We start from the raw sequence: 47,086 nt of genomic DNA, 5'->3' as shown, positions 1-47,086 counted from the left end.
ATCTAACAAATCATGATCAAACCGGACACTCCCGAACAACGCCGGGGCCGTGGGTAAAAGACGACTCGCTGGTGAAAATATTCGTCGCCCTCATCGTCCGGGGGTTCAGCGCTTAAGACGCGTGGATCACTCTGCAAACTTGTTATGAGGCGGTCAACGATTTCGCGATGGGAAAGACTTGCATTATCCACGATTAGCAGGAGGTGGCCAGGGCGCACCAATACAAACCTGGGCGATCCGGGCCCATCGCTTCCGGCTCCGGAACGCCCCTCTCGGCTACCTGGCTTCGGGTCACTGATAGGAGGTGACGCAGGATCGCGCTGGACTGGACGGCTTATAGCGGTCATCGGCCAAGGATAAGAATGCCGAGCCACTTGGGGTCTGACCAAATGCAGCGGTTCAGACACGAAGATCACCTAGCTCGATCTCCGGCTCGGACCATCGGAACCCCCAACAAGATCGTCGGGACCAGATCCGGCCCAGCCGAGAACGACTAACGATGACCAACGATGGCAAACGTTGACCGTCTTCGCCCTGGTCAGAGGGGTGATCCGTCCGATAGATGCTCATCGAGGCCACGCCCGGGTGTATGGGGTTCCAAGCCCCCGCACCTGAGCCGATCCGGCATCCCCATGCCTAAGACGTGCCCGAGGGCAGTTAGTATCCCGCCGTGCTTCGCGACCGCGCCCTCGTGGTGTGCATCCTTCTCGTCCTGACTGCGGCCGGCTGCGATGGCGCCCAGGAACCCGGCGCCGAGGGCCCGACTCCCACGCCGAGCCCTTCGGCTGCTCTCGACCGGTTCGGTATGGATGCCTGCCGCGCTGCCTCCAAGATGCTCAAGGAAGGCGGCTGGAGCGCGGGCAACGGCCAGATGCTCGGTTCGCTGGCGAAGACTTCGAACCACAAGGCCATCTACGACGCGGGCGACGACCTGTTCTGGGCCGCGACCCGTGCCGCACCTACGCCGGACAAGCCCGGTGAAGGCGAGGCACTGTCCGCCGCACAGCAGGGGCTCTGGGACGCGTGCCATTCCGTGCTGGGCGACGAACCCTGGTAACCGGCGGCACTGGCAGCAGGTCCGTCTCACCCCTTAGGTGAGCCGTGCCGAATACGTGCCGAACCTCGGGTAGTTGCCTCCCGATAGCCCGACTGTTTGTGCAGGTCAGCAGTGCTAGACGACGCCCGGCCGAGCCGAGCCCTCCGGAGGCGGTTCGCGCTGCCTTGGCCTAAGAAGCAGGGCCTTGCTCGAATCTGGCCCTGCTTCTTTGTCGGCGTATTGTCTGCCGATTCCGTCTCTTCTGGATCAAGGCGCCGCGCTCGCGCGGCGAACCGTGCGCGCTCGCGGATCGCCCTGCGGGCGGGCCTGCGGCCCGTCCTCGGGCGCCCGCGGCGCACCGCACCATCGCGTGCCCCGGATCGTCCTAGCTGAGTAGATCCACCAGGCTCCACCAGCCGACCAGAACGACGAGAGCCGCCAATCCGGCCACTATGGCAATGGTCGGCGCGATCCAGCCTCGCCACCTGGTCCGACCGAGCTGGGCCGCCACGCTCGTCAATCCCAGGGCTGGCACCAGGACGAACGGCATCACGACCGCGACCGCGAAGCCCGTCATGCCCTCAGGCTCGTCACGAGCGCCCACAAGGAACAGGACAAGCCCGCCAACCGCAAGCCACGCTATACATGCGAGAGCTATAGCCACCGCAGCGGTCAGTTCCCGAATGGCCCTCGCTCGCTGGTTGCGCACGACCGCCGAGGCCGACTCGGCGTCATGGTCGGCCGACGCCGGCTGACCGTAGTAACCGTCCTGCATCTTGCGAGGTGTGGCCGGTCGGAGTGAGTTATCGGAATCGGCCACGAGTCTGATCGTGGCACGAAAGTCACGATCGGCACGATTGGCCGAACGGCGATGCCCGACGACGTGACTCAAGCCCGGGGCTCTGCCCCGGACCCCGGCCCTCCCTCGAAGATCGGGAAGGTTCTGTCATCCCGCCCACCGCCGCCAGTTGTGCGCGGCAAGCCGCCGCCACGGCAAGCCGCCCCGGACCTACGGCCCGGGGCGGAAACCCATACGGCAGCGGCCATCCGCGCCGGCCATCCTTGCTAACGGACTTGCTAACGGCACGGTTCGATCATGGTGGGATCGGCCCGATCGATCGGGACACGATGGGACGCCATCACCGCGACGACCAGGACCACGCGGGCGACGGGCGACGGCCGGGACGGCGCTTGGATGCCTCATAACCCAGAGGTCGCAGGTTCAAATCCTGTCCCCGCTACGAAGAAGTTGCAGGTCAAGGGCCGGTTCTCGAGAGATCGAGAGTCGGCCCTTGATCATTTGTCCGTCATTCGTCCGCAGGACTGGACGTCAGTTTTCCGGCAGTGGGCGGCGGGCTGCGTTGTCGCCTTCGCCCTCGAACGCGTGAGCCGGGGGCGCCTCAAGAGGACCATAGGGGTGACCTGGTTGGCCGCGCGGTAGCGCTCCGCGAGTGTGCGGAGGCTGTCTCCCGCAAGTCGGGCGGCGGTTGCTTGGGCGTCGCTGTTGGGGCTCGCCGAGCGCTGCGAGGTTGTCGGCGAACATCGCACCGTTCCGAACGTCGCGATCAGAGAGCCCGCCAGCGCTGCCAAGGACAGCGCTGGCGGGCGGCCACCAGCCTTCGTCGTGGACGTTTACGGCAGCACAACGTGGCGGAACGCTGCTTCAACCGGCTCAAGAGTGCTCTTTATGAGCTACAGGGCATGCCTCAGTCGAGGATGCGGAATACACCTATGTCGTCGGCGAGTGCGCCCTGGGCGGGCACCGTCTGGTTGAGCGATGCTTCCACGCCGACCCAGCCGTGGAACACGCCGTTGTCGTCGACTACCTGGATCATCGGTTTGACGTGCGAGTTGCCGGTGTAGCAGGTCTCCTTGCGGTCGATGGCGTGCTTGAGCCGCCAGCCCCACAGAGTGTCCCGCCGGTGCCCGGTCGGCGAGTTGGCGGGCGCGATGTAGTACTCGGTCGCTGTGCTCGTGCCCGGCGTGCCGGTCTCCCCGGCGATGCACTGACTGCCCGTGCAGACGTTCCAGTTTCGTAGCCAGAACGGATTTCCGTCGCCCGTGTCGATGTACGGGTCCGCGCTGACCTCGCTGGTCTTCCACAGGTGGTAGCGGTGGATGTACCGCGACCAGTCCGTGCTGGCGATGCTCGACAGTGACTTGCGGGCGGCCCAGGCGGCGTTGCTTCCGTTGCCGAACCCATGCGTCGCCCCGAAGTTGTTGGCTTTCAGCTCCACATTGGCCAGTGCGCCGTCCGCCTTCGTGGTGAGCGTCCACTCCTCCCACTGCCCGCTACTCCAGTTGACGCGAAGCGTGCCGGCGGTCACGGAGTACGTTCCGGTCAGCGTCTTCGAGGCGCCGGTCGACTGGTATCCGCCGCCGGTGGCTACGCGGCAGTTCCGGTCGGCGCAGTTCGAGGCTGTGAAGTCGGTGTACGAGCGGGTCACCCGCACCCGTTGCGACCAGTGCCAGTGCCGTTCGGTGACCGTGCCGTCGGTGCCGAACGTGTACTGGCCGAGGCGTACCCAGTTTTCGACCGAGGAGGCCCGCAGGCCGCCGATGGCGATCGCGAAGTTTGCCTTGCCGAGCGGCAACGCGGCCGCCTGCGCGCTGGAGGCGGGCAGCACCGCCGGCCCGAGCGTCGCGACGGCCAGCAGTGCGATTGCGATGACGCGGCTGCGCATTCACCCTCCCGGGGTGTCGGATCGGATCCCGCCGTAGCTACGAGCGGACAGGAACCTGCCCGCTCGTGGCGCACATCCTGATCGAGGGCCGCCAGCGCCAGCCTCAACTGGCGACGCCGCGTGTGCCCGCGACCAGGCACCGATGCGTCGAAGCGAAGTATGAGAGCGCATCTGCACATTTCCCGCACAGATCGACGCGCGCAGCCTCGGCGGCCAGGTGCTAGGCGTGGCCGTTCAGCGTCGCCGCCCTTCGACGCCGCGCCGCGCGGGATGCTCCGGCCGGCGTCGTGGCAGGCGCTGCCCAACGCGCGGTCGTTGCCCTGGCCGCGCGTGATGTAGGGGTCGGGCCGATGCGCCGGCCGCCCTCGAAGAACAGGTGGCGGAGCCGCCCCTCCAGTGCGTCGAGGTGGGGCGCACCCGGTCGATGGTCAGGTCGGTGACCTCGACGCGCATGCCGCAGTTGATGTCGTTGCCGACCGCCTGCGGGATCAGTGCGCAGGTCGTGCGCAGTACGGTGCCGATCGGGATGCCGGCGCCCTTGTGGGAGTCGAGGCCGGGCGCGGCCTCGGCGAGCGCGCGCGGCGTGCCGGCGGTATCCAGCACGGTGAGCAGCTCGTCGATCGCCGCGGACTCCAGCGGACCGGGAGCCTGGGTCGGCCCGGTGTCGGGCTCACCAGGATCGCGCGAAACCGGGCGGGGACGCTCGGCGAACGGGGTCCGCGCGTGCTGACGCGGACCCGCCGCCTCACAGGTATGGCAGCCGCGCGACCGTGAGGATCCGCCGGACGTGCGGCTGCGTGCCGCGCAGCCGGAACTGGACAGCCGCCCGCCGTGCCTCCTGGTAGCCCGCGACCAGCGCCGCGATCCCGGCGGCGTCGATGAACGGTACGCCGGACAGGTCGAGGTGGAGCGTGGTCGGGCGGCGGGCCAGCCCGTTGAGGATGGCCTGCCGCAGCTCGTCGGCGCTGTCCCGGTCGACCTCGCCACCTACCGCGACGGTGAGCGTGCTGCCACCGGCGGGCGTGGTGGTGACCCGCAGCCTCGGCGCGCCCATGGTGCTGTCGTCGACCTCGCCCCAGTGCGGTGCGGTGTCGCTGAGCATGGCGTGGCGCAGCCAGGTCAGGGTCTTGGAGAGCAGGCGGGACACGTGCATCTGGGAGATGCCGCACCGCTGCGCGATCTCGACCTGGGTGAGGTTGCCGTAGAAGCGGAGGATGAGGATCCGCCGTTCCCGCTCGGGAAGCCGGTCCAACAGCGACTGGATGGTGAGCCGGTCGTCGATCGCGGCCAGGTCGCCGTCGACCTCGCCGATCAGGTCGCCCCGCTCGGCGGTGCCACCACCGGAGCCGGGGCTGGTGACCGGCGCGTTGAGTGACAGCAGCGTGTAGCCGGCCGCCGACAGCATCGCCTTGTCGACCTCGTCGGTCGTGGTGTGCAGGCGATCCGCGAGCTCGGTGGTGCTGGGCGCGCGGGACAGCGTGTTGGTCAGGTCTGAGCCGGCGTGGCGGATCTGCACGACCAGGTCCTGCAGGCGCCGCGGCGCGCGTACGCCCCATGTCCGGTCGCGGAAGTGTTTACGCAGCTCGCCCAGGATCGTGATGACCGCGAACGCTGTGAAAGAGCCGCGTTCGGAGTCGTAGCGGTCGACAGCCTTGACCAGGCCGAGCCGGGCCACCTGCTCCAGGTCGGCAAACGGCTCACCCCTTCCGCGGTAGCGGTGGGCGAGTCGGTGGGCAAGGGGCAGGCACAGCTCCACGAACTCGGCCCGAGCGGACGGGTCGTGTACGGCGCGTTCGCCGTACCGCGCCGCCTCCTCGTCCAGGTTGAGCTGGGCAGTGTCCTGTTCCGGGTGCATCACCGCCTCCTTGTGACAGAAGCCCGTGGCACGGCCCCCGATGATCGAGCGCGGGTGCGGTCGCGTTCTCCTACCCAGGCGGATGGCGGAATATCCCTACTGGATCAGATGCGCGAATTCGTGCCGTTATCTGATGGCTTGCTCACGTGACCTTACCGTCGGGCACGAGCGCACATGGCAACTTGCGCCATACCGTCCGGACGAGCGGCAACGCGGGCCGCCGCTCGTCACCGGGCCTCGACCGGCTTGCCGGCAAGTGCATTGAGGACACCGGTGATCTCCAGGACCCGTCGCGGTAGCCCGCGTGCGCCACGTACCAAGAAGGTCTTTCCTTGGCGGTGTGCGTCGTTGCGGGCCGCGAGCAGCACACCGACGCCGCAGGCGTCGATGAACCCCACCGCGGAGAGCTCCACCTCGACGAGTCGTACCCCGTTGGTGCGCAGTGCACCGAGGACGCTCGCGGACAGCGCATCCGCGACCGCCATATCGATCTCGCCACTGACGACCACCCGTGCGGTGCTCCCGCTCGGCAGCTCCACGCGGAGGTCAAAGTCGTATGCCATCGACGTTTCCCCCAGCAACGGACCGTACCCGAGGAGGGGGTGAGGTTAACGGGCGTTGGGCAAGGACACGACAGTGCGCGAGGCCGGGAAGATCACGTTTTCCCTGGGCGAACGGAGGGTAACCTCGCGGTCAGGCCCGCTGCGGACAATGAGGTGCCATGCCGACAGCCGTCAAGTGTCTGATCGACGATCATCATGCGTACGCGATCGCGCGCGTGGTGGGCGTCCTCGACGGCACGGGCGCGGCGTCGGTGCGATCCGCCCTCATCACCTGCCTGGCCGAGCAGCCCGAGGCGGTGCTGGTCGACCTCTCCGCGATGCGCCTCGCCGACCCGCGCGCCCTCTCGATCTTCCAGGCGGTGGCGCGGCAGGCGGAGCGCTGGCCGGCGGTGCCGCTCGTACTCTGCGCGCCCCCGGCCGAGGCGGCCCACGTGCTGCGCATGGAGGCGGTCGAACACCTGATGGTGCTGCCCACTCTCGCCGAGGCCGTGCGCTCGCTGCGGCTCGGCCCGGCCGCTCCCTCGCTCACCGAGGATCTGCTGCCCGTGGTGGGCGCCGGCCGGCGGGCCCGCGAGCTGGCCACCGAGGCGTGCTGCAAGTGGCACGTGCCGGCGCTGGTGGGTCCGGCCTCGACGGTGGTGACCGAGTTCGTCAACAACGTGGTGACACACGCGCACACGATGATGACGCTCCGGCTCTCGCTGCGCGGGCGATACCTGCACGTCAGCGTGCGGGACGGCAGCGCGGAGGAGCCCGTGTTGCGCACCGACATGCCGCTCACCGCCCTTTCCGGGCGAGGGCTGGCGCTGGTCGACGCGGTCAGCAGCCGGTGGGGCAGCCTCCCGGCCGGCGACGGCAAGGTCGTCTGGGCCCTGCTCGACGCGGCCCCACGCCGCTGAGGGTCGTGGACCGCGGAGGGTGAGGCTGCGGGAGCAGCGGCCCGCACCGCGACGGACGTCGCGGTAGCCCAAATCTGATTGTTGGCCCGGCCCGGGCGGAAGGTCGGCAGCGTGTACGCGACCTTCCGCCCTGCCCGTCACGGGGTCGCGAGGGCCTCCGTCGGCGCCAGGCGGGCCGCGCGGATCGCCGGGTACAGGCCGGCTATCGCCCCGATCAGCAGCGTGGCGCCGACCCCGCCGGCCATCGCCCACACCGGTACGACCGCGGGCCACGAGCGAGTGCTGGCGTACCCGGAGGTGACCGCGATGCCCAGCAGCACCCCGCCCATCCCGCCCAGTGCCGAGAGCAGCAGTGACTCGGCGAGGAACTGGATCCGGATCTGCCCGCGGGTCGCCCCGAGCGAGCGGCGCAGGCCGATCTCGGCCCGCCGTTCGAGCACGGAGATGACCATCGTGTTGGCCACGCCGACGCCGCCCACCAGCAGCGCCACCGCGCCGAGCCCCAGCAGCAGCCCGGTGAACGCCCGGTCGGTCGCCCGCTGCGCCTCCAGCGCCTCGGACGGGCGGGACACCTCCACCTCGTGCGGCGCCTCGGGGTTGGCGGTGGCGGCGAGCACGTCCCGTACCGCCTCCACGGCCGCCTCGTCCGATCGCGTGTAGACGGTCGTGGGATGGCCGTCGAAGTCCAGATAGGACTCCGCCGCCGCCCAGCCCACGAGCGCGGCCGCGTCCAGCTCCGGCGCGAGCGGCACCTCACGAAGGATGCCGATGACGGTGAACCAGGCGCCGCCCACGTACACCTGGATGTCCGCGCCCGCCGCGCCGATGCCCAGCCGGCGGGCGGCCGACGCGCCGAGTACGACGGCGGGGTAGCGGGAGGTGGCCGCGTTGAGCCAGGTGCCGCTGGCGAGCGTGCCGCCGACCGTGTCGAGCAGGTCGAGGTGGGCCGCCTGCACGGTCATACCGCCGGTCTCCGCGGCCCGTATCCGGTCGGAGCGGTAGACCTTGGCGTCCGGCACCCTGCCGGTCGCGGCCACCTCGTCGACCGGCCCGATCCGGGCGACCATCGCCACCGAGTCGGTGGGCAGCGTCGCGTTGTCGCCGAAGAGCGTCCGGCCCGGCCCCACGGTCAGGAGGTTGGTGCCGAGCGCGGCCAGCTCGCGGTCGAGTTCGGCCCGGCTCGACGAGGATATGCCGACGACCGCGGTCATCGCGGCGATGCCGATCGCGATGCCGAGCGCGGAGAGGAACGCGCGCAGCGGCCTGGTCCGCAGGCCGGCGCCGCCGACCCGGAACACGTCGCGCGGGCCGAGTCGGGCGGGGGAGAGTGCCAGCGCCACTCAGACCACCGCCCCGTCCAACATGGACACCTGCCCGTCCAACATGGACACCTGCCGGGGCAGGCTCGCCGCGATGTCCCGGTCGTGGGTGATGACCAGCACCGTGGTACCGGCGGCGTGCAGCTCGCGCAGCAGCGCCATCACGCCCGACCCGGAGGCGGAGTCGAGGTTGCCGGTCGGCTCGTCCGCGAGCAGCAGAGCCGGCTCGCCGACGACCGCGCGGGCGATCGCGACCCGTTGCCGTTCCCCGCCGGAGAGTTCGTGTGGCAGGTGGTCGAGGCGGTGCCCCAGCCCGACCCGGTCCAGCGCGACCTCCGCCCGCCGCTTCCGCTCTTTCGCCGGTACGCCCGCGTAGAGCAGCCCGTCCGCGACGTTGTCAACCGCGGACTGCCCGGTCGCGAGATGGAACTGCTGGAACACGAAACCGATCCGGCGCGCCCGCAGCGCGGAGAGCTGGCGGTCGGAGAGGGACGCGACGTCGTACCCGTCGATCCGCACCGTGCCGGTGGTGGGGCGGTCCAGCGTGCCGATCAGGTGCAGCATCGTGGACTTGCCCGAGCCGGAGGGGCCGACGATCGCGGCGACCTCGCCGTACCCGATGGAGAGCGAGACGCCGCGCAGCGCGGTGACCCCGCCCGGGTACGCCTTGGTCACGCTCGCCAGCTCCACCACCGCGGTCACGACGGCATCCCCACGGTCACGCCCTCGGCGACGCCATCGCCGGAGACCTCGACCCGCCCACCGGCGAACAGGCCTGTCTCCACCGCGACGACGCGAGTGGCGCTGCCCTCCACCACCTGTACGCCGTAGCCGCCCTCGGCGAGCGCGAGCAGCGCGGCCACCGGAACGGTGAGCACGTCCTCCCGCCGCCCGGCGGTGAACGCCACGTCGACGGTCGCGCGGTCGATACTGGCGACCGCCTTCGGGTCGTCGACCGTCACGGTCACCTCGACCACTGTGGACGCGGGCTCCTGGCCCTCGGCCGGCGTGATCACCAAGTCGGTTTTCGTGATCTTCCCGCCCGCCTCCGCACCGTCCGGGAGGGTCAGCGTGACCGCGCTGCCCTTGCGAGCCAGCCGCTGGTCGGCGACCTCGAGCTCGACGGTGACCACGCGTGCCGTACCAGTGAAGGAGAGCACGGCCGTGCCCGGCTGGACGGGCGTGCCCACCCCGGCGTCGTGGCTCTCGATCCGTACCTCGCCGGGGGCGAAGACCACGCGGCCCAGCTCCACCGTCCCGGTCTCCGGCAGCCCGAGATCCTCCTGCCACTCGCGTACGGCCGAGGCGGTGGCGCTGGAGTACTCGTCGTCCACCGTGAAGCCGTCGTATCCGAGCGCTCGCAGGTTCTTCTCGAACTGCGTGACGTCGGCGCCTTCCGTGCCCACGGCGAGCGTGCGGTACGCCGGCAGCGTGCCGTACAGCAGCACGACCGGCGCGTTGTCCAGCCGGTAGAGGGCCTGCCCCCGTTTGACCGTCGCCCCCGTCGCCGGCAGGCCCGTCACCGTGCCGCCGGACCGGGCGGCCACCGAGGTCGAGTTGCCGTAGCCCAGCTCCCCGCTCTCGCTCCGCGTGTCCACCAGCGCCTGCCGGGTCACCTCGGCGGTGGCCGGCGGCAGGTCGCTGCTCGCCTGGCTGGGCGTGTCGCCGCCGGGCAGCCCGAGACCGAACCCGGTGGCGGCCACCGCGCCGGCGGCCACCACCGCCCCCGCCACGGCCACGACCCGGCCGGTACGCCGCCTGCGCCTCACGCGTCCCGCCCGCGGATGCTGGTCCCGCCACGGCCGGTGCCGGGCGCTCCGGGCATGATCGAGCGGCACTTCTCCTCGGCCGCCTTGAACGCCGGGCTCTGCGGGTCGCCGACCTGGTCGCCGTCGAGCTGGAAGCCGCCGTCCTCGCTCGGGTCGGGAAACTTGGGCACGCCGTTCTCCCGCATGCACCGTGCGTACTCGCGCATCGTCTCCACCTGCTCGGGGTCCGGCTTCGGCGGCTCGCCGCCGTCGGGGAGGTGCTGCTTGCACTTCTCCTGCGCCGCGTCGACCTTCTCCTTGTCGGTGTCCCCCGGCAGCGACAAGGAGAAGCCGCCGGAGCCGTTCGTCTCCGGGTCGGGGAACTCGGGTACGCCGTTCTCCCTCATGCACCTTGAGAACGCCAGGATCTGGTCCCGGTCGTCGCCCTTCCCGGCCGACTCGGCGCTGGCGGTCGCCTCCGGTGTCCGGCCGCCCGCGGTGGCCACCTGGTCGCCGCTGTCTCCCTCGCCGGCGCAGCCGGCCGCGCTCAGGGCCAGCAGCAGCCCGAGCACGAGCCCTGTTCTGATCCGCATCGTCGTCTCTCCCTGAAGTGGTGGCGGCCGGCTCATCCGGCCGCCACCACCGAGTAGAGCGAGGTGGGGATCACCGGGGCGTTTCCGAGAATGGTGACGCCGGCGTGACATCACCGTGGGTCACCATGGGGATATGCGGATCCTGGTGGTCGAGGACGAGCCGCTGCTCGCGGACGCGGTGGCCGAGTGGCTGCGCGGCGACGCCCACGCGGTCGACGTGGTGCACGACGGCGCCGCCGCGCTCGAACGGATCGACGTCAACGAGTACGACGTGGTGGTGCTCGACCGCGACCTGCCGGTCGTGCACGGCGACGACGTGTGCCGGGCGGTGGTGGCCGGCGAGTCGCCGGTGCGGGTACTCATGCTGACCGCCTCCGCCGAGATCGACGACCGCGTGGCCGGGCTGAGCCTCGGCGCCGACGACTACCTGCCCAAGCCGTTCGCCTTCCCCGAGCTGGCCGCCCGCGTCGTGGCGCTGGGCCGCCGCTCCCGCCCCGCCGCCCCGCCGGTCCTCCAGCGCGCCGGCATCCGCCTCGACCTGCACCGCCGCGAGGTCTACCGGAACGGGCGGTACGTGCCGCTGTCCCGCAAGGAGTTCGCGGTGCTGGCCGAGCTGCTGCGGGCCGAGGGGGCGGCCGTCTCCGCCGAACACCTGCTGGAGAAGGCGTGGGACGAGCACGCCGACCCGTTCACGCACGCGGTCCGGATGGCGATCCTCAAGCTGCGCCGCAAGCTCGGCGACCCGCCGATCGTGCTGACCGAACCGGGAGTGGGGTACCGCATCCCATGAGCCGCCCGCGCCTGTCCCGGCTGACCATCCGGGCCCGACTGACCCTCGTCTACGGCGGGCTCTTCCTGATCGCCGGCGTGCTGCTGCTCGGTGTCACGTACGCGCTGACCGCCCAGCGGATCCCGGAACCCGGCCACAAGGTCACGTCGTACCAGGGGCCGGACCTCCCGCCGGACGCGGCCGGGCTGCCGAGGAGCGGGCAACTGGAGTCCCGCGTGGTCGAGGACACGTGGGACAGCGCGCTCAACGCGCTGCTCACCCAGGGTGGGATCGCGCTGGTCCTGGCCGGCGTGGCGGCGACCGCGCTGGGCTGGCTGATCGCCGGCCGCCTGCTCCAGCCGCTCCAGCGGATGACCGACACCGCCCGTCGCATCGCCGAGGCCCCGGCCGCCGACCGCGGGCTGCACGAGCGGATCGCGCTGGACGGCCCGCACGACGAGGTGAAGCAGCTCGCCGACACGTTCGACGTGATGCTGGAGCGGCTCGACCGGTCGTTCGACGGGCAGCGGCGTTTCGTGGCGAACGCCTCGCACGAGCTGCGTACGCCGCTCACGCTCAACCGCGCGCTGCTCGAGGTGGCCGTGCACCGGCGGGCCGCCTCGCCGGAGGTGCGGCAGCTCGGCGAGACGCTGCTCGAGATCAACGGCCGCCACGAGCGGCTGCTGGACGGCCTGCTCGTACTCGCCCGCTCCGAACGCGAGGTGACCGAGGGCTCCTATGTGGACCTGGCGGACATCGTGGAGCACGTGGCGGAGCAGGCCAAGCAGGGCACGGTCTCGATCCTCACCGAGGCCGGCTCGGCGCCCACCACCGGCAACCCTGTGCTGCTGGAGCGCCTCGTGCAGAACCTGGTGGAGAACGCGGTGCGGTACAACGTGCCGGCGGAAGGCTGGGTCGGCGTCACCACCGACACGCGGGCGGACGGCTGGGTCGAACTGGTGGTCAGCAACACCGGCCCGGTCGTGCCCCGCTACGAGGTACCCGGCCTCTTCGAACCGTTCCATCGGCTGGAGGGCGACCGGCTCGGCGCCGCCACGCCCGGCGCGGGCCTGGGCCTCTCGATCGTGCGGGCGGTGGCCCGCGCCCACGGCGGCGAGGCGGTCGCGCGTCCCCGAGAGGGCGGCGGGCTCGTGGTGACCGTGACCCTCCCGGGCGTCCCGACCATGTGACCTGGGTCGGAGAGCCGGGCGGCCGAGGGCCGGTGGGGGGGAGAATCGGGGGCATGAGTGAGGCCACGGTGGTGGAGGACAGGCAGGCGAGCCGCTTCGAGTTGCTGATGGACGGCGAGGCGGCGGGTTTCGCGACGTACCGGCGGAGCGGGACGGCGATCTCCTTCCTGCACACCGAGATCGACGAGCGGTTCGAGGGGCGCGGGCTGGGCTCGGTGCTCGTCCGCGGCGCGCTCGACGCGGCCCGGGCGGAGGGGGCGGCGGTGTTGCCCTTCTGCCCGTTCGTGCGGCGCTACATCTCGCGGCACCGGGAGTACCTGGACCTGGTGCCGGCCGACCAGCGGGACCGCTTCCAGTTGCCCGCGGAGGACGAGGGCGGAGCCGGATGACCGCGCCGGAGTGCACCGAGGGTGAGTGTCTAATTTGTACTGAGTAACGTCACGGCCAGGTCACAACTGGTTCGTGGGCAGTGACACTCATTGTCAAAAAGCGAAGGATCTCGCGTGTCGTGCCCTGCACAACAGGGCTCCTGACCTCGGAGGAACGGTACGTGAGAAAACACCCCACGTGGGGCCGGCGAAGCGCTGCCCTGCTGCTCGCGTCAGGCGTGGCAGCGGGAATGACGCTCGTGGGCATTCCCTCGCCCGCCAGTGCTGACCCCACCGACACGCCTGAAAGCATCAAGAGCGCCCCTGCGGACACTCTGGACGCGCACGACGCCGACCTGCTCGCCGAGGCGCAAGCCAAGGGTGAACAGCACGTCATGCTCATCGTCGCCACGGAGAAGGGCGAGGCGGCGGACGTCGCGAGCGAGCTCGTCAAGCTGGGCGGCGACGTCGCCAGGAGGTACGACTCGCTCGGCTACGTCCGGGCCCGCGTGCCCACCGGCTCCGTGGAGAAGGCCGCGAAGCTGCCCGGCGTCGCCGCGGTCGACCTGAACGAGTCGATCGCGCTGCCCGACCCGGGCCTCGACGGCAAGCAGGGCGCCAAGGGAGCCAAGGCGCAGACCGTCGTCGGCCCCGGCCCGGACACGCCCGCCGCCAACCCCTTCATGCCGACGCACGAGACCGGCGCCGTCAAGTTCAAGCAGCAGCACCCCACGTGGGATGGCCGCGGCGTGACGATCGGCATCCTCGACTCCGGTGTAGACCTCGACAACCCCGCCCTCCAGACCACCTCCACGGGCGAGCGGAAGATCGTCGACTGGTTCACCGCGACCGATCCGATCTTCGACGGAGACGGCACCTGGCGCGCCATGCTCACGACGGTGACCGGGCCGACCTTCTCGTACCAGGGCGGCACCTGGACCGCGCCGCCCGGCACCTACCAGATCAACCGGTTCAACGAGGCGACGACCGCGGGCGGCGACAACGCCGGCGACGTCAACCGCGACGGAGACACCACCGACCTCTTCGGCGTGCTGTACGACCCGGTGACCCACGACGTCCGGGTCGACACCAACCAGAACCTCGACTTCACCGACGACCCGGTGATGCGGCCGTACAAGGAGCGGTTCGACGTCGGCCACTTCGGCACCGACAACCCGGCGACCCCGGTGCGCGAGCAGATGCCGTTCGTGGTCGAGGTCCGCGAGGATGTCGACACGACCCCGGCCGGCCTGCCCGGTGTCGCCGACTTCGTCAACATCGGCCTCGTGGCAAGCTCGCACGGCTCGCACGTCGCCGGCATCACCGCCGCCAACGACATGCTCGGCAACCCGGTCTTCGACGGCGCCGCCCCCGGCGCGAAGCTCGTCTCCGGCCGCGCCTGCGCATTCGGCGGCGGCTGCACCGCCGCCGCGCTGATGGACGGCATGGCCGACCTGGTCATCAACCGCGGCGTCGACGTGGTCAACATGTCGATCGGCGGCCTGCCGGCCTTCAACGACGGCAACAACGCCCGCGCCGCGCTCTACAACCGACTGATCAACGAGTACGGCGTGCAGTTGGTCATCTCGGCCGGCAACGACGGCCCGGGCGTCAACGCGGTCGGCGACCCCTCGGTGACCACCGACGTGATCAGCGTGGCGGCCAGCATCAGCAAGGAGACCTGGCTGGCCAACTACGGCTCGGCGGTGCGGGTCAAGAACGGCATGTTCACCTTCTCCTCGCGGGGTCCGCGGGAGGACGGCGGCACCAAGCCGAACATCACCGCGCCGGGCGCCGCGATCTCCACCGGGCCGATGTGGCAGCCCGGCGGGCCGGTGGCCGAGGCAGGCTACCCGCTGCCGCCGGGCCTGCTGATGTCCAACGGCACCTCGATGGCGGCGCCGCAGACGGCGGGCGCGGCCGCGCTGCTGCTCTCCGCCGCGAAGGCGACCGACCGGGGCGTCACCCCGGCCGCCCTGCGCCGGGCGCTCTACAGCTCGGCGAAGTGGATCGACGGCGTGCCGGCGTACGCCCAGGGCAACGGCATGGTCAACGTGCCGGGCGCGTGGCAGTTGCTGCGCGGCGGTGTGGAGACGCGTACGTACACCTCGTCGGCGCCGGTCTGCACCGAGCTTTCCGACTTCCTCGCCACGCCCGACGTGGGCACCGGCATCTACAACCGGTGCGCCTCCACCAACGGCGGGCACAAGGCGGGCCAGTCCAAGTCGTACAAGATCAAGCTGACCCGTACGAGCGGCCCGGCGCGGAGCGTCATGCACAAGCTCACCTGGGTCGGCAACGACGGCACGTTCTCCGCGCCGCGCAACGTGTCGCTGCCGTTGAACAAGACGGTCAGCATCACGGTGCAGGCGAAGCCGTCGATCGGCGCGCACGGTGCGCTCCTGCGCGTGGACGACCCGTCGACGTCCGTCGTCGACTTCGAGGTGCTGAACACGGTGGTCGCGTCGAACGACGTGAAGAAGCCGAACCACTCGTACAGCGCCGCCGGTTCGGTGGACCGGAACTCGTCCACGTCCTACTTCGTGACCGTGCCCCCGGGCGCGGCCGCGCTTCAGGTGAACCTCTCCGGCATCGCGACCGGCTCGCACACGCGGTTCATCACGTTCAACCCGCACGGGGTACGGCAGGAGAACAACAGCAGCCCGTACTGCTACACGAACTACTCCGACCCGGCCGTCTGCAAGCCGCAGGAGCGGTCGTACGAGAACCCGATCCCGGGCGTGTGGGAGATCGAGGTCGAGGCACGGCGTACCTCGCCGGCGCTCAACAACCCGTACCAGATCGCCGCGCGGGTCCAGGGCGTCAAGGTGGAGCCGCCGGTGATCGAGCTGCCGAGCGTGACGGCCGGCCAGGCCAACCCGGTGAGCTGGACGATCACCAACCAGTTCGGCCCGATCAACGTCTCCGCGCAGGGCGGCCCGCTCGGCAGCGCCTCGGCGCAGCGGCCCACCATCGCCGACGGCGAGGTGCAGACCTTCGACGTGGAGGTGCCGGCCGGTGCGACCCGGCTGGACGTCAAGATCGGTAACACCAGCGACCCAGGCGCCGACCTCGACCTCTTCGTGTACCGGGGCTCCACGCTGGTCCAGTACAACGCCGACGGTGACTCCGAGGAGTCGGTGTCGATCCTGAACCCGCCGGCGGGCACGTACACGATCGAGATCGACGGTTACGCCGTGCCGGCGGGCACCACGGCGTACGACTACCGCGACGTGTTCTTCGCGGTGGCGCTCGGCTCCATCTCGGTGCCGGCGACGGTCGTGCCGCTGACGAGCGGCGCGTCGACCACGGTCAGCGGCACGGTAACGGCGAACTCGGTGCCGGCCGGCGGCCGTACCCTCTTCGGCGAGGCGGTCATCGCGACCGACGAGGGCGCCGTGGTGGGCCGGGCCGGCGTGGCGATCGGCGCGGTCGGCTGAACACCGAGTAAGTAGCGATTCGGGGCGTCCTCACGCTGTGGGGGCGCCCCGAATTCGCGCGGGCGCCGGTGTACCGGGGTGACCGGCGGCTGGCCATCGGCCCGGCGAAGCCGGTAGAGGGTGGTGGGTCACCGCACTGGAAAGAATCCGCCAGACGCGGCGTTGAGGCGCCCGGAGAGGGGACCATGTCCCTATGTCGTTTTTGACTCGATGGTGGGCGCGCACGGCGGCCCTGCTTGTCGGCACGGTGGCGGCGGTGCTCGTGCCGGCTGCGGCCTGGGCGGCGGACAACGAGATCGTGCTGGAGGCGGCCCAGCGCCGTCCGCGCCTCGGCGGCTTCGGGCTCTTCGCCGGCCTCTGTTGCCTGATCGTGGTGGCGCTCGTCGTGATCGGCCTGCTCGCGCTGACCAGGAGCCGCCGCGGCGGGCCTCGCGACGGCCCTCGCTGAGCGGGGCGGCGGGTCGCCGCGCGACGAGCCGCTCGTCGCGCCGGTGTCACTCGCCCTTCGCGCGGTGCTTCCACCGCAGGCGGAACGGCATGACGGCGCTCTCGATCTTGGTCTTCGCGGTCATCTTGGAGGCGCCGCTGGTGCGCTCCTCGAAGCGGATCGGCACCTCGATGATCGTGTGCCCGAACTGGGTCGCGAGGTAGTGCATCTCGACTTGGAAGCTGTAGCCGTTGGACTGCACGCGGTCGAGCCCGATGTCGCGCAGTACGTCGGCCCGCCACACCTTGAACCCCGCGGTGAGGTCGCGGATCCGCACATTGAGCAGCGTGTGAACGTAGAAGTTGGCCCAGCCGCTCAGCGCGCGGCGGTAGAGGGGCCAGTTTTCGTCGAGCTGTCCGCCGGGCACGTATCGCGAGCCGATCACCACGCCCGCGCGCGTGGAGAGCAGCGTGCCGAGCAGCCCTGGCAGCGCCTCCGGCGGGTGCGAGAGGTCGGCGTCCATCTGCGCCACGAACTCCGCGCCAGCGTCGAGTGCCCGCCCTATCCCGTCGACGTACGCCCGGCCGAGCCCTTCTTTGCCGGCGCGGTGCACCACCGTCACCCTGCCGGGGTTTTCCACGCCCAGCTTGTCGGCCACCTCGCCCGTGCCGTCGGGGGAGTTGTCATCGGCGATCAGCACGTGCAGACCCGGCATGGGCAGCGCGAGCAGCCGCTCGACGAGCAGCGCCACATTGTCCACCTCGTTATAGGTCGGCACCACGACAGTCAATCGGGCGTCCCGCCAGGGCGAGGGCAACTCGACAGGGTTTGTCACCGCGTAAGGGTATCGCTGCCCGCCGTCGAACGCCCGACCGATGCTCGGCTGGGCGCGCTCGCGCTCCCGGCCCGGTCGTCACCGGCGCCCCGGCAGGTGGCTACGGTGGCGGGGTGAAGCTCCTGCATTCCGGCAAGGTCCGCGACGTGTACGCCGACGGCGACGACCTCATCCTGGTCGCCTCCGACCGCGTGTCGGTCTACGACGCCGTGCTGCCCACGCCGATACCGGACAAGGGCGCGGTGCTGACCCGCCTCTCGCTGTGGTGGTTCGAGCAGTTGGCCGACCTGGTGCCACACCACGTGATCTCGGCGACCGACGTGCCGGCCGAGTTCGCCGGCCGGGCCATCCGGTGCCGCCGGCTGCGGATGGTGCCGGTCGAGTGCATCGCCCGTGGCTACCTGACCGGGCTGGGGCTCAAGGAGTACGAGAAGTCGGGCGCGGTCTCCGGCGTGCCGCTGCCGTCCGGGCTGGTCGAGGCCGACCGGCTGCCGGAGCCGATCTTCACGCCGACCACCAAGGCGCCCGTGGGCGAGCACGACGAGTTCATCACGTACGACGACGTGGTGGCCGAAGTCGGCGCGGAGACCGCCGAGGAGCTGCGCCGGATCACGCTGGCGGTCTACCGGCGGGGCGCCGAGATCGCGGCCGACCGGGGCATCGTGATCGCCGACACCAAACTGGAGCTGGGCTGGGCGCCGGACGGCACGCTCGTGCTCGGCGACGAGGTGCTGACGCCTGACTCGTCCCGCTTCTGGGCGGCCGACTCCTGGCAGCCGGGGCGGGCCCAGTTCTCCTTCGACAAGCAGTTCGTACGCGACTGGGCGACCAGCACCGGCTGGGACAAGCGGCCGCCGGCGCCCGAAGTGCCGGCCGACGTCGTGGCCGCCACGCGGGAGCGGTACATCGAGGTCTACGAGCGGTTGACCGGCCGCTCCTGGTAGACCCACCGGTCTCGGACGCTCGCCACGAGCGGCGTGGCGCGCGGAGACTCGGGACTGGTGTCCGGGCTGCTCAACTCCTCGCGCCAGATCGGCGGCTCGGGGGCGCCCGAGGCTCCCGCCCTCGCCGAAGCGGCGTGGGCGGGAGCCGCCTGAGAACGACCTCTCCACGGGCCGGCGCGGGTGAGCCGCCGGGAGTGATCTCTCAGGGGCGGCGCCACTTCTGGTTGGCGCCGCCGGTGCAGGTCCAGATCTGCAGCCGGGTGCCGTCGGCCGAGCTGACCCCGCGGGCGTCGAGGCACTTGTTGGATCCGATGTTGACGATGTCGCCGTCCGCTTCGACCCGCCACTGCTGCGCGCCGGTGCCGTTGCAGTCGTACAGCTGCACCGGCGTGCCGTCCGCGGTGCCGGCGGCGGTCACGTCCATGCACTTGCCCAGCGCGCGGAGCGAGGAGTTGGCGCCGTTGGTCCAGCTCTGCGCGCCGGTGCCGTTGCAGGTCCAGAGCTGCACGGGGGTGCCGTTGGCGGTGTTCGCGCTGGCCACGTCGACGCACTTGTTGCCGTACCCGACGATCGTGTTGCCGCCGGGCGAGGGGTTGCCGCCGGTGTTCCACGCGTACGCCCGTACGTAGTCGACGGTCAGCGTCTGCGGGAAGGTCGTGCTGCCGTCCGGGTAGCCGGGCCAGTGGCCACCGACCGCGATGTTCATGATCAGGAAGAACGGATGGTTGAAGACCCACTGGTTGCCGTTGAGCGAGGCGGGCGTGATGCGGAAGTACTGGTTGCCGTCCACGTACCAGGTGATCGAGTCGGGCGCCCAGTCGACGGTGAAGACGTGGAACCCGTCGGCGAAGCGGGGCCCGCTGTAGCCACCGCCGATGCCGCCGGCGCCGGAGTAGCCAGGCCCGTGCACCGTGCCGTGCACGGTGTTCGGCTCGCGACCGATGTTCTCCATGATGTCGATCTCGCCGCTGGTGGGCCAGTTGACCGGCGTGCCGAGCATCCAGAACGCGGGCCAGATGCCCTGCCCGTATGGCAGCTTCATGCGCGCCTCGAACCGGCCGTACGTCTGCGTGAACGTGCCGGAGGTGAGCAGCCGCGCGGACGTGTACTGGCAGGTGCCGTAGTGGCACTGGTAGTTGGCCGGGTTCTCCCGGCGGGCGGTGATGACCAGGTTGCCGGCGCCGTCGAGCGCGGCGTTGCGCGTGCTGTTGGTGTAGTACTGCATCTCGTTGTTGCCCCAGCCGCCGCCACCGATGTCGTAGCGCCACTTGCCGGGGTCGGGCGCGCTGCCGGCCGCGCCGTTGAACTCGTCCGACCAGGTTAGGGCACCTGGTGCCGCGATCGCCGGGCTACTCGTCGCCGGGACGACGAGGCCGGCCGCCACGAGCGCCAGGACCAGCAGGGCTCTCCGCATATGGCATCACGCTCCTCGATGTTGTTAACAAACCTGTCAGATCGATGAATGTGATGTCAAGAGAGCGTTTTCTGGCGACACGTTAGCGGCGATACCGGGCACTCCCAGGGAGTTGCCAGGGGTCGTCCGATGGTGTGAGTGGCGCCGCGTGTCGTCCCCGAGCTTGATGATCCGCTCGCCAGGTCGATCACTAGGATCCGGTGCGTGCGTGACATCGCCGTCTTCAGCGGAACCGCCCACCCCCAACTAGCCGAGGAGATCTGCGCCCACCTCGACGTGCCCCTGCACCCCGTGCGGGTGTCCCGCTTCGCCAACGACTGCCTCGAGGTCCAGCTGGAGGCGAACTGCCGGGAACGCGACGTGTTCCTGATCCAGCCGCTCGTCCCGCCGGTGCAGGAGAACCTGGTCGAGCTGCTGCTGATGCTGGACGCCGCCCGGGGCGCCTCGGCGGGTCGGATCACCGTGGTGATGCCGCACTACGCGTACGCCCGGTCGGACAAGAAGGACGCGCCGCGCATCTCGATCGGCGCGCGCCTCGTCGCCGACCTGCTGAAGACCTCCGGCGCCGACCGGGTCCTCGCCGTGACGCTGCACTCGCCGCAGGTGCACGGCTTCTTCGGCATGCCGGTCGACCACCTGCACGCGCTGCGCGAGCTGGCCGCCCACTTCCGGCAGTACGACCTCGCCGACGCCGTGGTGGTCTCGCCCGACCTCGGCAACGCCAAGGAGGCGTCGCACTTCGCCCGCATGATCGGTACGCCCGTGGCGGCCGGTGCCAAGCAACGCTTCCCGGACGACCGCGTACAGATCAGCGCCGTGATCGGTGACGTGGTGGACCGCGACGTGATCGTGCTCGACGACGAGATCGCCAAGGGCAGCACCATGATCGAGCTGATGGACCACCTGCGCGAGCTGAAGGTGCGCTCGATCCGCCTCGCCTGCACGCACGGCCTCTTCTCCGGCGGGGCGCTGCACCGGCTCAGCGAGCAGGAGGGCGTGCTGGAGATCGTCTGTACGAACACCGTGCCGATCCCGGACGACAAGCGCGTACCCAAGCTGCGTGTGCTCTCGGTGGCGCCGGCGCTCGCCGAGGCGATGCGCCGCATCCACAATGGAGAATCGGTGAGCGCCCTCTTCGGCTAGGCGTGGCGGGCGCCCTCCGCTGGGGGCGCCCGTGGGGCGGGCGGCTCTAGGCGGCCGGCCCCAAGGCGGCGCTGATCCGGACCGTGGTGCCGCTCGGCCCGGTCTGCACCTCCATGCGGTCGCTCAGCTTGCCGGCCAGCCACAGCCCCCAGCCGCCCGGCGTGTCAGCGGCCGGCCGGGCGCCGCTGGCGAGCCGTGAGTCGTCGAAGCCCTCGCCGTGGTCGGAGACCTCGCACACGACCTCGTCGCCCCGGCGCCACAGCATGAGCCGCCCGTTGCCGCCGCCGTGGCGGACCGCGTTGGTCAGCAGCTCGTTGACCGCCAGCACGAAGTCGTCGAGGCGCTGGCCGACCAGCCCGGCCTTGCCGACGCACGACGCGACAGCATGGCGCAGCCGGGTGACCTGGCTGCGCTCGAACGTCTCGGTGAGAAGCGGGACGGTGTCGATGGGCCAACCGTACCGAAGCGGTGACACTGTCGCCGGTCGCGGACGGGGTGTGGGATGGTCGAGGGGTGCCAAAAAGCACCGCGAAGAGTACGGCCGAGGTCCTCGACCGCCTCGCGCGCACTGAGCGGCTGGGCAACCTGGGCTGGGCGGAGTGGGATCTGACCAGCGATACGGTCCATTGGTCCGACCACCTCTTCGAGATCTACGAGCGAGACCGGGCGGCCGGTCCCGCCACTCTGTCGCAGTCCCGGGACTACATCCACGCGGACGACCTGGGGCGCGTGGACAAGGCGGTCCAGGCACTGATCGGCGACGCGCAGACGATCGACGTCGCGTTTCGGATCATCGTACGCAGCGGCGTGCGCCACATCCGGGCCATCTTCGAGGCCGAGCGGGGCGCCGGCGGGCGGATCCGGATGGTCTACGGGATCATCCAGGACGTCAGCGCCGTGGAGGCGGCCGAGCGCGACCGGGCCCGCCTCGCCGACATCGAGGCCGAGTCGGCCGAGCTCCAGGCCAGCCTCCAGACCGAGCACCGGGTCGTGACCGCCCTCCAGCAGGTCATCCTGCCCGTGCCCACGGGCACGGTGCACCGCCCCGGGCTGCGGGCTGCGGTGCGCTACCAGCCGGCCGAGGAGATGGCCCGGGTCGGCGGCGACTGGTTCGACCTCGTGCAGCTGCCCGGAGACCGCACGCTCCTCGCGGTCGGCGACGTGGCCGGGCACGGAATGCCGGCGGCGGCCACGATGGCGCGGCTCCGACACGCGATCTCCGCGCTCGCGGTCACCACGGACGACCCGGCCCAGCTGCTCAAGTACCTCAACTGGATGGTCTGTGACGACCCCGCCGGCCCGACCGCGACCGCCGCGGTGGCCCGCTTCGACCCGGAGACGTCTTCGGTCACCTGGGCACAGGCCGGGCATCCGCCGCCCATCCTGCTCACCCGGGCCGGTGCGGCGCCGCTCGACCGGCCGGACGGCATGCTCGTCGGCGCCCAGCGCAGCTCGACGTACGCCACGGCGACCACGCCGCTCGCGCCGGGCGACACCATGCTGATCTACACGGACGGGCTGATCGAGCGGCGTACGTACGACAGCGACTGGCTCGGTCCGGTGCTGCGGGCCGTCGCCGGCGCGGCCGAGCTGCCCCTCCACGCGCTGCTGGCCCGACTCCAGCCGGCCAACCCCGACGACGACACCTGCGTACTCGCGCTCCGCGCCGCCACCGACTGAAGTTCTCCGCACCGCGCGCACCGACCTGCCTGGCCTGCCCGCGCTCGGCAAGACCCCACCGGCGGTCACCGCGCCGTCGGCGATCACCGGCCGGTTCTTCGTCTCGGTGACCGAGGGCACGCTCTGCACCTCGACGGATGGCCTCGACTGGCGACCAGCACCGATCGGCTGCCCCTGGGGCGTGTTTCATAAGGGCATGCCCGGCCTGCGGCGGGCCCAGACGACGACCGGCGGCACCGGACGAAAGGCCACATACAACACCGGTGTGCGACCTTCCGCCCGGCACCACCGGACGCCGCCTGGACTCCGCCTCGGCTCGACCGACCCTTACGAAACACGCCCTAGCCGAGGACGGCCCAGACGACCTTGCCGTCCTCGTACTGGGCGCAGCCCCACCGGGACGACACCGCCTCCAGGAGCATCAGGCCGCGCCCGCCGTACGAGCTGGAGGCCGGCGTTCGCGGGCGGGGCGGCTCGGGCGACCGGTCGCGTACGGCGATGAGCAGCTCGTCCCGCCGCAGGGTGACGCGCACGCTCAGCGGGGTGCGCGCGTGGATGACGGCGTTGTTGACCAGTTCGCTCACCGCGATGTGCGCGGTCTCGGCCAGGTCTTCGCGATGCCACCGGGCGCAGGCGGCGCTCACCAGATCGCGGGCCAGCCGGGCGGCCTCGACCTCCGGCTCAAGCTCCAGGCTGATCCAGCGGTCGGGCATCGGTGTCGCTGCGTCGGTTGTCATGATGGGTACCTGACCCTTTGGTACCCCTGATCGGGCGACCCATGCTCCCGCCCGCACCGCGACTTCGCGGAAATGGCGTGGTCTACCGCCGGGCGGCTGGTAATGCGTGGGGGAGGCGCACCGGGCGGCCGCGGGCCGCCCGGGCGACCTGGTGGTGGTGCTGCGGCTCGGCGTAGCGGGTCATGCCGATCACCGCCGCCAGCGTGACCAGGAAGCCCACCATCGCCAGCCACTCCCGGCCGGGCCAGATCCGGTCGCCGAGGAAGAGCAGGCCGATGAGGGCGGCGGGCACCGCACCAGCGGCGTCCATCGCGGCGACGGCGGCGGTGGTGGAGCCGCGCTGCATCGCCAGCCCGAGCAGCAGTTGGCCGACCACCGTGTGCGCGAGCAGCAGGTGCAGCAGCGGATGCGTGAGGAGCGCCTCGGCGGAGTGCACCGCGGCGAGCGGGCGGGCCGCGACCGCCGCGCTGGCGAAGGCCAGGCCGGCGAGTGAGCCGAGCGCGACCGAGCCAGGTACGCCGTGCAGCCGGACCGCGAAGAAGCCCAACACGCCGATCAGCGCGAGTGCGATCACCAGGGCGGCGAGCCCGAGCGTGCCGATGCGGCGGGAGGGCGCGGGCTCGGCGGCGAGCACGAGCGCGCCGATGCCGGCGAAGAGGAGCACCAGCAGCGCGACCTCGGCGGCCGGCAGGCGCCACTTGAGGATCAGCACGCCGAGTATGGCGGTCACGCCGAGGCCGGCCGCCACGCTCGCCTGTACGAGGAAGAGCGGCAGGTCGCGCCGGGCCAGGAAGGCGAGCAGGAAACCGAGGCCCTGGCAGGCGAGGCCGACGAGGTAGCAGCGGTGGCTCGCGAGGCGGATCAGCAGCCCGGGGTCGAACGTGTGGTGGACCGTGGTGCGGGCGGCCGCCATCGACTGGAGGAGGTTGGCTACGCCGTACGCCAAGATCATTGCGACGAGGAAACACCAACCGCCAGTGGATGCCACCCGGCGATGCTAGCGGTCCCGTCCAGCCCGTGCGGCCAAGGCTCGCGCCGGTCCGCCCGTCAGAGCGCCTCGATGCCCGGGGCGGAGAGACGTTCGAGCAGGTCGGCGTGGAGCTTGCGATTTGTGGCCACCGCACTGCCGCCGGCCGGTCCGGGACGCCCGTCCAGATCGGTGAACGAACCGCCCGCCTCGGTCACGATCGGTACGAGCGCGGCGACGTCCCACAGGGAGAGCTCCGGCTCGACCATCGCGTCGAGCGCGCCTTCGGCCAGCAGCATGTAGCCGTAGAAGTCGCCGTACGCCCGGTTGCGCCATGTCTGCCGGAGGATGCTGAGCATTGCGCCGAGCCGGCCGGTCTCCTCCCAGCCCATGAGGTCGGAGTAGCAGAAGCTCGCGTCGGCGAGGCGGCTCACGCCCGACACCTTGATCGGTGTGGCGGCGGCGGTGTGCCGTCCCGCGTACGCCCCGTGCCCCGTCGCCGCCCACCACCGCCGCCCCAGCGCCGGCGCCGAGACCAGCCCCACCACCGGCTGGTCGCCCTCCATCAGCGCGATCAGCGTCGCCCACACGGGTACGCCGCGGATGAAGTTCTTCGTGCCGTCGATCGGGTCGATCACCCACTGCCGCGTGCCCGGCCCGGCCGCCGCCTCGGTCACGCCGTACTCCTCGCCGAGCACCGCGTCCCGCGGCCGGGTGCGGGCGAGCGTGGCGCGCAGGGCACGCTCCACCGCCGTGTCCGCGTCGGAGACCGGCGTGAGGTCCGGCTTTGACTCCACATGGAGGTCGAGCGCCCGAAACCGCGCGGAGGAGATCGAGTCCGCGGTGTCGGCGAGCACGTGGGCGAGGGCGAGATCGTCGGCGTACCGGGCCATGGCGGGAAACGTAGCTGATCGGGGCGACCCGCACGCGATAGCGTCCCCGTTATGAGACCGGATGCGCTGTGTGGATTGCTCGCCGAGCCTGACCGGCTCACCACCTTCGCCGCGGTGGTGCTGGGGGCGTCCACCCCGTCCGAGGTGGCCACGCGCACGGGTCAGGCGGCCCGCGAGGTCGCCGTCGCGCTCCGCCGGCTGGAGCAGGGCGGCCTCGTGACCATCGCCGGCGGGCGGATCGTGGCCGAGACCAACGTCTTCAAGGAGGCGGTACGCGAGCACGCGCCGCCGCCGGCCGCCGAGGAGGATCTCGACCCCGACCGGGCTAAGGCGGCGGTCCTGCGGGTCTTCATCCGCGACGGGCGGATCGTGCGGATGCCGGCCGCCCGGGGCAAGCGCCGGGTCATCCTCGAGCACGTCGCCGCCGCGTTCGAGCCGGGCATGCGCTATCCGGAGCGGGCCGTCGACGCGGTCCTCCGCGCCTGGCACGACGACCACGCCGCGCTGCGCCGCTACCTCGTCGACGAGGGGCTGATGTCGCGCGAGGACGGCGTCTACTGGCGCACGGGCGGCTACGTCGAGGTCTGAGCTTCGGGGTCCGGCTCGCCTGTTCGAGAGGCCAGCAGCCGGCGGTACGAGCGGAGCCGCCGCTCGTCCGCGTGTCCCGCCGCGACCCAGGCGTCCAGCGCGCACTCCGGGTCGCCGGCGGTGTGCTCGCAGCCCGGCGGGCAGTCGACCGTCGCCTCCACCAGGTCGGGAAAGCCGTGCAGCAGGCTCTCCGCGGAGACGTGGGCGAGGCCGAAGCTGCGTACCCCCGGGGTGTCGATGATCCAGCTCGGCTTGCCGGCCGGAAGCTGGAGCGCGACGGCGCTGGTCGAGGTGTGCCGCCCCTTGCCCACCGCGCTGACCGCGCCGACCGCCCGGTCGGCGTCCGGCACGAGGCGGTTGACGAGCGTGGACTTGCCCACGCCGGAGTGGCCGACCAGCACCGAGACCCGGCCGGTGAGCGCGGCGCGCAGGTCGTCGGGATCGATGTCCGGCCGGCAGAGCACGTGCGGCAGGTCGAGCTCGGCGTAGTAGCCGAGCACGGCGTCGGGCGCGGCGAGGTCGGCCTTGGTGAGGCAGAGCAGCGGGTCGATGTCGGCGTCGTACGCGGCGACGAGGCACCGGTCGATGAAGCCGGTGCGCGGCGGCGGGTCGGCGAGCGAGCTGACGATCACCAACTGGTCGGCGTTGGCCACCACGACTCGCTCGAGTCGTCCCTCGGAGGTGGTGTCGTCGTCATCCGCGGTGCGCCGTAGCACCGAGGTGCGCTCGGCGATCCGCACGATGCGGGCGAGCGCGCCCGGTGTGCCCGAGGTGTCGCCGACCAGCGCGACCCGGTCGCCCACCACCACCGACTTGCGACCCAGCTCGCGGGCCCGCATCGCGGTGACGCCCAGGTCGCCGACCTGGCAGGTGTAGCGCCCTCGGTCGACCGCGACCACGAAGCCCTCGACCGCGTCGGCGTGCTTCGGGCGCGTGCGGGTGCGCGGGCGCGAGGAACGGGACGGGCGGACCCGTACGTCGTCCTCGTCGTACTCCCGCCGCTTTCCCGTCAGGACCCCTCCCCGAAGCTCGCTAGTGCCCGGCCACCATTGCTGACCATAGCGCCGGGAACTCGGGCAGGGTCTTCGACGTGCATGCCACGTCGTCGACCTGGATGCCGGGGACGGCGAGGCCGATGACCGCCGCGGCGTGGGCGAGCCGGTGGTCGTCGTACGTCTGGAAGGGCGCGCCGCGCAGCGGGCGCGGGCGGATCTCGAGCCCGTCGTGGCTCTCGGTCACGTCGGCGCCGAGCGCCTTGAGCTCGCGGGCGAGCGCGGCGACGCGGTCGGTCTCGTGGCCGCGGATGTGCGCGACGCCGCGCAGGCGGGACGGCGAGTCGGCGAGCGCGGCCAGCGCGGCGAGCACCGGGGTCAGCTCGCTGACGTCGGCGAGGTCGGCGTCGAGCCCGTGCACCGCGCCGGTGCCGCGCACGGTCAGCCCCTCGGTGCCGAGGGAGACCTCGCCGCCCATCTCGTTGAACAGGGTGCGGAGCCGGTCGACCGGCTGGGAGCTGGTGCGCGGCCAGCCGAGGAGCGTCACCTCACCACCGGTGACCAGCGCGGCGGCGAAGAACGGCGCGGCGCCGGAGAGGTCGGGCTCGATGACCCAGGCGCGCCCGGAGAGCCGGCCGGGCTGCACCGCCCACACGTCGGGCGTGGTGTCGTCGACCGCGCCGCCGGCGGCGCGCAGCATCATCGCGGTCATCCGCAGGTGCGGGGCGGAGGGCACGGGCGGGCCGGAGTGGCGCACCACGATGCCCCGCTCGAACGCCGCGCCGGTCAGCAGCAGCCCGGAGACGAACTGGCTGGACGCGGAGGCGTCGATCTCCACCTCGCCACCGGCGACCCGCCCGGTGCCGTGCACGGCCAGCGGGAGCCCGGCGGCCTCGGAGGAGTCGATCCGGATGCCGATCGAGCGCAGCGCGCCCACCAGCGGGCCGAGGGGCCGCTGCCGGGCGCGGGGGTCGCCGTCGAACGTGACCGTGCCGGTCGCCAGCCCGGCCACCGGCGGCACGAAGCGCATGACCGTGCCGGCGAGCCCGACGTCGATGTGCGCCGGCCCGGCCAGCGGATTGGGGCGGATTACCCAGCGGTCGTCGTCGAGCGTGGACACCTGGGACCCCATGGCGCGGAGCCCAGCCGCCATCAGCTCGGTGTCGCGGGCGCGCAGCGGGCGGCGGAGCGTCGAGGGTCCGTCGGCGATCGCGCTGAGCACGAGCGCCCGCGCGGTCATGGACTTGGAGCCGGGCAGCCGCACAGTGGTGGCGACCGGCTCCTTGGCGGTCGGCGGGGTCCACGGGACGGGGGCGCGGGTCGAGGTCATGGTGGCCACTCGTACAGTCTGCCGTCCGCCGCCGACGATGCGTGATCGCCGATCCGACTTCTCCCGAGTGTCGAGACGGGCGCGGCACCGGCGGGCGTCCGCCACCGCCCGAGACGCGTAGCGTGGGCAGCATGTGCGGCCGGTACGCGACCACCCGCAGCGCGGCGGATCTCAGCGCGCTCTTCGAGGCGTACGACGACACCGGCGGGAGCCTCGTGCCCGACTACAACGTCGCGCCCACCGATCCGGTGCCGATCGTGCGGATGTCCAGGTCACGTGGGGAGCGCGTGCTCGCCGCCGCGCGGTGGGGCCTCGTCCCGACCTGGGCCAAGGACGCCAAGGGCGCGGCCCGGATGATCAACGCGCGAGCCGAGACGGTGGCCACCACGAGCGCGTACGCGTCGCCGTTCGTCAAGCGCCGGTGCCTGGTGCCGGCCGACGGCTGGTACGAGTGGCTGCGCGGCCCCGACGGGCGCAAACAGCCGTACTTCATGACGCCCGCGGGCGGCGGTGTGCTCGCGATGGCGGGGCTGTGGTCGCCGTGGGCGGAGGGGCTGACGTTCAGCGTGGTGACCACCGCGGCGATCGGCGACCTGGCGCTCGTACACGACCGGATGCCGCTGCTGCTTCCCTGGCAGCGATGGGCCGACTGGCTGGCCGGCGGCGGCGAGCCCGAGGAGCTGCTGACCGCGCCGAGCGACGAGTTTCTGGCCGGGCTGGAGATCCGTCCGGTCGGTCCGGCGGTTGGCGATGTCCGCAACGACGGCCCGCATCTGGTCGAGCGGGTCCCCGGCGGCACACTCGCCGGACCCCCGGAAGAGCCGGTCGAGTTGACGTTATTTTGATCGTTAGTGTTTCTGTTTCGTTTCTGGTTCTTCTGACACACCGTGACTAGCAATCACACCGAGCGATAGCGCACGGGAGCGCTCCCATCACACTGCGTGTCGTTTGCCGGTATTCGTGGTGAATAGATGATTGGCCTTTCGGTCAGGATCTATGCAACCCCTTGAATTGCAAGGCGCAAATGCGATAGAACACAGCGCCGGCAGAGGTGTCGATTCGCACTGGGCGGACGGCAATGACCATTACTTCGCCGGTCCCACGGGGGAGGTGGGTGGATGACACGGGCGCGGATGCCACGCCCGCACGAGGTTGCCGCCGCACGGCGCGACCCGAGACTGCTTCGGGCGCTGAGCGAGCGGCAGCTGGATGATGCGTGGCGCACGCGAGGCGTGTGCCAGAGTGTGGACCCCGAGACGTTCTTCCCGGCTCCCAGCGAGCCGGCCGACGCCGCGGTGGCCCTCTGCCGCACGTGCGACGTCCAGGGGGCATGCCTCGCCTGGGCGCTCGAGGTGGGCGACTGTCACGGCGTCTGGGGCGCCACCACCCCGCGCGAGCGCCGGGCGATGCTCGTCGCGTGGCGGGGCCAGGTGCAGCGCGACGGCGAGGCGATGGAGGGGGCGGGCCCGCCGGTCCGCGACCAGCTCCTGACCTTGGTGCCGGTAAATACACGCTGACCGTTCCGGTGTGCGTCACGATGGGCTGGTGCCTGAGAGCAGCCGCGAGATCGTCACGCCCCGCGGGTCGGCCCTGGTCGACCTGACCCCGGCGTCCGGCCGAGCCAAGAGCCTGCTCGTGCTCGGCCACGGTGCCGGAGGTGGCGTCGACGCGCCCGATCTCGTCGCGCTCCGCGACGCCGCGTCCGCCGCCGGCGTCACCGTCGCCCGGGTCACGCAGCCCTACCGCGTGGCCGGCCGCCGCGCGCCCGCGCCGGCGCCGCAGCTCGACGAGGCGTGGACCTCGGTCGTACGCGAACTGCTCACCACGTCCCGCCGCACGCCGCTCGTGGTCGGTGGCCGGTCGAGCGGCGCCCGGGTCGCCTGCCGCACCGCGGCCGACCTCGGTGCGGCGGCGGTCGTGTGCCTCGCCTTCCCACTCCATCCGCCGGGCAAGCCGGAGCGCTCCCGGCAGGCAGAGCTGGCCTCCGGCGTATCGACGCTCGTGCTCAACGGCGACCGTGACCCGTTCGGCGTCCCAGCCGGCGACCGGCACACCCTGATCGTGGTACGGCCAGGTGAGGGGCACGATCTCCGGCGTGATCCCGCCGGCACCGCCCGCCTCGTCGTCGACTGGCTGCGCGAGCGGAATCTCGCCCGCTGACGCCTCTGACCTGCGCCGCGGGGAATGCGCCCCTCCGGGTACGTGTTCTAGACCCCGGAAGCACAAGCTGCGGAAGGGGCAGATCCGGTGCAAACCAGTACGCGACCCTCTGAGCGGGAAAACGCCGAGGTCGCGCGGGTGAGGCAGCTGCTGGACGGGCCGGAGTGGCTCGCGGCGAACCCAGCGGCAGGTGGGCCTTCCTCGGGCGCCGACCAGGCGTTCCGCGTATCCTCGGCGGGACAGTCGAGGGGGGACGTTCGGTTGACCCGACCGGAGAGGACCGATGAGCGCAGGGCGCGCTTCGAGCGCGACGCCCTGCCGTTCGTCGACCAGCTGTACGCCGCCGGCCTGCGCATGACGCGCAATCCAGCGGACGCCGAGGACCTGGTCCAGGAGACCTTCCTCAAGGCGTTCGCGGCCTTCCATCAGTTTGAGGAGGGCACCAACCTCAAGGCATGGCTGTACCGCATTCTCACCAATACGTACATCAACTCGTACCGGCGGCGGCAGCGCCAGCCGATCCAGGCCCCGACCGAGGAGATCACCGACTGGCAGCTCGCCGAGGCGGAGTCCCACACGTCGAGCGGTCTGAAGTCGGCGGAGACCGAGGCGCTCGAGCGGCTGCCGGACAGCGACGTCAAGGACGCTCTCCAGCAGCTGCCGGAGGAGTTCCGGCTCGCGGTCTACCTCGCCGACGTCGAGGGTTTCTCCTACAAGGAGATCGCCGACATCATGGGCACGCCGATCGGCACCGTGATGTCGCGGCTGCACCGTGGCCGGCGTAACCTGCGCAAGTTGCTGGAGCGCTACGCTGCCGAGCGGGGCTTCAATCGGAGCCCGTCGCCCGACACCGCAGCAGCTGGCCAGGAGGTGTGACAGACCGTGAGTTGCGGTGAACCACACGAAACCGACTGTCGTGATGTGCTCGCGGAGGTCTACCTCTACCTCGATCTGGAGTGCACCGACGAGCGGCGCAACCTGATCCGCACCCACCTCGACGAGTGCTCGCCGTGCCTCCGGGAGTACGGCATCGAGCAGGAGGTGAAGGCCCTGGTCGCGCGCTGCTGCGGTGACGAGCGGGCGCCCACCGAGCTGCGTGACCGCCTGCGCGTCCGGCTCAGTGAGCTTGTGTTCGAGGCCGACTCCCGGGAGTATTTGCCCGACTAGCCGCCGCGTTTCCTGGAGTTCCCCCTTGCCCAAAGACCAGTTGCGCCGTCTGGTGCGACTGCCCGAGGCGGTGTTCGCCGGCCTGCTGGCGGTCTTCGTGGCCGTCCGGATCTTCATCTGCGTCCGAGGCGAGGTCTTCACCTCGTACGACACGTTCTCGTACGCGTACCGCGACGACCCGGCCTTCGACCGCGGGCCGCTGGTTTCGCTGACCGGCAACGCCCCGCGCCTGTGGGGCGTGCCGCTCTTCTACGCGATCTTCCCGAATGACCAGGCGCGGGCGGTGGCGCAGTGGGCGGTGGGCACCATCGCCTGGGCGCTGCTCGCCTGGGCGCTCTGGACTTGCCTGCGCACGCTCGTGGCCCGCTGCGTGGCGGTCGCGGCCGTGCTGGCGGTCGCGCTGCTGCCGCAGGTGGCCAACTGGGACTTCGCGATCCTCTCCGAGTCGCTCTCCATCTCGCTCGGCGTGCTCACGCTGGCGCTGATGCTGCTCTGGGCCCGTACCCGATCGGTCTGGCTCCTGGCGGGGGCGACCGCGACGGCGGTCTGGTGGACCTTCGTCCGGACCGATGTGCGGGTCTTCGTGGTCTTCCTGATCCTCGCCCTGGCGATCGTCGCGTGGCGCCGCCCGGCCCGCCGCCGGCAGGCCATCGTCGCGGCCGGCGCGCTGGTGCTCGCGACCATCTGGTGTACGGCGATCACGCCGGTCGTCGATCGCACGTACACCGGCTGGAGCGCCACGCCCGAGGTGCGGCACGAGGAGGGGCTGATGCTCTTCCGGCTGCGGCTGCACGTGCTGCCCGACCCCGAGGTGAAGGCGATCTTCCAGCGCGAGTTCGGCATGCCCTCGTGCCCCGGCATGGAGGAGATCGCCGCCGGCCCGGCGTGGGAGACGGCGAAGTTCGCGGCGGCGTACGAGCAGTGCCCCGAGTTCAAGGCGTGGGGCGAGCGCAACGCGCCCGACGTGTGGCAGCGGTACGCACTCGCGGAGCCCGGTGTCTTCGGCCGGCAACTGCGCGAGGTGGTGCGGCTCTCGGTGGCGGGCTCCGACTACGCCAAGACCGAGCGCGTGGTGCCGATGACGGTGGAGAAGCTGGTCTTCCCGCCCCGGAGCTGGGCCCTGAAGGCACTCGCGGCCGCGATGGTGGTCATGGTCGCGGGTCTGGCCGTCGCCGCGCGGCGACGGCCGGATCTGGCGCTGGCCGGGGCGGTCGTGGCGGTCGCCTCGGGCGTGAGCCTGCTGGCCGGGATCTGGTTCGGCGCGGGGGAGTACTGGCGCTTCGGCATCCAGGAGGCGATCGGCCTGCGCGTGGCCGTGCTGATCGCCGTGGTGGCCGCGCTCGACGCGCTGCTGGCCGCCCGGCTCAAGGCCCCCGCAAATGCCGAAGGCGCCCCGGAAGCGGTCGAGCAGACGACCTCCGGAGCGCCCTGACCAGCGCCTAGGAGTTTGGGCGCTTGCCGTGGTTGGCCGAGCTCTTCTTACGGGCCTTCTTCTTGCGAGCCTTCTTAGCCATGCGGGCCTCCCAGACGTGTGCGGAGCTAGCGGATGCCGCCTGTGCACCGCCAGCGGGGCATTGCCGCGGCGGCGGAGTCGACGTACATCACGGATCCTAACCGGGCATGATTTGATACCGACGCACCTACACTCACTCCGCTCACGAGGGAGGCCCACCGATGGCCGAGGAGATCCGCGCCGAGATGGTGGCGAACGTCTGGAAGGTCGTCGCGTCGGCCGGTGACACGGTCGCCGAGGGAGACACCCTGGTCATCCTGGAGTCCATGAAGATGGAGATCCCGGTGCTGGCGGAGGGCGGCGGTACGGTACGGCAGCTCGCGGTCAACGAGGGCGACGTCGTCCAGGAGGGCGACCTCATCGCGGTGATCGAATGAGCGAGCGAGTCATCGGGCCGGGGGCGGGCGTTCGGGTCCGCGCCGCCCGCCCCGACGACCACGACGCGATCGCACGGGTGAGCGTCGCGGCCTACGAGGCGGACGGCCAGCTCAAGGACGAGGTGTCCTACGCCGCGACGCTGGCCGACGTGGCCTCGCGGGCCGTCGACGGCGAGATCTACGTGGCGGTCGACGAGGGCGACGCGGTGCTGGGCGCGGTGACGTTCGTGCTGCCCGGCTCGACGTACGCGGAGCTGTCCGGGCCGGGCGAGGCGGAGTTTCGGATGCTCGCGGTCGATCCGGTCGCGCAGGGGCGGGGCGTCGGCGAGGCGCTCGCCCGAGCCTGCGTACGCCGCGCGGTCGAGCTGGAGTGCACCGCGGTGGTCATCTGCACGCGCGACTTCGCGGCGCCGGCCCAGCGCCTCTACGCGCGGCTGGGCTTCGTGCGCCAGCCGCAGCTCGACTGGTCGCCGATGCCGGGCGTGGATCTGCTGGGCCTGCGGCTGGAGCTCTAAAGCCCTTCGGGCTCCAGCGCGTCTGGGCCCGTCCACGCCCGACATGGCCTGCCGGGTCCCAGCGACTTCCGTGTCACAACCTCGCGTGGGAATCGCGATCTAGAAAGCTTGCACGGTCGGGGTTGCGCTCAGCACGCTCGCGCCTGCCTGTGTTGCCGCGCCGCCCCGGGCCTCGTCGCTTCGAACGGGGCTTTGTCGGGGTCATAGCCCCTCGCGGCCGGTTTGAAAGGGCTATGTCCCCGACATAGCCCGCGCACCCGACGGGTCCGGCGTGGCTGGCCCAGCGGACCCGACATGCACGGCGCGAGCCGCGCATCCGGCGCCCGTCCCGGTGTTGGGCGCACCGGTGCGCCCAGCTCGACAGCTTCCCCAACACGCCACACCAGGTCCGAACGCGGCCCAGCCACGAGACCACCTCGACGCCGAAATCTCTCCTAGACGACCTACGGCGCCATCGGCGCAACAAACTCGGCTAGATCGCGAATCCCCTCATTCGGCGCTGGCGTCGTCGATCTTGTCGAGCAGTTCGTAGGCGATTTTGAGGCCGATCGCGCGGCGCTGCTCGTTGGTGATGTCGGGGTCGCGGATCGCGAACCAGGTGCTGTGCACCGAGAAGAGCGAGAGGGCGGCGCGCACCTGTGCCTCGTGTGAGGTCTCCGGGCGGGCGAGCAGGTTGGCGAGGCGGATCATGCGCTTGCGCATCTCCACACCGGACGAGAGGCTCTTGATCGCTGTCTGGTTCTGCTCGAAGAAGCGCATGACGGAGTGCCGGTCGGTGCCGAAGAGCTCGTCGGCGTAGCGCGCCACGAGAGTGCGGCGGGTCTCGGCGGTCGGCGGCTCGGACTCGGCCCACTCGATCAGCCCGTCCATGATCCCGATGCGATCCTCGACGAAGCTGTTGGCGATCTCGTCTTTGCTCTTGAAGTGGTAGTAGAGCGCCGCCTTGGTCACGCCGAGGCGCTCGGCGATCTCCCGCAGCGAGGTCTTCTCGTAGCCCTCCTCGGTGAAGAGCTCCAGCGCCACGGCCTGAATGCGCGACCGTGTGTCGCCTGTGCTCTCGCTCACCTTCATCACCTTACCCAGCAACTTACTTGACGACCGGTTAGTGGTGAGCTTACCGTACGGCAAGTAAGGACGCTACCAGGGGGAGGCGTGACATGACCGTCACAGATCAGCCCGCGGCCGCCCAGCCCAAGATCCGAGTCGTGCTGGTCGGTCTGATGATCGCGATGATGCTCGCGATGCTCGACAACATGATCGTCAGTACATCGCTGCCGATCATCGTGCGCGAGTTCGACGGGCTCGACCACTTCACGTGGGTCGTCACCGCGTACGTGCTGGGCACCACCGTCTCCACGCCCCTCTGGGGAAAGCTTGGCGACCTGTACGGGCGCAAGTCGGTCTTCCTCACCTCGATCGTGGTGTTCCTGGTCGGCTCGGCCCTCTCCGGCATGGCGGGCTCCAGCATGCTGGGCGGTCCGGCGGACGGCATGTTCCAGCTCATCGGCTTCCGGGCGGTGCAGGGGCTCGGCGCGGGCGGTCTGATCGTCGGCGTGATGGCGATCATCGGTGACCTGGTGCCGCCCCGCGAGCGGGGTCGCTACCAGGGCATGATGGCCGGCGTCATGGCGGTCGCGATGGTGGCCGGCCCGCTGCTCGGCGGCTTCATCGCGGACCACCTGTCGTGGCGGTGGGCGTTCTACATCAACCTGCCGCTGGGTGGCATCGCGCTGCTCGTACTGATCACGCAGATGCACCTGCCGAAGTACCGCACCGAGCACAAGATCGACTGGCTGGGCGCCGGTCTGCTCTCCGTGGGCATCACCGCGCTGGTGCTGATCACCACGTGGGGCGGCAACGAGTACGCCTGGACCTCCCCGCAGATCTTCGGCCTGATCGCGCTCGCCGTGGTGTCGCTGGCCATCTTCGCGCTGGTCGAGCGGCGTGCGGCCGAGCCGATCCTGCCGCTTGGCCTGTTCAAGAACCGCAACTTCGCGCTCATCTCGGCGGTCGGCTTCCTGCTCGGCTTCGCCATGTTCGGCGCGATGAACTTCCTGCCGATCTTCCAGCAGTACGTGCAGGGCGCCTCCGCCACCGGCAGCGGCCTGCTCCTGCTGCCGCTCATGTTCGGCATGCTGATCGTGTCGATCCTGAGCGGCCGGGCGATCACCCGCACCGGGCGCTACCGTGTCTACCCGATCATCGGCGGCGCCATCATGACCGTCGGCATGGTGCTGCTGACCCTGCTCGACGCGCACACCAGCCGCTTCGAACTCGGGGCGTACCTGGTGGTGCTCGGCGTCGGCATGGGCTTCCTGATGCAGACCTCGATGCTGATCGCGCAGAACAGCGTCGAGCAGCGCGACCTGGGCGCGGCGAGCGGCGCGGCGACGTTCTTCCGGTCGATCGGTGGCTCGTTCGGCATCTCGCTCTTCGGCGCGGTCTTCGCCACTCGCTTCCAGCACGAGCTCACCGACAAGCTGGGCGCGCAGGCGGCCGACCAGTTCAGCGGCGGTGGCGGTGCCGGCACCTTCGACCCGGCGGTGCTGGCCGGCCTGCCCGCCGCCGCCCGCGACGGCCTGCTGGCGAGCCTGGCCGACTCGATCGCGGGGGTCTTCTGGTGGGCGGTCGCGTTCGCGGTACTGGTGCCGGTGCTGGCCTGGTTCGTGAAGGAGATCCCGCTGCGCGGCTCCAACGAGGTCAGCCCCAAGGCCACGCCCGAGGAGCAGGCCGAACGCGCGCTGGCCGACGCGCCCGCGGTGCCGTAACGCCTGCCACCTCCGTCGAAGGGCGCCCTCCGTTGGGCGCCCTTCGCCGTACACGCGTAACGAGGGCTCAGCCGGATCGGCGCCTGCGCCGCCGCCTCTTGAGGGGAGCGGAGTCGAGCCGGCCGGAAGGGGAAACCGGGGCGTGACGGTACGCGCGCTCGTGCGCGATGCGTTGTGGTTGAGCGGGATTGCGTGCAAGAATGAGCACCGATCGAGCAGGTTCGCGCACGGTATGCGGGAGGACATCGTGGGGACGCCGGGAGCGGGCATGGCCGCGGACATCGCGGAGCAGCCGGAGGTCTACGCGCGCCTGCTCGAGCCGGAGCACGCCGACCCCATCGCGCGGGCGGCGGCCGCCATCGCGGAGCGGCGACCGCGGCACGTGGTGCTCACCGCGCGGGGGACCTCCGACCACGCGGCGCTCTACGGGGCGTACCTCGCCGAGATCCGCCTCGGTCTCCCCGCCGGGCTCGCCTCGCCCAGCGCGGTCACCGTCTACGGCGCGCGGCCGGATCTGTCGCAGGCGCTGGTCATCGGTGTCAGTCAGAGCGGCGGGTCGCCCGACCTGACCGAAGTGGTGCGGGTCGCGCGCGAGTCGGGGGCGCTGACGCTCGCGATCACCAACAACCCCGATTCGCCCCTCGCGGCTGCCGCCGAGCTTTCGGTGGACGTGGCGGCGGGGCACGAGCGGGCGGTGGCGGCAACAAAGACGTACACGGCTGAGCTTCTGGCCCTGCTCCTGCTCGTCGAGAGCGTGCGCGCGGGCGGCGGCCGGCCACCGGCGGAGCTCGCGGCGCTTCCCGATCTCGCGTCGGCGGTGCTGGCCGACCTCGCGCCGGAGACCGTCGCGGGCCGCTACCGGTTCGCCGCGCGCCTGGTCACGACCGGCCGGGGGTACGCGTACGCGACCGCCCGCGAGGCCGCCCTCAAGCTCATGGAGACGTCGTACCTGCCGGCGCTCGCCTTCTCCGGTGCCGATCTGCTGCACGGGCCGCTGGCGATGACCGACCCGGACGTGCCGGTGCTGGCGGTGGTGGGGTCGGGGCCGGGCGGCGCGGCGATGGGCGACGTGCTGGCGCGGCTGCGCGAGCGCAAGGCGGACGTGCTCACGGTGGGGGCGCGCGGCGAGCTGGCGGTGCCCGACGTGGACGAGCGGCTCGCGCCGCTGCTCGACATCCTGCCCCTCCAGCGGCTGGCGCTCGCGCTCGCGCTGGCCCGGGGCGAGGATCCCGACGCGCCACGGGGCCTCAAGAAGGTCACCTCGACGCTGTGACCGCCCCGCGCGGGCCATCGCCGCGGAGCTACAAGACCCGGCGGATAGGCCCTAGAGTGGCGCTGTGTCCACGCTGCGCGATCTGGTCGAAGAGCACACCTCGCTGGGCTCGGGCGACATCGACCACCTGCACCGGCTCGCCGGCGACTGGCAGTTGCTCTCCGACCTCTCCTTCGCCGACCTGCTGCTGTGGGTCCCGGTCGACGGGCACGAGTCTTTTCTGTGCGTGGCCCAGGTGCGGCCGACGACCGCGCCCACGGCCTACCAGGACGACCAGGTCGGCCGCACGGTCGGCGGGCCCGAGGTGGCGCACCTGACGATCGCCTACCGGCAGGGGCGGATCTGGCGTGAGGGCGACCCGGTCTGGTACGGGGACACGCCCGCCCGCCACGAGGCGATCCCGGTGCGGCTGCGCGACGCCGACGGTGAGCCCGGCGGGGTGATCGCGGTCGTGGGGCGGGACACCAACCTCTCCACCGCGCGTACGCCGAGCCAGCTCGAACTCAACTACCTCACCACGGCCGACGACCTGGCGCAGATGATGGCCGACGGCACCTTTCCGCCGATCAGCCACCGCATCGAGACCACCTCCGCCCCGCGCGTGGGCGACGGGCTGATCCGGCTGGACGCGAGCGGCAAGGTGACGTACGCGAGCCCCAACGCGCAGTCCGCGTTCCGCCGGTTGGGCTTCGCCTCCCACCTGGTGGGCGAGGATCTCGCCGCGCTCGCCGCCCGGCTGGCCGACGACCCGCTGGAGGGCACCGACGCCTCGGCCCGCATCCTGGCCGCGCTCGGTGGCGAGGCGCCGTCGCGCAAGGAGATCGAGGCGCGTGGTGCCACGGTGCTGACCCGGGCGCTGCCGCTGATGCCGGCGGGCGTGCCGATCGGCGCGCTGGTGCTCGCGCGTGACGTGACCGAGGTGCGCCGCCGCGACCGGGCGCTGGTCACCAAAGACGCCACCATCCGCGAGATCCACCACCGGGTGAAGAACAACCTCCAGACCGTCGCCGCGCTGCTCCGCCTCCAGGCCCGGCGCGTGGAGACGCCGTCGGCCAAGGCGGCGCTGGAGGAGTCGGTGCGACGGGTCGCCTCGATCGCGCTCGTACACGAGACGCTCTCGATGTCGAGCGACGAGGCGGTGGAGTTCGACGGGATCGTCGACCGGGTCGCCGCGGCCGCCGCCGAGGTGGGTACGACGGCGTCCAAGGTGGCGATGCGGCGCAAGGGCACGTTCGGAGTGCTGCCCGCCGAGATGGCCACCTCGCTGGTGATGGTGCTCAACGAGCTGCTGATCAACGCGGTCGAGCACGGCTTCCCGGAGATCGACGGCGTGGGCGCGGTCGGCGAGGTGGTGGTCTCCTCCCACCGCCAGCGCAAGGAGCTGCACGTGACGGTCGCCGACAACGGTCGGGGGCTGCCGCAGGAGTTCGACGCCGAGCAGGCCGGGCGGCTGGGGCTCCAGATCGTGCGCGCGCTGGTGACCGGCGAGCTGAGTGGCACGATCGAGCTGCGGCCCAGGCCAGAGGGAGGCACCGAGGCGGTCCTCGTGCTCCCTCTGACCAAGCGCTGACCCGGCGTCAGCCTCCGGTGGTGAGGCCCTCGAGCGCCTTCGCGAAGTCGAAGACCTCGGCGGCCGGCGGCGCATCGATGGTGGCCGGCTTGCCGTAGTCGGTGTAGTCGACGGTGACCTCGCTGGCGGTACCCGTGACGACGTGCACTCGGCGCGGCTGGTACTGCTCGTCCACCCAGAGGTCGGTCTTGACTTCCTTGACGCCCTGCTTGGTCAGCTCCTCCTCGGCGCTCTTGCGCAGTTCGGCGTCGAGCTGGCCGAGGTAGGTGGAGAGCGGGTTGGTGACGGTGTAGTGGACGGTCTGCACGCCGTTTACGGTCTCCTCGCCGACCACGGTGACCGACTCGGCGGCGAGCAGCGTCTTGACCTGGCGCACCGGGTCGATGTCATCCATCTGATCGGCGAACGCCGACCCCGCCTGCCCACCCGCGGCGGCCAGGTCCATCTTCATCCAGCGCTTGCCCTCCATCTCCGCGCGCTCGGCCTCTGGGACCTCGATGTAGATGACCGTGCCGATGATCCGCATCTTGGTGGCCGCGTCCGGGGCGGAGGAGCTCTTGACAGAGATCTCCGCCTTGGGGTCGTCGCCGAACACCAGGACACCTTCACCCTGGAACGTCTCGCTGCCGGCCTTGCCGTCCATCTTCATGGTCACGGTGTTGGCCTTCGTGGCGCTGTCCACGGCCTTCTGCAACGAACCCTTGGCGTCGCTGACCAGCCGCGTGAGGATGCTTTCCTCCTTGGGCCCGGCCGGTGCGGCGGGATCCGAGCCGCCGCATGCGGCCAGAGCGACCAGCGAAGCCGAGGCGGCCGCCAAAATGGCGGATTTTTTCCAAAGTGACACGGTTCTCCCCGTCATTGCTTGAATCCGGTAAGGCGCCGCGCATGCTACCGCCCGTCCGCAATGACTTTGCTCGGGGCGGCCACTGGACGGGGATCGCCAGCGACTACCGCTTGTTGCCTAGGTGTTACAAACCACACTCCCGGCATCTGGGCCGCTGGTTGGCGGGCCGTGGTGGCTGTGAGAGGCTAACCAGCGTGACCGTTGCTGAGCGCCGTGCCGTGTCGCTGGGATTGACCTCCCGGCGCCACGTTGACTACGGCCGCGTGCGCAGCGCCATGTGTCGGGCCCACTGACGTCGCCCGATCAGTTCTGTTTCCGGGCGCGTAGAGAGCGCCGGCCCTCTTTGATCTTGCCGTAGCCTCGCGCGTCCATCCTGACGAAGACACACGGAGGACGCCGAGGATGGCGGTCACAAGCTCGGAAGGCCGGCCGGCCGCACGCCCGCGCAAGGCGCGTGGCGAAGGGCAGTGGGCGCTGGGGCACCGCGAGCCGCTCAACCCCAACGAGCGCACCAAGAAGGACGACAACCCGCTCAACGTCCGCGCCCGGATCGAAAACATCTACGCGCACCGCGGTTTCGACTCGATCGACCCGCAGGACCTGCGCGGGCGGTTCCGCTGGTGGGGGCTCTACACCCAGCGCAAGCCCGGGATCGACGGCGGTCGCACAGCCGTCCTCGAGCCGCACGAGCTCGACGACGAATACTTCATGTTGCGGGTCCGCGTCGACGGCGGCGCGCTCGACCTCGACCAGCTGCGCACGATCGCCGGCATCTCGCAGGAGTTCGCGCGCGACACGGCCGACATCACCGACCGGCAAAACATCCAGCTCCACTGGATCCGGGTCGAAGACATGCCGGAGATCTGGCGCCGGCTGGAGGCGGTGGGGCTGGAGACCACCGAGGCGTGCGGCGACTGCCCGCGCGTGGTGCTGGGCAGCCCGGTGGCCGGCATCTCGGCCGACGAGAAGCTCGACGCCACGCCCGCGATCGACGCGATCGTGAAGCGTTTCGTGGGCGACCCGCAGTTCTCCAACCTGCCGCGCAAGTTCAAGTCGTCGATCTCGTGGCTGGCCGACATGCCGTACGAGGTCAACGACATCTCGTTCCTCGGCGTCGACCACCCGGAGTACGGTCCGGGCTTCGACCTCTGGGTCGGCGGCGGCCTCTCGACCAACCCCATGCTGGCCCAGCGCCTCGGCGTGTGGGTCCCGCTCGACGAGGTGCCCGAGGTGTGGGCCGGCGTGGTGAGCATCTTCCGCGACTACGGCTACCGCCGGCTGCGCCACCGCGCGCGGCTCAAGTTCCTGGTGGCCGACTGGGGCGTGGAGCGGTTCCGCGAGGTGCTGGAGAAGGAGTACCTCGGTCGTACGCTGCTCGACGGTCCCGCGCCGCGGCTGCCGGAGAAGCCGATCGACCACATCGGCGTGCACCAGCAGGCCGACGGCCGCTTCTATGTCGGTGCCGCCCCCGTGGTGGGGCGCACGTCCGGCACGCAGCTCGCGCAGCTCGCCGACCTCGTCGAGGGGCACGGCAGCGGGCGGGTGCGGCTCACGCCGTACCAGAAACTGCTGGTGCTCGACGTGGCGCAAGAGCGCGTCGACTCGCTGGTGGCCGCGCTGCGCGGGATCGGTCTGGAGGCCAATCCGTCGACCTGGCGGCGGGGCACGATGGCCTGCACCGGCATCGAGTTCTGCAAGCTGGCGATCGTCGAGACCAAGCGGCGCGGCGAGGAGCTCGTCGCCCGCCTCGAAGAGCGCCTCGGCGAGATGGACGCCGACATCAGCATCCACATCAACGGCTGCCCCAACGCCTGCGCCCGCACGCAGACCGCCGACATCGGGCTCAAGGGCCAGATCGTGATGGGTCCGGACGGGACGCAGGTGGAGGGCTTCCAGGTCCACCTCGGCGGCGGCCTCGGCATGGCCGAGGGCCAGAAGGCCGGTTTCGGGCGCAAGCTGCGCGGTCTCAAGACCACCGCGGACGAGCTTCCGGAGTACGTCGAACGCCTGGCCCGCCGCTACCTGGACAGCCGCACCGAAGGCGAGGCGTTCGCCAGTTGGGTCATGCGGGTCGAGGAGGAGGCACTCCGATGAGCGAGTCGCGCGCCGCACCTCTGTACTGCCCCTACTGCGGGGAGGAAGACCTGCGCCCGTCCGAGGAGGGGCACGGCACCTGGGAGTGCCGCGGCTGCGCGCGGGCGTTCACTGTCAAGTTCGTCGGACTGGTGCGCAAGGCGGTGTCCCGGTGAGCGCGCCGGTCGACTCCGCCAGCGGAGGGAAGACGGCGCCGCCGGCGCCGCGTCAGCGATCGTACGGGGAGGCATCGTGAACGGCACCGCGCTGGGGCTGGTGACCCTCGGAGGTACCACCAAGGCTGGCGGGCGCGAGCCCGAGGAGCTGCGCCGGCTCGCCGAGGAGGCGGGCCGCGAGCTGGAGGGGGCACCGGCCGAAGAGATCGCCCGGTGGGCGGCGGAGACGTTCGGCGAGCGGTTCTGCGTGACCAGCTCGATGGCCGACGCGGTGCTGGCGCACCTCGTGTCCCGCGTGGCGCCCGGCGTCGACGTGGTCTTCCTCGACACCGGCCTGCACTTCCCCGAGACGCTCAAGGTGCGCGACACCGTCGCCGCCACGATGCCGGTCAACGTGCGGTCGATCCGGCCCCGGCTGACGGTGGGACAGCAGGACGGGGAGTACGGCCCGCGCCTGTTCAACAAGAGTCCCGACGACTGCTGCTTCCTGCGCAAGGTGGAGCCGCTGGAGCGGGCGCTCGCCGACTACGACGCGTGGGCCGCCGGCCTGCGCCGCGACGAGTCGCCGACCCGCGCCAACACGCCGGTGGTCGCCTTCGACCCCAGGCGCGGCAAGGTCAAGGTCAACCCGATCGCGGCGTGGAGCCAGGCCGACGTCGACGCGTACATCTCCCGGTGGAACGTGCCGGTCAACGAGCTTTTCAAGAAGGGGTACACCTCGATCGGCTGCTGGCCGTGCACGCGGCGTACCAAGGCCGGCGAAGACCCGCGGGCCGGCCGGTGGGCGATGTTCGAGAAGACCGAGTGCGGCCTGCACACATGACCCCGCTGCTCCTGGTTGCCCACGGCAGCCGCGATCCGCGGGCGGCCCGGGCGACCAGGGCGCTCGTACGCGCGGTGGCCGCGGCGCGCCCTGGCCTCGACGTGCGCGCCGCCTACCTCGACCACACGCTGCCCCGCCCCGGGCAGGTGCTGAGCGCGCTGGAGGCGGCCGGCCACGAGCGGGTGACGCTGGTGCCGCTGCTGCTCACGGCGGCCTATCACGGGCGGGTGGACGTACCCGAAGTGGTGCGCACCGCCCGCGCGGCCGGCCTGCGGCTGCCGGTGGCGGTCGCGCCCGTGCTCGGCCCGGTGACCGGTGCGCCGGTCGACGAGGCGCTGCTCGCGGGCCTGCGGCGGCGGCTGGCGGCGGCCGGCTCCGGCTTCGACGGCGTGGTGCTGGCGGCCGCGGGCACACGCGACGCGACCGCGCGGCAGACCGTGGTGCGGGCCGCCGACGCGCTCGGCGAGTCGCTGGGCGTGCCGGCCCGGGTCGCGTACGCCTCGGCCGCCGCACCGACCGGCGCCGAGGCGGTGGCCCAGCTCCGGGCGTCCGGGGCGGAGCGGATCGGGGTGGCGGCGTACTTCCTCGCGCCCGGGCTGCTCTACGACGCGGTGATCGGGTCGGCTCTCGAAGCGGGCGCGATGGCGGCAGCCCAGCCCTTGGAGGGCGCGGCCGAGCTGGCGCGGCTCGTGCTGGCCCGGGCGGACGAGGTGTCGTCGTCGCTGGCGGCGGTCGCGGCCTGACGCGCTTGCCTTCCGGGGATGGGTTCGGCCCCTCGGTGTGCGCTTCTTCGCCACGGCTCGACTCTGGCTTGGGCTTGCGCCGATCGGTTGAGGCCCGCCGGTTTGTCAGGGCCGCGTCCTACGAAGGGCTGGCTTCTGCCGGCGGCAGTAATGGCTGACGCGGTATCAGGGCGCCGCGGATGGGCTCCTCATCCACAAGAGGGACGCCCCGACCACGCCTCGGAGCGTCGTTCTCGCAGCCGCGGGATGGTGTCGGGGGCATCCTGCGTGCGGCGTGGGCCGGCCCAGGTCGCGGGCTGTCCGGGGTGACCGGGGGGCATCCCGGGCACAGCGGTCCTGGGCCGGGCCACGCGTGGCATCGCTGGTCGTGCCGGTGCGGGGCGGGGCTGCCACGGCGTTGCGTGGTTTGGGGCTCGGCCGAGTGCACCACGGCCCCGCGGAGCACCGGGGAAAGCGAGTCGAGCATTGTGCGGGCAAGCAAAACGCCCCGGTTGGCCTGGAGCCCGGGGCGTTGATGCTGTGAGTGTGGTGCGGTTTTGTCAGGCGGAGTGAGCGCGGACCCGCAGGCCGCCGCGACGCTTGACAGCGCGCCGCTCTTCTTCGCTCATCCCGCCCCAGACGCCGGCGTCCTGACCGGAGTCGAGGGCCCACTGGAGGCACTCGTCGGTCACGGAGCAGCGCCGGCAGACGGCCTTGGCCTGCTCGACTTGCAGGAGCGCCGGGCCGGACGTCCCAATCGGGAAGAACAGCTCGGGGTCCTCGTCGCGGCAGACAGCATGGTGGCGCCAGTCCATGGCGGCAACACTCCTCGTTCTGGATCGATGGCAGTAAATGCGGTGGAACTCTATATGCGTCCGCGGTGCCGATCGCGACTTTGCGCATTCATCCGATCAGCAGCGCGTTAGCAGGCTTTGGGACCGGTCGAGCTGCGTGTTCGTGCCACACGGCGGGCATGTCCGCGCAACTTCCCGGTAACTCGTTTCGCTTGTGAATACTTTCACGAACTCCCGCGATGTCAAGGGGGACGCTCGGAAAAAATCCGAGCGCGTGAGCAAGCCCACAACCCCTTTGTCCGGGTTTTGACCTTGCGTCAGCACCCGGCATGCGACAGTCACTAGTCAATGTAGTACAGTCCCCGCCGCATTGCCGACATTTCCGGCGTACTCGGTCGGGTGAGTGAGCCTGCGCTGGGCAGACGGCACCCCTCAGCAGATTACGCGCAGTGCGCCCGGCACGCTCGTGAAACGAACCTTTTCCCGCTCGCCGAGGTAGTCGCCATCCAGCTGGAACGCCTGTGGATGCTCCGTGAGCAGGGAAAACTCCGAAACGTCGTGCAGCCGAACGACCTGTGAGCCGTGCGACTCGCGATTGCGGGACAGCAGTTGGGTTACTGTGCGTGTTGTGCTATGTACGCGGAGTCGACGAAGGGCGAGTACGTCAAGACCCAATTCGAAGGAGGCGCCCGGGTTGGGGTTGATCGCCCGGTCGCCGATGAAGGTCCAGGGCGCGGTGTTCTGGATGATGACCGTCGATAGCTCGCTCGCGGTCTGCTCGCCCGGCCGCTCCAGCCTGATCGTGGGGTGCCGCCGGTCCATTGCGGTGAAGAACTGGCCGACGACCGCTCGCATGTAGAGCGCCGGAGTGGAGGTGCGCCCGCGCAGCCGCGCCTGCTCGACCCGCCGCACCACCGAGGCGTCGAGCCCCAGTCCCGCGCAGAAGGTGAAGTATCGGTCGTCGGCGCGCCCGAGGCTGATGGTGCGGGAACGGCCGGCGCGCAGCGCCTCCAGGATCACGCTCGCGCCCTCGGCCCAGCCCTTGGGGAGCCCGAGCGCGCGGGCGAAGACGTTCGTCGAACCGCCGGGGACCACGGCCAGCGCGGGGCGTGTCTCGGCGGCCGGGGCGCCCGCCATCAGGCCGTTGACCGTCTCGTTGATCGTGCCGTCGCCGCCCAGCGTGAAGAGCACGTCGACCCCTGTCGCGGCCGCCTCCCGGGCGAGGGCGGCGGCGTGACCGCGGCGGCGCGTGCGCTCCACCGTCAGGTCGAACTCGCTGCGGAGGGCCCGCACGAGTACGTCCTGCGCGCGCTCGCTGGTGGTGGTCGCCTTGGGGTTAACGACCAGTAACGCCCGCATGGGCGGGACTGTACCCGCTGGCGAGTATCGTGTGCGCGTGATCCAGGACTCCCCGGCGCTGCCCAGCACGCTGCGCTGGGCCGTGTGGCTGTTGATCGGAGAGGCGGCCGCGGTCGCGCTCGTCGCCGCCTATCTGGTGTACGAAGACCTGACCGGCACCGCCAACGACATGGTGGTGGCACTCATGGTGACCGGGTTCGCGATCGCCGGCGCCGCCCTGCTCTTCGTACTGGCGCGGGCACTCTCCCGCCGCCGGGCAGGCGCCCGCGGACCGGCCATCGTGCTCCAGTTGATGTTGCTGCCGATCGGCTACTTCATGATCCAGGGCGGGCTGGCGTGGGCCGGCATCCCGATCATCGCGATCGCGGTCACGGTGGGCGGGCTGCTGGTCGCCCCGGCAAGCACCAAGGCGCTGGGCCTGAGCTGACCGGGGGCGGCCATTGGCGGCCGTGCTGTCTCGGCGTTTCCGGTCGGTGGCGGAGCTGACTCGAAAATCGGTGAGTGAGTGGGCAGGCGGCAGCGCCCGGCGTAGCGCAGC

Annotated in this window: 49 protein-coding genes; 27 read left to right on the top strand and 22 right to left on the bottom strand. The window is 71.2% G+C overall.

The features are described 5' to 3' along the window. Nucleotides 1-670: 670 nt before the first annotated feature. Complete coding sequence (locus ACFFIA_RS16680) at nucleotides 671-1,057, top strand: hypothetical protein (RefSeq protein WP_377251885.1); 387 nt, start codon at nucleotides 671-673, stop codon at nucleotides 1,055-1,057. 364 nt (nucleotides 1,058-1,421) lie between these two features. Here ACFFIA_RS16680 and ACFFIA_RS16675 read toward each other — a convergent pair whose 3' ends face one another. The 5 genes from ACFFIA_RS16675 to ACFFIA_RS16655 all read right to left on the bottom strand — a co-directional run bounded on the left by ACFFIA_RS16675 (nucleotide 1,422) and on the right by ACFFIA_RS16655 (nucleotide 6,138). Further along, nucleotides 1,422-1,811 (bottom strand): hypothetical protein, encoded by a 390-nt coding sequence (locus ACFFIA_RS16675; protein ID WP_377251883.1) that lies wholly within the window; start codon nucleotides 1,809-1,811, stop codon nucleotides 1,422-1,424. Between the two features lie 931 nt (nucleotides 1,812-2,742). After that, entirely contained in the window at nucleotides 2,743-3,720 is a 978-nt protein-coding gene (locus ACFFIA_RS16670; RefSeq protein WP_377251881.1) for a hypothetical protein, read from the bottom strand. A 234-nt stretch (nucleotides 3,721-3,954) separates the two neighbouring features. Further along, entirely contained in the window at nucleotides 3,955-4,323 is a 369-nt protein-coding gene (locus ACFFIA_RS16665) for an RtcB family protein (protein ID WP_377251879.1), read from the bottom strand. A 142-nt stretch (nucleotides 4,324-4,465) separates the two neighbouring features. Next, entirely contained in the window at nucleotides 4,466-5,575 is a 1,110-nt protein-coding gene (locus ACFFIA_RS16660) for a SigB/SigF/SigG family RNA polymerase sigma factor (RefSeq protein ID WP_377251877.1), read from the bottom strand. Between the two features lie 227 nt (nucleotides 5,576-5,802). Beyond that, a complete protein-coding gene (locus tag ACFFIA_RS16655) occupies nucleotides 5,803-6,138 on the bottom strand; it encodes an STAS domain-containing protein (protein ID WP_377251875.1) in 336 nt (111 codons plus the stop codon). A gap of 158 nt (nucleotides 6,139-6,296) precedes the next feature. Here ACFFIA_RS16655 and ACFFIA_RS16650 point away from each other — a divergent pair, with 158 nt between their 5' ends. Further along, complete coding sequence (locus ACFFIA_RS16650) at nucleotides 6,297-7,037, top strand: STAS domain-containing protein (RefSeq protein ID WP_377251873.1); 741 nt, start codon at nucleotides 6,297-6,299, stop codon at nucleotides 7,035-7,037. Nucleotides 7,038-7,174: 137 nt separating this feature from the next. Here ACFFIA_RS16650 and ACFFIA_RS16645 read toward each other — a convergent pair whose 3' ends face one another. From ACFFIA_RS16645 to ACFFIA_RS16630, 4 genes are read right to left on the bottom strand one after another with little or no spacing between them, the layout of a single operon-like run. After that, nucleotides 7,175-8,377, bottom strand: a complete 1,203-nt coding sequence (locus ACFFIA_RS16645; protein ID WP_377251871.1) for an ABC transporter permease — start codon at nucleotides 8,375-8,377, stop codon at nucleotides 7,175-7,177. Continuing rightward, nucleotides 8,378-9,049 (bottom strand): ABC transporter ATP-binding protein, encoded by a 672-nt coding sequence (locus ACFFIA_RS16640; protein WP_377251893.1) that lies wholly within the window; start codon nucleotides 9,047-9,049, stop codon nucleotides 8,378-8,380. Between the two features lie 5 nt (nucleotides 9,050-9,054). Further along, nucleotides 9,055-10,125 carry an efflux RND transporter periplasmic adaptor subunit gene (locus tag ACFFIA_RS16635; protein WP_377251869.1) on the bottom strand — a complete coding sequence of 357 codons (1,071 nt, stop codon included), beginning with the start codon at nucleotides 10,123-10,125 and terminating at the stop codon, nucleotides 9,055-9,057. Further along, nucleotides 10,122-10,697 (bottom strand): hypothetical protein, encoded by a 576-nt coding sequence (locus ACFFIA_RS16630; protein ID WP_377251867.1) that lies wholly within the window; start codon nucleotides 10,695-10,697, stop codon nucleotides 10,122-10,124. The genes ACFFIA_RS16635 and ACFFIA_RS16630 overlap by 4 nt, the downstream gene beginning before the upstream one ends. Nucleotides 10,698-10,830: 133 nt before the next feature. Between ACFFIA_RS16630 and ACFFIA_RS16625 the strand changes: the two genes are divergently transcribed. The 5 genes from ACFFIA_RS16625 (at nucleotide 10,831) to ACFFIA_RS16605 (ending at nucleotide 16,912) form a co-directional block, all read left to right on the top strand. Further along, nucleotides 10,831-11,487: a response regulator transcription factor gene (locus ACFFIA_RS16625; RefSeq protein WP_377251865.1), complete on the top strand. Its 657-nt coding sequence runs from the start codon at nucleotides 10,831-10,833 to the stop codon at nucleotides 11,485-11,487. An 11-nt stretch (nucleotides 11,488-11,498) separates the two neighbouring features. After that, on the top strand, nucleotides 11,499-12,656 hold the full coding sequence (locus ACFFIA_RS16620) for a sensor histidine kinase (RefSeq protein WP_377251891.1): 1,158 nt from the start codon (nucleotides 11,499-11,501) through the stop codon (nucleotides 12,654-12,656). A gap of 53 nt (nucleotides 12,657-12,709) precedes the next feature. Then, the gene (locus ACFFIA_RS16615; RefSeq protein ID WP_377251863.1) at nucleotides 12,710-13,045 is read left to right on the top strand and encodes a GNAT family N-acetyltransferase; all 336 of its coding nucleotides are present in this window, start codon (nucleotides 12,710-12,712) and stop codon (nucleotides 13,043-13,045) included. A 161-nt stretch (nucleotides 13,046-13,206) separates the two neighbouring features. Further along, a complete protein-coding gene (locus tag ACFFIA_RS16610) occupies nucleotides 13,207-16,464 on the top strand; it encodes a S8 family serine peptidase (protein WP_377251861.1) in 3,258 nt (1,085 codons plus the stop codon). A gap of 193 nt (nucleotides 16,465-16,657) precedes the next feature. Next, the gene (locus ACFFIA_RS16605; RefSeq protein WP_377251859.1) at nucleotides 16,658-16,912 is read left to right on the top strand and encodes a hypothetical protein; all 255 of its coding nucleotides are present in this window, start codon (nucleotides 16,658-16,660) and stop codon (nucleotides 16,910-16,912) included. Nucleotides 16,913-16,958: 46 nt separating this feature from the next. Here the strand turns inward: ACFFIA_RS16605 and ACFFIA_RS16600 are convergent, their stop codons facing one another. After that, entirely contained in the window at nucleotides 16,959-17,726 is a 768-nt protein-coding gene (locus ACFFIA_RS16600) for a polyprenol monophosphomannose synthase (RefSeq protein ID WP_377251857.1), read from the bottom strand. 113 nt (nucleotides 17,727-17,839) lie between these two features. On the opposite strand from ACFFIA_RS16600, the gene ACFFIA_RS16595 reads away from it, so the two are divergent. Continuing rightward, nucleotides 17,840-18,670 carry a phosphoribosylaminoimidazolesuccinocarboxamide synthase gene (locus tag ACFFIA_RS16595; protein ID WP_377251855.1) on the top strand — a complete coding sequence of 277 codons (831 nt, stop codon included), beginning with the start codon at nucleotides 17,840-17,842 and terminating at the stop codon, nucleotides 18,668-18,670. 202 nt (nucleotides 18,671-18,872) lie between these two features. Here the strand turns inward: ACFFIA_RS16595 and ACFFIA_RS16590 are convergent, their stop codons facing one another. Continuing rightward, nucleotides 18,873-20,084, bottom strand: a complete 1,212-nt coding sequence (locus tag ACFFIA_RS16590) for a family 16 glycosylhydrolase (RefSeq protein WP_377251853.1) — start codon at nucleotides 20,082-20,084, stop codon at nucleotides 18,873-18,875. 204 nt (nucleotides 20,085-20,288) lie between these two features. Between ACFFIA_RS16590 and ACFFIA_RS16585 the strand changes: the two genes are divergently transcribed. Continuing rightward, nucleotides 20,289-21,227: a ribose-phosphate diphosphokinase gene (locus ACFFIA_RS16585; protein WP_377251851.1), complete on the top strand. Its 939-nt coding sequence runs from the start codon at nucleotides 20,289-20,291 to the stop codon at nucleotides 21,225-21,227. 46 nt (nucleotides 21,228-21,273) lie between these two features. Here the strand turns inward: ACFFIA_RS16585 and ACFFIA_RS16580 are convergent, their stop codons facing one another. Further along, the gene (locus ACFFIA_RS16580) at nucleotides 21,274-21,702 is read right to left on the bottom strand and encodes an ATP-binding protein (RefSeq protein WP_377251849.1); all 429 of its coding nucleotides are present in this window, start codon (nucleotides 21,700-21,702) and stop codon (nucleotides 21,274-21,276) included. A 38-nt stretch (nucleotides 21,703-21,740) separates the two neighbouring features. Between ACFFIA_RS16580 and ACFFIA_RS16575 the strand changes: the two genes are divergently transcribed. Further along, nucleotides 21,741-22,907 (top strand): PP2C family protein-serine/threonine phosphatase, encoded by a 1,167-nt coding sequence (locus ACFFIA_RS16575; protein WP_377251847.1) that lies wholly within the window; start codon nucleotides 21,741-21,743, stop codon nucleotides 22,905-22,907. 341 nt (nucleotides 22,908-23,248) lie between these two features. Here ACFFIA_RS16575 and ACFFIA_RS16570 read toward each other — a convergent pair whose 3' ends face one another. The 3 genes from ACFFIA_RS16570 to hisN form a co-directional block, all read right to left on the bottom strand. Continuing rightward, nucleotides 23,249-23,644, bottom strand: a complete 396-nt coding sequence (locus ACFFIA_RS16570; protein ID WP_377251845.1) for an ATP-binding protein — start codon at nucleotides 23,642-23,644, stop codon at nucleotides 23,249-23,251. Between the two features lie 82 nt (nucleotides 23,645-23,726). Continuing rightward, complete coding sequence (locus tag ACFFIA_RS16565) at nucleotides 23,727-24,596, bottom strand: hypothetical protein (RefSeq protein WP_377251843.1); 870 nt, start codon at nucleotides 24,594-24,596, stop codon at nucleotides 23,727-23,729. Nucleotides 24,597-24,691: 95 nt separating this feature from the next. After that, nucleotides 24,692-25,504 carry a histidinol-phosphatase gene (gene hisN, locus ACFFIA_RS16560; RefSeq protein WP_377251841.1) on the bottom strand — a complete coding sequence of 271 codons (813 nt, stop codon included), beginning with the start codon at nucleotides 25,502-25,504 and terminating at the stop codon, nucleotides 24,692-24,694. 51 nt (nucleotides 25,505-25,555) lie between these two features. On the opposite strand from hisN, the gene ACFFIA_RS16555 reads away from it, so the two are divergent. Continuing rightward, a complete protein-coding gene (locus tag ACFFIA_RS16555) occupies nucleotides 25,556-26,092 on the top strand; it encodes a DUF2087 domain-containing protein (protein ID WP_377251839.1) in 537 nt (178 codons plus the stop codon). Here the strand turns inward: ACFFIA_RS16555 and rsgA are convergent. After that, the gene (gene rsgA, locus ACFFIA_RS16550; RefSeq protein WP_377251837.1) at nucleotides 26,077-26,991 is read right to left on the bottom strand and encodes a ribosome small subunit-dependent GTPase A; all 915 of its coding nucleotides are present in this window, start codon (nucleotides 26,989-26,991) and stop codon (nucleotides 26,077-26,079) included. The two genes, ACFFIA_RS16555 and rsgA, sit on opposite strands and share 16 nt — an antisense overlap. Before the next feature lie 133 nt (nucleotides 26,992-27,124). Beyond that, a complete protein-coding gene (aroA, locus tag ACFFIA_RS16545) occupies nucleotides 27,125-28,414 on the bottom strand; it encodes a 3-phosphoshikimate 1-carboxyvinyltransferase (RefSeq protein ID WP_377251889.1) in 1,290 nt (429 codons plus the stop codon). Nucleotides 28,415-28,545: 131 nt separating this feature from the next. Here aroA and ACFFIA_RS16540 point away from each other — a divergent pair, with 131 nt between their 5' ends. The 6 genes from ACFFIA_RS16540 (at nucleotide 28,546) to ACFFIA_RS16515 (ending at nucleotide 33,173) form a co-directional block, all read left to right on the top strand. Then, a complete protein-coding gene (locus ACFFIA_RS16540; RefSeq protein ID WP_377251835.1) occupies nucleotides 28,546-29,259 on the top strand; it encodes an SOS response-associated peptidase in 714 nt (237 codons plus the stop codon). Between the two features lie 273 nt (nucleotides 29,260-29,532). Next, nucleotides 29,533-29,931, top strand: coding sequence for a WhiB family transcriptional regulator (locus ACFFIA_RS16535; protein WP_377251833.1), 399 nt, complete (start codon nucleotides 29,533-29,535; stop codon nucleotides 29,929-29,931). A gap of 28 nt (nucleotides 29,932-29,959) precedes the next feature. Continuing rightward, nucleotides 29,960-30,574: an alpha/beta hydrolase family protein gene (locus ACFFIA_RS16530; RefSeq protein ID WP_377251831.1), complete on the top strand. Its 615-nt coding sequence runs from the start codon at nucleotides 29,960-29,962 to the stop codon at nucleotides 30,572-30,574. An 87-nt stretch (nucleotides 30,575-30,661) separates the two neighbouring features. Beyond that, a complete protein-coding gene (locus ACFFIA_RS16525) occupies nucleotides 30,662-31,450 on the top strand; it encodes a sigma-70 family RNA polymerase sigma factor (protein ID WP_377251829.1) in 789 nt (262 codons plus the stop codon). Between the two features lie 6 nt (nucleotides 31,451-31,456). After that, entirely contained in the window at nucleotides 31,457-31,741 is a 285-nt protein-coding gene (rsrA, locus tag ACFFIA_RS16520) for a mycothiol system anti-sigma-R factor (protein ID WP_377251827.1), read from the top strand. A 25-nt stretch (nucleotides 31,742-31,766) separates the two neighbouring features. Beyond that, nucleotides 31,767-33,173 carry a hypothetical protein gene (locus ACFFIA_RS16515; RefSeq protein WP_377251825.1) on the top strand — a complete coding sequence of 469 codons (1,407 nt, stop codon included), beginning with the start codon at nucleotides 31,767-31,769 and terminating at the stop codon, nucleotides 33,171-33,173. Between the two features lie 7 nt (nucleotides 33,174-33,180). Here ACFFIA_RS16515 and ACFFIA_RS16510 read toward each other — a convergent pair whose 3' ends face one another. Beyond that, on the bottom strand, nucleotides 33,181-33,255 hold the full coding sequence (locus ACFFIA_RS16510) for a 50S ribosomal protein bL37 (RefSeq protein WP_369752275.1): 75 nt from the start codon (nucleotides 33,253-33,255) through the stop codon (nucleotides 33,181-33,183). A 160-nt stretch (nucleotides 33,256-33,415) separates the two neighbouring features. On the opposite strand from ACFFIA_RS16510, the gene ACFFIA_RS16505 reads away from it, so the two are divergent. Next, nucleotides 33,416-33,631, top strand: a complete 216-nt coding sequence (locus ACFFIA_RS16505) for a biotin/lipoyl-binding carrier protein (RefSeq protein ID WP_377251823.1) — start codon at nucleotides 33,416-33,418, stop codon at nucleotides 33,629-33,631. Next, a complete protein-coding gene (locus ACFFIA_RS16500; protein WP_377251821.1) occupies nucleotides 33,628-34,146 on the top strand; it encodes a GNAT family N-acetyltransferase in 519 nt (172 codons plus the stop codon). Before ACFFIA_RS16505 ends, ACFFIA_RS16500 begins: the two co-directional genes overlap by 4 nt. 489 nt (nucleotides 34,147-34,635) lie before the next feature. On the opposite strand, the gene ACFFIA_RS16495 is transcribed toward ACFFIA_RS16500, so the two are convergent. Then, nucleotides 34,636-35,217 carry a TetR/AcrR family transcriptional regulator gene (locus ACFFIA_RS16495; RefSeq protein ID WP_377251819.1) on the bottom strand — a complete coding sequence of 194 codons (582 nt, stop codon included), beginning with the start codon at nucleotides 35,215-35,217 and terminating at the stop codon, nucleotides 34,636-34,638. Between the two features lie 86 nt (nucleotides 35,218-35,303). Here ACFFIA_RS16495 and ACFFIA_RS16490 point away from each other — a divergent pair, with 86 nt between their 5' ends. The 3 genes from ACFFIA_RS16490 to ACFFIA_RS16480 all read left to right on the top strand — a co-directional run bounded on the left by ACFFIA_RS16490 (nucleotide 35,304) and on the right by ACFFIA_RS16480 (nucleotide 39,757). After that, entirely contained in the window at nucleotides 35,304-36,914 is a 1,611-nt protein-coding gene (locus tag ACFFIA_RS16490; RefSeq protein WP_377251817.1) for an MDR family MFS transporter, read from the top strand. Between the two features lie 268 nt (nucleotides 36,915-37,182). Continuing rightward, on the top strand, nucleotides 37,183-38,187 hold the full coding sequence (locus tag ACFFIA_RS16485; protein WP_377251815.1) for an SIS domain-containing protein: 1,005 nt from the start codon (nucleotides 37,183-37,185) through the stop codon (nucleotides 38,185-38,187). A gap of 64 nt (nucleotides 38,188-38,251) precedes the next feature. Beyond that, nucleotides 38,252-39,757, top strand: coding sequence for a histidine kinase N-terminal domain-containing protein (locus ACFFIA_RS16480; protein ID WP_377251813.1), 1,506 nt, complete (start codon nucleotides 38,252-38,254; stop codon nucleotides 39,755-39,757). A gap of 7 nt (nucleotides 39,758-39,764) precedes the next feature. Here ACFFIA_RS16480 and ACFFIA_RS16475 read toward each other — a convergent pair whose 3' ends face one another. Next, nucleotides 39,765-40,601 (bottom strand): SCO4651 family lipoprotein, encoded by an 837-nt coding sequence (locus tag ACFFIA_RS16475; protein ID WP_377251811.1) that lies wholly within the window; start codon nucleotides 40,599-40,601, stop codon nucleotides 39,765-39,767. A gap of 402 nt (nucleotides 40,602-41,003) precedes the next feature. On the opposite strand from ACFFIA_RS16475, the gene ACFFIA_RS16470 reads away from it, so the two are divergent. From ACFFIA_RS16470 to ACFFIA_RS16455, 4 genes are all read left to right on the top strand, one after another. After that, nucleotides 41,004-42,695: a nitrite/sulfite reductase gene (locus ACFFIA_RS16470; protein WP_377251809.1), complete on the top strand. Its 1,692-nt coding sequence runs from the start codon at nucleotides 41,004-41,006 to the stop codon at nucleotides 42,693-42,695. Next, nucleotides 42,692-42,850, top strand: coding sequence for a hypothetical protein (locus ACFFIA_RS16465; protein ID WP_377251807.1), 159 nt, complete (start codon nucleotides 42,692-42,694; stop codon nucleotides 42,848-42,850). Before ACFFIA_RS16470 ends, ACFFIA_RS16465 begins: the two co-directional genes overlap by 4 nt. A gap of 73 nt (nucleotides 42,851-42,923) precedes the next feature. Further along, nucleotides 42,924-43,673, top strand: a complete 750-nt coding sequence (locus tag ACFFIA_RS16460; protein WP_377251887.1) for a phosphoadenylyl-sulfate reductase — start codon at nucleotides 42,924-42,926, stop codon at nucleotides 43,671-43,673. Continuing rightward, entirely contained in the window at nucleotides 43,655-44,416 is a 762-nt protein-coding gene (locus ACFFIA_RS16455) for a sirohydrochlorin chelatase (protein WP_377251805.1), read from the top strand. The genes ACFFIA_RS16460 and ACFFIA_RS16455 overlap by 19 nt, the downstream gene beginning before the upstream one ends. 539 nt (nucleotides 44,417-44,955) lie before the next feature. On the opposite strand, the gene ACFFIA_RS16450 is transcribed toward ACFFIA_RS16455, so the two are convergent. Together ACFFIA_RS16450 and ACFFIA_RS16445 are read right to left on the bottom strand one after the other, a co-directional pair. Next, complete coding sequence (locus tag ACFFIA_RS16450; RefSeq protein WP_173041450.1) at nucleotides 44,956-45,210, bottom strand: WhiB family transcriptional regulator; 255 nt, start codon at nucleotides 45,208-45,210, stop codon at nucleotides 44,956-44,958. 411 nt (nucleotides 45,211-45,621) lie between these two features. After that, the gene (locus ACFFIA_RS16445; RefSeq protein ID WP_377251803.1) at nucleotides 45,622-46,548 is read right to left on the bottom strand and encodes a diacylglycerol/lipid kinase family protein; all 927 of its coding nucleotides are present in this window, start codon (nucleotides 46,546-46,548) and stop codon (nucleotides 45,622-45,624) included. Between ACFFIA_RS16445 and ACFFIA_RS16440 the strand changes: the two genes are divergently transcribed. Then, nucleotides 46,547-46,975: a hypothetical protein gene (locus ACFFIA_RS16440; RefSeq protein ID WP_377251801.1), complete on the top strand. Its 429-nt coding sequence runs from the start codon at nucleotides 46,547-46,549 to the stop codon at nucleotides 46,973-46,975. The two genes, ACFFIA_RS16445 and ACFFIA_RS16440, sit on opposite strands and share 2 nt — an antisense overlap. Nucleotides 46,976-47,086 lie beyond the last annotated feature (111 nt).

Source organism: Phytohabitans kaempferiae (assembly GCF_042433955.1).
Taxonomy (GTDB): Bacteria; Actinomycetota; Actinomycetes; order Mycobacteriales; family Micromonosporaceae; genus Phytohabitans; species Phytohabitans kaempferiae.
The sequence above is the reverse complement of the archived record's forward strand: the minus strand, read 5'-3'. Positions and strand labels throughout refer to the sequence as shown.

Bases quoted from the DNA above. Each gene is read 5' to 3' on its own strand.
- ACFFIA_RS16625 (WP_377251865.1), top strand. From the start codon at position 10,831: ATGCGGATCCTGGTGGTCGAGGACGAGCCGCTGCTCGCGGACGCGGTG.
- ACFFIA_RS16660 (WP_377251877.1), bottom strand. From the start codon at position 5,575: ATGCACCCGGAACAGGACACTGCCCAGCTCAACCTGGACGAGGAGGCG.
- ACFFIA_RS16535 (WP_377251833.1), top strand. From the start codon at position 29,533: ATGACACGGGCGCGGATGCCACGCCCGCACGAGGTTGCCGCCGCACGG.
- ACFFIA_RS16485 (WP_377251815.1), top strand. From the start codon at position 37,183: ATGGCCGCGGACATCGCGGAGCAGCCGGAGGTCTACGCGCGCCTGCTC.
- ACFFIA_RS16675 (WP_377251883.1), bottom strand. From the start codon at position 1,811: ATGCAGGACGGTTACTACGGTCAGCCGGCGTCGGCCGACCATGACGCC.
- ACFFIA_RS16630 (WP_377251867.1), bottom strand. From the start codon at position 10,697: ATGCGGATCAGAACAGGGCTCGTGCTCGGGCTGCTGCTGGCCCTGAGC.
- ACFFIA_RS16505 (WP_377251823.1), top strand. From the start codon at position 33,416: ATGGCCGAGGAGATCCGCGCCGAGATGGTGGCGAACGTCTGGAAGGTC.
- ACFFIA_RS16670 (WP_377251881.1), bottom strand. From the start codon at position 3,720: ATGCGCAGCCGCGTCATCGCAATCGCACTGCTGGCCGTCGCGACGCTC.
- aroA (WP_377251889.1), bottom strand. From the start codon at position 28,414: ATGACCTCGACCCGCGCCCCCGTCCCGTGGACCCCGCCGACCGCCAAG.
- ACFFIA_RS16605 (WP_377251859.1), top strand. From the start codon at position 16,658: ATGTCGTTTTTGACTCGATGGTGGGCGCGCACGGCGGCCCTGCTTGTC.
- ACFFIA_RS16540 (WP_377251835.1), top strand. From the start codon at position 28,546: ATGTGCGGCCGGTACGCGACCACCCGCAGCGCGGCGGATCTCAGCGCG.
- hisN (WP_377251841.1), bottom strand. From the start codon at position 25,504: ATGGCCCGGTACGCCGACGATCTCGCCCTCGCCCACGTGCTCGCCGAC.
- ACFFIA_RS16495 (WP_377251819.1), bottom strand. From the start codon at position 35,217: ATGAAGGTGAGCGAGAGCACAGGCGACACACGGTCGCGCATTCAGGCC.
- ACFFIA_RS16570 (WP_377251845.1), bottom strand. From the start codon at position 23,644: ATGACAACCGACGCAGCGACACCGATGCCCGACCGCTGGATCAGCCTG.
- ACFFIA_RS16590 (WP_377251853.1), bottom strand. From the start codon at position 20,084: ATGCGGAGAGCCCTGCTGGTCCTGGCGCTCGTGGCGGCCGGCCTCGTC.
- ACFFIA_RS16440 (WP_377251801.1), top strand. From the start codon at position 46,547: ATGGGCGGGACTGTACCCGCTGGCGAGTATCGTGTGCGCGTGATCCAG.
- ACFFIA_RS16490 (WP_377251817.1), top strand. From the start codon at position 35,304: ATGACCGTCACAGATCAGCCCGCGGCCGCCCAGCCCAAGATCCGAGTC.
- ACFFIA_RS16565 (WP_377251843.1), bottom strand. From the start codon at position 24,596: ATGATCTTGGCGTACGGCGTAGCCAACCTCCTCCAGTCGATGGCGGCC.
- ACFFIA_RS16555 (WP_377251839.1), top strand. From the start codon at position 25,556: ATGAGACCGGATGCGCTGTGTGGATTGCTCGCCGAGCCTGACCGGCTC.
- ACFFIA_RS16450 (WP_173041450.1), bottom strand. From the start codon at position 45,210: ATGGACTGGCGCCACCATGCTGTCTGCCGCGACGAGGACCCCGAGCTG.
- ACFFIA_RS16445 (WP_377251803.1), bottom strand. From the start codon at position 46,548: ATGCGGGCGTTACTGGTCGTTAACCCCAAGGCGACCACCACCAGCGAG.
- ACFFIA_RS16650 (WP_377251873.1), top strand. From the start codon at position 6,297: ATGCCGACAGCCGTCAAGTGTCTGATCGACGATCATCATGCGTACGCG.
- ACFFIA_RS16470 (WP_377251809.1), top strand. From the start codon at position 41,004: ATGGCGGTCACAAGCTCGGAAGGCCGGCCGGCCGCACGCCCGCGCAAG.
- ACFFIA_RS16615 (WP_377251863.1), top strand. From the start codon at position 12,710: ATGAGTGAGGCCACGGTGGTGGAGGACAGGCAGGCGAGCCGCTTCGAG.
- ACFFIA_RS16465 (WP_377251807.1), top strand. From the start codon at position 42,692: ATGAGCGAGTCGCGCGCCGCACCTCTGTACTGCCCCTACTGCGGGGAG.
- ACFFIA_RS16655 (WP_377251875.1), bottom strand. From the start codon at position 6,138: ATGGCATACGACTTTGACCTCCGCGTGGAGCTGCCGAGCGGGAGCACC.
- ACFFIA_RS16500 (WP_377251821.1), top strand. From the start codon at position 33,628: ATGAGCGAGCGAGTCATCGGGCCGGGGGCGGGCGTTCGGGTCCGCGCC.